Source organism: Micromonospora sp. NPDC048947, from assembly GCF_040649495.1.
Taxonomy (GTDB): Bacteria; Actinomycetota; Actinomycetes; order Mycobacteriales; family Micromonosporaceae; genus Micromonospora; species Micromonospora alfalfae.
The window spans coordinates 228,068-285,738 of record NZ_JBEZFO010000002.1 but is presented as its reverse complement, the minus strand read 5'-3'; the positions used below and the strand labels follow the sequence as shown (position 1 = coordinate 285,738).

The following is a 57,671-nucleotide window of genomic DNA, read 5'->3' as shown; positions in this document are numbered from 1 at the left end:
GGTGCCTGTCTTGCCACCGACCGTGTAGCCGTTGATCGCGGCTTTCCGCCCGGTGCCGTTCTGGACCACGCTGACCATCATCTCGCGCAGGTCGGCGGCGACCTGCGGCTCGACGGGCTGGCGCAGCTCCCGCGCCTTCGCCGTGTAGTAGCTGGTGGTCCGGTCCGGAGCGAGCAGCTGCCGGACCAGGTACGGCCGCATCTGGCTGCCGTTGTTGGCGATCGAGCCGGCGATCATGGCGCCTTCGAGGGGCGTCATCCGAACGTTGTTCTGCCCGATCGAGGACTGGGCCAGCGCGGCCGGGTCGGTGCTGCCGTCCTGGTTCTGCATGGTCCCGGTCCGACTGGCCGCCGTGGGCAGGCCGCCCTCGCCGAGCTGGCCGACGGTCAGGTCCTCCTGCTCGAAGCCGAACTGCCGGGCCTTCTCCTTGACAGTCTCCGCGCCGAGCCGCACGCCGAGCTGGGCGAAGCCGGTGTTGCACGACTTGGTGACCGCCTCCAGCAGGGTGACCTGCCGGGTCGGGCAGATCGACGGATCGGCGTTGCGGATCGGGGTACCCGAGGTGGGCGCGGTGTAGCTGGGACCGGCCGGGATCTGGGTGGTCTTGGTGACGCCGTTCTCCAGTGCCGCCGCGGCAACCACGATCTTGAAGGTGGAGCCCGGCGGCAGCGTCTCGGAGAGCGCCCGGTTCTTCAGCGGACCTTCCGGGTCCTTCTCCAGCTTGTTGTACGCCGCCGCCGCCTCGTTGGTGTCGTGGCTGGCCAGCGGATTCGGATCGAAGCTCGGCATGGAGACCAGCGCCTGGATGGCACCGGTACGCGGGTCGACGGCGATCGCCGCGCCCCGCTTCGCGCCCACCTCGTTGTTGCGCAGCTGGTCGTACGCCACGTCCTGGGCCCGCTTGGAGAGCGTGAGCAGCACGTTGCCGCCACCGGTGTCGTCGCCGGTGAACATGTCCTTCAACCGGTCGCCGATCAGCTGGTCGCTGGTGCCGGCCAGGAAGTCGTTCTCCACCTGCTCGATGCCCTGGTCGGCCAGGTTGACCGGCTTGTAGCCGAGCACATGGGCGTACTTGGCGCCGCTGGGATAGGTGCGCAGGAACTTCAGGTTGCCGGTGGTCTCCTTGCTCGTGGCCACCGCCGTGCCGCCGGCCTCGATGTTGCCGCGCTTACGGTCGTACTCGGCGACCTGGACCCGACCGTTGTAGTCGCTGGTCCGGTATTCATCCGCCTTGTATGCCTGGATCCAGTTGAGGTTGGCGAAGAGCAGACCGAACAGGACCATGACGACGACGCCAACGCGGCGCAGGGGTGCGTTCACGGCTTGATCACCTCCGTGGGAGCACCGTGCAGCTGCTCGGGCGGGCCACCGCTGGGACGGGCCGCCTTGCCGCCGCCTCCTCCGGTCACCGGTCGGCGGGCGCCGTCGGAGACCCGCAGCAGCACCGCGATGAGCAGCCAGTTGGCCATCAACGACGACCCGCCGGCGGACAGGAACGGGGTGGTCTGACCGGTCAGCGGGATGAGCTTGCTGATCCCGCCGACGATCACGAAGACCTGGAGACCGAGGGTGAACGCGAGACCGCCGGCGAGCAGCTTGCCGAACGAGTCCCGTACCGCGAGCGCGGCGCGCAGCCCGCGCTCCACGATGAGCAGGTAGACGACGAGCAGCGCGGAGAGGCCGAAGAGGCCGATCTCCTCACCGATGCCGGCGAAGATGAAGTCGTTCTGCACCTCGGGCAGGATCTCCGGCTGACCGCCGCCCGGCCCGGCGCCAAAGAGGCCGCCCGTGCCCAGGGCCAGCAGGCCCTGCACGAGCTGGTAGCCCTTGTTGGTCGGGTCGGCGAACGGGTCGAGCCAGATTTCCGCCCGCACGTAGAAGTTGGCGAACGGTCCGCCGACAGTCGAGCCGAGGACGTAGGCGAGGTACGCGCCGCCGAAGAAGAGGACCAGGCCGATCAGCAGCCAGCTGACCCGTTCGGTGGCGATGTAGAGCGTCACCACGAACATGCCGAAGTAGAGCAGCGAGGTGCCCAGGTCCTTCTCGAAGACGAGGACCAGCAGGCTGATCAGCCAGACGCCGACCACCGGGCCGAGGTCACGCCCGCGCGGGAAGTCGATGCCGAGGAACCGCCGGCTCGCCAGCGAGAGCACCTCGCGCTTGCGGACCAGGTAGTAGGCGAAGAAGACAAGCAGCGCCAGCTTGGCGAACTCACCCGGCTGGATGGAGAACAGGCCGACATCGATCCACAGCCTGGCGCCGTTCTTCTCGGAGATGCTCGCCGGCAGCACCGCCGGGAGCATCACCAGCACGATGCCGGCCAACCCCAGGGTGTACGCGTACCGGGAGACCGAACGGTGATCGCGCATGATGGCGAGCAGAGCGGCGGCAAGAATCACCGAGAGGAGCGTCCAGGCCAACTGGCGCCCGCCCTGCCCCGCGAAGGTCGCCAGGCTCTCCCGCTCGGCCACCGGGGCGTCGCCCAGGTCGATCCGGCGCAGGAAGCCCACCCCGAGCCCGTTGAGCAGGGCCACCGCCGGCAGCAGAGCCGGGTCGGCGAACGGGGCGAGGAACCGGATGACCAGGTGCAGGCCGAGGAAGACCGCGCCGAGCGCGGCGGCCGGCATCCAGAAGTCCGAGGTGACCGTGTCCAGCAGGTTCGCCTCGACTGTCGCCCCGTACGCGGCCACCAGCGCCATCGCGAGCAACAGCAGGTACAGCTCGGCGTTGCGGCGCGACCGCGCCAGGCGTACGCCGGATTGCTCGCCCGCGGTGGCGGGCGAGGGTGCCGGTGTGGCCGCTACGGTCACGGGTGGAGTCCTCAGGATCTCAGCCGACGCTCACTCAGGAGACCGGCAGCCGGCCGGGTCGAGCGCCGGCGTGGCCGAGTCGGAGGGCGTGACGTCGGGTGTGGTGGTCGCGCCAGCCCCGCCGAGTGCGGTGGTGGCACCGGCGGTCGGGCTTGCGCTGACAACCCCGTTGGGGGTCGGCGACGCGTTGGCGCTCGGGCTGCCGTTCGGGGTCGGCGTCGACCCGACCGGGGTCGGCGTCGGCGTCGGCGTGTTGACCCCGGCGGCGGTCGGGTCGAGCGGGCAGAGCGGCTTCAGGTTGGGGTTGCTCGGCGTGTCGCTGGTCAGCTCGGCGAGCTGACGCTCGGCGTCCGGCTCACTCTTGGCCCGGATGCCGACCTTGACGGTGTCCTGCGCGGCGACAGTGAGGTCGTCCAGGCGGGTGCCGCTGCGGCGGTGCACGCTGGACAGATCCATCCCGGCGATCTGACCCTGGACCCCGCGGAAGACGGCAACCTGGCCCTCTTCGGTGGCTCCCACGTAGTACTGCCGCTGGGTGTACGTCCAACCACCGAACGCCGCACCGCCGACGATCACCAGCAGGGCCAGCGCCATGGCGGCGGTCCGGACCGGGCGTCGCTTCGGCCGGTCGGCGTCATCGTCGGAGGCCGCAGGTTCCTCGGGGGCGGCCGGACGCGGCGCGGAGAGCGCCGAGGCTCGGGCCGCCGGAGTCGAGTCGTCGGCGGAGGTCGCCATGCCCCGGTCCCGGGCGGCGGCGCCGCCCACGATCGGGGTCGCCTCGACGATGTCCTGGTCCGTGGCGTCGGCGATGATCACCGTGATGTTGTCCGGCCCACCGCCGCGCAGCGCGAGCTGCACCAGCCGCTCGACGCACTGCTGCGGGTCGGTGTACTCCCGCAGGGTCTCGCCGATGGTTTCGGCGCTGACCACACCGGACAGGCCGTCGCTGCAGATCAGGTACCGGTCGCCGGGCATGACCTGGCGGACCGAGTATTCCGGGTCGATGTCCCGACCGTCGAGGGCACGGGTGAGCAGCGACCGCTGCGGGTGACTGCTCGCCTCCTCGGCGCTGATGCGGCCTTCGTCGACCAGCATCTGGACGTAGGTGTCGTCCTTGGTGATCTGCGCGAACTCGCCATTGCGCAGCAGGTAGGCCCGCGAGTCGCCAATGTGGACCATGCCCAGCTTGCTGCCGGTGAAGAGGGTCGCCGTCAGCGTGGTGCCCATCCCCTCCAGCTGTGGGTTGGCGTCCACCGTGTCGCGGAGTTGTTGGTTGGCGGTGCCCACTGCCGAACGCAACGCATCGACGAGAGCGTCCCCCGGGACGTCCTCGTCGAGCGGCGCCATGGCACCGATGACGATGTTGCTGGCGACGTCACCGGCGGCCATACCGCCCATGCCGTCGGCAACGGCGAGTAACCGCGGCCCGGCGTAGACGGAGTCTTGATTGCCGTCTCGGATCAGACCGCGGTCGCTGTGGGCCGCATAGCGCAGGGTCAGAGTCATGGCCGTAATTCGAGGGAAGTGCGGCCGATCCGGATCGGCACGCCGAGGGGGACGGGGGTTGGTCCGGAGACCTTAGCGCGATCGAGGTACGTGCCGTTAGTCGAGCCAAGGTCCTCGACGTACCACTGCCCCTCACGCGGCACGAGCCGGGCGTGTCGCGCGGAGGCGTAGTCGTCGGTGATGACCAGGGTGGAGTCCTCAGCCCGACCAATGGTGATCTGCGCTTCACCGAGAGTGATTTTGGTGCCGGCCAGCTGACCGGCCGTCACCACCAGCTGGTGCGCCGCTCTGCCCCGCTTCACCTTCGCTGGCTTGGCCGCCTGCCCCGTCGAGGCGCCCACCGCGCGTGGCGCGGCCACCAGACGACCCGACCGGGCGCCCGCGAAGAGGTCCCGGCGGATCACGCCGACCACAGTGAACACGAAGATCCACAGCAGGATCAGGAACCCGAACCGGGCAACGGTGATGACCAGTTCCGGCAAGGCGGGTCAGCCGTCCACGCGGAAGGTCAGCGTCGTCGTCCCGAGCTGGACCATGTCACCGGGGTTGAGCGCGACGGCGGAGACCCGCTGCCCGTTCACCATGGTGCCGTTGGTCGAGCCGAGGTCGGTCAACACGACCTGGCCACCGTCGAAATCCAGCCGGGCGTGTCGCCGGGAGATGCCGACGTCGGGCAGACGCAGGTTGGCCTGGTCGCCGCGACCGATCACCGTCGACCCCATCTGGAGGGGGTAGGTGCGACCGTCGCCGGAGACCAGCCGCACGTTGCGACCGCCACCGTGCCCGGGCGGCGGGCCGTAGCCACCGCCCTGGTCGTACGCGGGGTAGGCGGGCGGGCCGGCGTCGTAGCCGGGCGCCGACACCGGGGCGACCTCGCCGCCGGTGTAGACCTCGGCCGTGACACGGAACATGCCCGTGTCCAGACCCTCGCCTCGCTCGATCTCGACGATCACGTCGCCGTAGACCGTCCACGCCTGCTCGCCGATGAACTCCGCCTGCGACTGGGCCAACTCCTGGGCCAGCGCGGCGGCGTACGGCGCCAGCCGGGTGTGGTCGAACGGCGAGAGATCGATCACGTAGCGGTTGGGCACCAACGTGCGCCCACCGGCCAGGATCGCCTTGTGCGCCTCGGCCTCCCGCTGCATGGCGTTGAGGATCTCCACGGGGTGGACCACCCCTTTGAAGACCTTGGCGAAGGCCCCTTCGACCAGGCCTTCCAGACGCTTCTCGAAGCGTTGCAGCACGCTCACCGGCTCCTCCTCGGGTCCCGAGGACATGATGGTATCCGGCCGGCGCGCGCGCAGCTCACACGCCGCTCGGCCGGCTGGTCTCGACCCGTTCGGAAGGGCCGGGACTGTCGTGCTAATCTTTCGTCCGCCACGAACGGTAATCGCTCGTGGCGAGCGTCAGGGACAGCGTAGTATTCCCGAGGCCCGTTGGAGACGGCGGGGCCGGGCGGCTAGAGTGTTCCGGGTTGTGCCACGGGGATGTGGCGGAATGGCAGACGCGCACGGTTCAGGTCCGTGTGCCCGAAAGGGCGTGGGGGTTCAACTCCCCCCATCCCCACCACCGACGAGGGCTCCGCTTCATGCGGGGCCCTTCCGTCATATCGGGGCGTGCTGGACGTCACGCTATGCTCCGATGGATTCTGCCTCCAATGGACCAGGAGTGGCGTGTGAGTGTCGCGTTGGTGACAGGGTCGGGTGGTCTGATCGGCTCCGAAGCGGTTCGGCATTTCGCCGGCCTCGGTCTGGATGTCGTCGGCATCGACAACGACATGCGCCGGTACTTCTTCGGCGAGGACGGCTCCACCTCGTGGAGCCTGGAACGGCTCGGCCGTGATCTGGGTAACGCGTATACCCACTTCGCGGTGGACATCCGGGACCGGGACGGCCTGGAGCAGGTGTTCAAGAAGTACGGCAAGGACATTGCCGTGGTGATCCACAGCGCCGCCCAGCCGAGCCATGACTGGGCAGCCAAGGAGCCGTACACGGACTTCGACGTGAACGCCGGCGGCACGCTCAACATGCTGGAGAACACCCGCCGGCACGCCATCGACGCGCCGTTCATCCACTGCTCGACCAACAAGGTGTACGGCGACCGGCCCAACAGCCTGCCGCTCATCGAGTTGGAGACCCGGTACGAGCTGCCCGAGGACCACCGCTGGTACCAGGGCATCACCGAAGAGATGTCGATCGACCACTCGCTGCACTCGGTCTTCGGCGCCTCCAAGGTCGCCGCGGACGTGATGGTCCAGGAGTACGGGCGCTACTTCGACATGAAGACCGCCTGCTTCCGGGGCGGCACGCTGACCGGCCCGGCGCACTCGGCGGCCGAGCTGCACGGGTTCCTGGCCTATCTGATGCGCTGCGTCATGGAGGGCCGGACGTACAACCTCTTCGGTTACAAGGGCAAGATGGTCCGGGACGCGATCCACTCGCATGACGTGCTGACCGCGTTCGAGGCGTTCTTCCGGGCCCCGCGATCCGCCGAGGTCTACAACCTCGGTGGCGGCCGGCACTCCAACACCTCGCACATCGAGGCGTTCCGGATCGCTGAGGAGATCACCGGCCGCGAGGCGCGGATCAACTACGTCGAGCAGAACCGCACCGGCGACCACCAGTGGTACGTCAGCAGCATGGCCCGGTTCGAGGCGCAGTATCCGGACTGGAAGATCACTTACGACGTGCCGATGATCCTGCGGGAGATCTACGAGGCCAACGTGGACAAGTGGGTGGCCCAGCCATGAGCGCCCGGACGAAGCGCAACGTGCTCGGCGTCCTCGTCGACGCCACCGACTACGCCACGGCGACCGATGCGGTGGTGACAGCGGCACACGAGCGGCGTCCCCTCGCGCTGACCGCGTTGGCGGTGCACGGTGTGATGACCGGGGTGCTCGACAGTGCGCACAACGCGCGGCTCAACTCCTTCGACGTGGTCACGCCGGACGGGCAGCCGGTGCGGTGGGCGCTGAACCTGCTGCACCACGCCGGGCTCAGCGACAGGGTGTACGGGCCGACCCTGACCCTGCACGTGCTGTCGCGCTTCGCCGACGAAGGGCTGCCGGTCTACCTGTACGGCTCGACCGAGGAGACCCTCGCCCGGTTGATCCCGGCTCTGGAGCGGATGTTCCCGGCGCTGAAGATCGCCGGGGTGGAGCCGTCCAAGTTCCGTGCCGTCCAACCCGGTGAGGACGCCGAGATCGCCGACCGGATCCGGTCCAGTGGCGCCCGGTTGGTGCTGGTCGGGCTCGGCTGCCCGCGCCAGGAGGTCTTCGCGTACGCCATGCGGCCGCTGCTCGACATGCCGCTGATGGCGGTCGGCGCGGCCTTCGACTACCACGCCGGGCTGCTGCGCCAGCCCCCGCCGTGGATGCAGCGCGCCGGTCTTGAGTGGTTCTGGCGTCTCGGTCTGGAGCCGAAGCGGCTCTGGCGTCGCTACGTCATCCTCAACCCGGCCTACCTGAGCCGGCTCGCCGCGCAGAAGATCGGCCTGTGGAAGGCCCGCCCGCCGGCCCCGGCCACCGAGCGGCCGGCCACCTTCTCGGTCTGAGCCCGATCTGTACGACGCGAGGCCCCACCCGGCGTGCCGGGTGGGGCCTCGGTCGTCAGGGACCGGTCAGACGGTCAGGGTCCAGGTGTTGATGTAGCCGGTGTCGGCCGAGTAGGTGTCCCGCACCTGGAGTCGCCAGATGCCGTCGGCGGCCTCACCTGACACGTTGACCGTGTACGTGGCGTTCACGTTGTCGGCGCTGTCCGAGGTGCTGCTGTTCTTCAGCCGGTACGAGCTGCCGTCCGGGGCGAGCAGGTCGATGACCAGATCACCGCGGTAGGTGTGCACGATGTTCACCGCCACTGTGGAGGTCGAGGAGGCGTTACGACCGCAGCCGGAGATGGTGATCGAGCTGGTCACCGCCGAGCCGGCGTCCGGGATCGACACGTCGGTGCCGTTGGTGCCGGTGCAGCCGGTGGGCGGCGGCGGGGTGCTGCCGGTGCCCACGTAGAGCAGCAGGTTCGGCGAGCCCGAGCCGGGGTTGCTCACCACGTTGGGCGTGGCGTTGGCCACCAGTTGGTTGCGGACCTGAGCCGGGGTCCAGCTCGGGTTGGCGCTGGCCACCAGGGCCGCCGCTCCGACCACGTGCGGGGTGGCCATCGAGGTGCCGCTGATCGTGTTGGTGGCGGTGTTGCTGTTGTACCAGGCCGAGGTGATCGACGAGCCGGGGGCGAAGATGTCCAGGCAGGTGCCGACGTTGGAGAACGACGACCGGGCGTCCGAGCTGGTCGTCGAGCCCACGGTGATGGCTTCGGTGGTACGCGCCGGCGAGGTGTTGCAGGCGTTCGCGCCGTTGTCGTTGCCGGCCGCCAGGCCGTACGTGACACCCGAGGCGATCGAGTTGCGGACGGCGTTGTCCAGTGAGCTGTTCGCGCCGCCGCCGAGGCTCATGTTCGCCACCGCCGGCTTGATCGCGTTCGCGGTGACCCAGTCGACGCCGCCGATCACACCGGCGTTGGTGCCACTGCCGGAGCAGTTCAGCACCCGTACGCCGACGAGCTGGACGCCCTTGGCCACCCCGTACGTGGATCCGCCGACAGTGCCGGCCACGTGCGTGCCGTGCCCGTTGCAGTCGTCGGCCGACCCGCCGTCCACGGCGTCGTAGCCGGAGGTGGCCCGGCCGCCGAAGTCGTTGTGGGAGAACCGGATGCCGGTGTCGATGATGTAGGCGTGCACGTTGCTCGCCGTGTTCGGGTAGGTGTAGGAGCTGTCCAACGGCAGGTTGCGCTGGTCGATCCGGTCGAGGCCCCAGGAGGGCGGGTTGGCCTGCGTGCCGGAGATCGAGACGGTGTGGTTCTGCTCGACGTACGCCACAGCCGGGTCGGCCGCGATTCGCGCCGCCGCGCTCGCGTTCACGGTGACCTCGAAGCCGCGCAGCGCCGCGCCGTAGGTGCGGGCCACAGTGCCGCCGTGGCGGCCGGAGAGCCGCTTCGCGGTGTCGCCGACCCGGTCCCGGGCGACCGCGCTGTCCTTGAGTACGACGATGTAGCTGTCCGGCACGGCGGTGGCTCCGCCGGCGGCCCGAACCACACCCACGGGTTCGGCGGCCAGGGCCGGGGTACCGACGGCCAGCACTGTCGCCGCAGCCACCCCGATCAGTACGGACCTTCGTGGAAGACCCATTTCCTACCTCCCTCTGACCGGCGGTGGAACGTGACCACCGGTCCCAACATCAATCGACACTCGCCGATCTAGCTGAGGGTAAGTCAGCCGTCGGGCAGTTGAACATGTCGAAACGGCCATAACCTTCAAGTGATGACCCCCTACGGGCCCGGCGTCCGGGGCGAACGGGGGACGCGCCCGGATTCGCCTCACCGGGATTCGGGAAAGACTCTCGAACATGGAGAGTCAGCTCACCATCCTGCTCCCGGTTGCCGCCGTCTGGCTGGCCGCCGGCGTCGTTGCCGACGGCCTTCCCCGGCTGCGCAACACCCGCATGCTGCGTCGGCGTACCGGATGGTTGCTGGTGCTGGCCCTCAGCGGCGTTGCGCTCACCGCGGCCGTGCTCGGCGGCGGACTGCTCAGCGCCGGCACCGAGCCGGTCGACCGGGCCGCCGCCGGGCTCACACTGGCCGCCGGCCCGGCGCTCGTGGCGACCGTCTGCTCGGTACGACGGATCCGCCGGCTGTGGGCCGGCGCGGGCGCGTTCGCCAGTGCCCCCGCCACCCCCGCGCCACACGGGCTGCGCGCCGCAGCGGCCCACCCGCTCGTCGGGCTGCCACTACAGGTCACCGCCCTGGCCACGGTGCCGGCGTTGATCGCCGCCGCCGGCACCGACCTCGGAGCCGACCCCGGCGTCACCGGGCCGGCGATCACAGTAGGTGCGCTCGCGGTGATCGCCATCGGGGTCCGGCACGCACTGCGGCACAACCGCTTCGCGGAGCGGGCCCAGCCCGCCGTCGCAGGGTCAACGCGGGCGGCTGGCGCTCTGCACGTATAGCAGTTCCAGGATCGACCTGGTCGCCTCGAACCAGCGGTCCAGCCAGTCCTGCGAGGGCACGGTGCCCTTCGGCGGCAATTCCATCAGCAGACCACGCAGCAACGGGTGGTCCGCCAGGGACTCGGGCCGCTCCATCGGCCAGCCCGTCGGCGGGAACGACGGCTCGATCAGCGGGTTCGGGTCCAGTGAGGGCAGCGATAGCGGAGGATCCGTCGTCTCGGAGGCACCCTCCCGCCCGCTCAACTCCTGGTCGGTCGAGACCACCTCGGTCAGAACCGTGTCCCGACGAGCGCCGCGGTACTTGCCACCGAACCGCTCCGGCTTCGCCGGACCGGTGGTGAGGTTGTCTGAACCGATCGTCGTCATCCGTCTCGCCTACTCGCTCGGTTGCGGGTCGGTGCGGCTGGTCGTCGACCAGTGCCGTACCGACCGGTTCAACGAGACGGGGACGCTCTGGCGACGGGAATCCCGACGGAACCTCGCCGGTCACCGCCGCGCCGCGACAGTCGGCCGCGCCAACCGCGGCGACGACAGAGTCCCCGTCCGGCGAACCGGACGGGGACTGTGTTGACCAGTCGGTCAGACCGCGCCGAACACACCACCCCGGGTGCCGGCGACGAAGGAGTGCCAGTCACCCGGTGCGAAGACCAGGGCGGGGCCCGCCTTGTCCTTCGAGTCCCGCACTCCGACCGCCCCCGTCACGTACGCCACCTCCACGCAGTTGTCACAGTTCGGCCCGCTCTTCGAGCTCTTGAACCATGCTGCCTGCGTCAGGTCCACGGGGAACCCTTTGGTCGCCATTTCCACAACGGCTCCTCTGCCAGTTTTGCGATGTGTGCGACGGACTCCTCCGGACGTATGGCCGCAGCGCGGATGTGATCGAAGATGAAGCTGTACTTCTGTAGTTCGTCGCTCTTCTCGAGGAAGAGCCCACCCGTGGCGTTCTCCGCGTACACAACATCCGGATCACCGGGCTCAGGGAAGCTGAGGATCGTGAACGTGCCGTCCATGCCGGCATGCGCACCCACCTCGAAGGGCAGGATCTGCAGCGTCACGTTCGGCAACTCGGCCACCTCAACCAACCGCTTGAGTTGGCCGCGCATCACCTCGTCCCCGCCCACCGGCCGACTTACCACCGCCTCATCGAGCACCACCCACAGATCGACCGGATCGTCCTGGGTCAATAACGACTGACGGCCCAAACGGACACGCACTCTTTGATGCACCTGATCGGCGGTGAAGTCCGGCCGAGCCGCACGGATCATGGCCCCGGCGTACTCCTCGGTCTCCAGAAGACCCGGAACGACCTGCTGTTCGTACGCCCGGATCGAGCTGGCCGCCGCCTCCAGACCGACGTAAGCGCCGACAAGCACCGTGCTGTAGGGGTGCCACCAGCCCTTCTGGCGGGCCTCCCGGGCGATCTGCACGAGCTCGTCGCTCTCGGCGCCGACCACGCCGTAGATCCGCAGCATGTCCCGCACGTCGCGCGGGGTGGCGGTGGTGTGCCCGGTCTCGATCCGGGAGACCTTCGACGCCGAGCACTCCAACTGTTCGGCGACCACCTCGATGGTGATCCCGGCGGACTCCCGCTGGCGACGCAGCTCGGCCCCGAGCCGTCGCCGTCTGATGGTGGGACTGCGCCGCTCACTCATCGCGCAACCCGTGAGTCACTGGTCCCCGCCGCTGGCTGCTCGACCCCACTCGGGCTACCTCCGGTAACGCGCCACTGGGTGACACCCGCCGGGGGCGCGACCGTCGACCGGCGAGCGTTCGCGACGAAGGGGGTGGTGCCGGTCCTCGGCCGGCCGCGACGGGCGAAACCGGCCCCCAGTCTGCCGCCCGGACGCGGATGGCTTCAATAGGCCTTTCGCGCGACACGCTCACGTATCGGCAAAAGTCGACGTGCAACTTGCATGAAGCACGTCCCTGATGCACTCTGTCCGTATGGCACGGATCACTCAGCGTCTCCGTTCGGTCCCTCGCAGTGGTGACCCCACCGCCGCGGGGAAGCCGGGCACGGCGCGGGCCCGGCCGACGACAATGCGACCTGCTCCGGGGTAAGGACCCCGCCGCTGCAAGCCGGCAAGCTGCGGCGGCGGGCGCGGTTCCCGGAAGCAACCGGGTGGTGGTCGGGTGGCGGCACGTCACCAGCGGGGTACGGCCCGACCACCGCCATCCGCACCACCGGTCCACGAGGCACGACCCCGTCACCGGCCGAGACGTCCCCCGTTCAGGCACCGCCGGCGCGACCGCCGGCCGATCCTCCCCAGGAGCCCATGTGCTTCCCCGCACCGGTGACGTACTGCACGTGACACGCGCGGCGAGTGTCCAGTTCCTCAGGCCGATCAAGTTCCGGGTGATCCGGGTGCTCGACTGGCCGACCTATGACGGCTGGCTCTGGCTCGACGGCTACGAGTTGAACGCCGCGGGCGACGCTGTCACCCGACGGTCGATCTTCGTCCAGCGGGAAGGGCTGCAGCAACTGCAGGCCGCCCCCGAACCCCGCCCGCACACCGTGCGGGCCCGCCGCCCGGTCGCGCGTACCCCGCTCCGGGTGGGCTGACCGACCCGAACCGCCGCCGGTGGGCGTGCAGTCGCCATAGAATTGGTACGCCCACCCCGGCACCGTTCCACCCGCTCGTCCAGGACCCTGACCCTGGGATGGTCATGGTCAATCAGCCCGCCCTGCGGCGGCACCACCGCTCCCGTATCGCCTACGCCTTCGGACTCCTCGCCCTCCTCGGGGCGATGGCGACACTCCTGGTCCTCGTCCGCGACCCGGCGATGTCGTCCACCCGGCTGACCGCACCGGTGCCCGCACCGGAGATCACCGTGCTCGACTCGGACCCGCCGACGGGCGACGGTCAGTCGGTCTACGAGGAACCTGGCTGGATCGACGCCGGTTCCCCGGCCGACCGGGCCGGTGGCGCCGACCCGACCGGGCCGGTGTCCGGCCTGGGTGCCGGCGTCCAGTCCGACGGCCGTCAGGAACTCACCGAGGCCGCTCCAGCAGGGCACAGCGCCACCGACATTCGCCGCTCCCTCTTCTGGTCCGGCATCTTCGGCCTCGCCATCTCGCTGGCCGGCATCGGCCTCGTCGGCACCCGCCGCCGGATGTGGTGACCAGCGGTCACGGCGTGCTCGTCACCGTGGGGCTCGGTGTGGTCGAGCTCGCCCCGGTCGGCGGCTCGGCCTGCGAGATGATCAACAACACCTCGTCGTCGGTCGACACCGACGTGCCCGCCTCCGGCTCGGTGCCCACCACCGTCCCCGGTGGCAGCTCCGACGGGCGGTACACCACCCGGTAGGCCAGGCCGAGCCGAGCCAACAACCCTTCGGCGGTGGCCTGCGGCAGGCCGGCGAGCGGTGGCACCGGCAGCTCGTCCGGCGCGTCAGTGGTCGGCGAGCTGCTCGGCGACTCACTGGTGGGCGTCGCCGATGTGGGGGCTGCGCTGGTCGGCACGGCGCTGGGGGCACTGGTCGGCGGAGGGGACGGGGTGGGCCCACGCTCGTCCCGGTCGTCATCCTGCTGGGCGAGCACCACCCAGAGCGCGCCCCCGAGCAGGCCGGCGAGCAGCAGCGCCAGTACGCCCCAGAGGATCGGCGACCACCACCGCCGACCACCCTGCTCCTCGACGTACCACTCACCGCCGGCGTCATCCAGTCGCGGCGAGCGCACCTCGGCCCGACCGGACCAGGCCGGTGGTATCGGCGCCGTCTGGTCGGCCTGCGGATCCGGCCGGGTGCCGGCGGACCGGTCGATCGGCATGGTCTGGTCGGGCGACAGATCGGGACGAGCCGGAACAGTCCGATCGATCGGTGCCGTCTCGTCCGGTCCGTCGGCGGCGGACCCGGTCAGGGCCGGCCGATCAGCGGGGGAGGGCAGCGGTCGGGTCCGGTCGTCGTCGTGATCGTCGGCGGGAGGCTCCTGGCGGTCGTCGCTCATCGCACGTCCTTTCCCGAACCCGGACGGGCGTCATGGCCCTCGACCGCCAACCTAGTCGCCCGCACCGCCATCGGCGGGGATCAGCGTGCCGAGCCGCGCCGGCCGTCGGCGGGACAGGGCGGCGGGCAGGGGCCGGCAGGCTCGAACCCGCCGGCCTGGAATCAGGGCGTGGGTTTCGCGGTCGGCTGGCCGTCGGAGCCACACCAGATGCTGACCTGGTCGTTCCACCGGGCCGGGCCGTCCTCGGCGGGCTCCTGCCGGCTGACCTTTCCAGTACGTCCGCTGAGGTAACGCGGGTAGAGGCCCTCGTCGACCAACTCGTCGGCGGCGTCGGCGCAACTCTTGCCGACCACGTCCGGCACCTCGGCGGCCGGTGCCGGCCCGGCGACCTGTAGTTGCACAGTCGTCCCCCGGACGACCTCGGTGCCCACGTCCGGTGTGGTGCTCTCGACAGTACGGCCGACGCCACCACCAAAGACCAGCCGCCAACCCAGCCGCTGCTTGCGCAGCGTCTCCCGGGCCTGCTCGAAGTCGTCGCCGATCACCGGCGGCACGGTCAGGCCGGCCCCCTTGGTCGAGGTGGCGGAGGTCTGGACCGCCGACGGTGTCGGCCGCCCGGTGCTCGGTCGGGGTGCGGTGGCCCGGGTGGTCGATGCGCCAGCAGTGGTCGCGACGGCCAGCGGATCACCAGAAGGTGCGTCGTCCTCGCCGGCCAGCAACCAACCGCCGGTCGCACCCACGGCGGCGAGCAGCACCGCCGCCAACCCACCACCGAGCACAACGCTGGCCCGGCCCGCACCGCCACCGGCGGCATTCTGCTGGCCCGTGTTCGTATCCGTCATAACGCCCACCGCCTCATCACCGGCGACCGTACCGCCCGCCGCCCAACCCGCCCGCACCGGCGGTCCACACCGGCGGGTCTTTGCGACTCGCCGCGCCGACGACGGGACGTTACGCTGCCCGGCATGGCCAGACAGGGCTGGGGAGTATCGATCGCGACGGCGATCGGGGTCGCTGCCGGCGCAGGTGCCGCACAACTGGGCTTCGGCTACGGGCTCGGCGTCATCACCTGGACGCCCACCGATGCCGGTGCGACGGACACAGCCTGGGCGGACGGCCTCGCCTGGGCCACCTGGCTCGCCGCCAGCTCGACGGTCCTCGGCGCGGTCTGCGCGCAGCGGCTGCACCAACGCAACGCCCCCGCGAAGACAGTCATCGCTCCGGAAACGTCGCCCGGCGATGGTGCCCGCCACGAGGGCCCACAGCTCGACGACCGGAGGCCGGAGCACGAGAGCCCGGTTGACGGGCCCTCACCGGCCGTCGACACCGCCCGCCCGGAGGTGGCGGGCACGCCACCACCGGCGGCCGAGCCGCCGGTCCACGATCGCAATGGCCTGCTGCGCCGGGTGGCCCTGGCGCTTGGCGCCGGGCTGGGTGGGCTGGTCACGGTGCTGTTGATCGCGGTACCCGCGCGGGTCGCTACCGGCGCGGACACCGGCGCTCCGCAACGGACGGCCGCCGTGCAGGCGACACTGGGCATCCTGATCGGCGTCCTCGTCGCGATCTGGGCGCTTCGCTCCCGCGCCGCCGCTGTCAACGTGACCGTGACGGCCGCCTGGCTCTGGCTGCTCTCGGTGATCTCCGTGATCGACGGGGTACGCGTCGGACGAGGGCTGACCGGCGCGCAACTCGGTACCTGGCAGTTCGACCCGGACCACGCCCGGTACTGGATCGGGGGCCAGCTCTACTGGCCCGGCGCGCTGCTGGCACTGGTGCCCGCGCTGCTGATCGGCGTACTGGCCGCCCGGCGGTCCGCCCGCTCGGTCGGGCACCGCGTGGGTGCGGCGGCCTCCGGCGCCGCGGGTCCGGTGCTCGTTGCGCTCGCCTACCTGACCACCCTGCCGCACTGGTCGACGCTGGGCCCCGCGCAACTGTCCACCCAGCTGATCGCCCCGTACGCGGTGATCGCCGGTATCGGCGGCTCGGTGCTGGCCGCCCGCCTCGGCGAGCGAAGTGAACGGAACCACGCGGCCGAACAGAGCCGCCCGGCCGATCGGGGTGCGGTCGCTCGGGACGCGGCGGCCGACCCGGCCCCGGTCGCCGAGACCGAGCCCACGCCGCCGGTCTCCGGCACGGCGGCCACAACCTCAGCGTCAACGGCCAGCACCGCGGCCTCGACGGCCAGCACCCCAGCGTCGACGGCCGGCACCGCAGCGCGGCGCAGGAGGGCCGACGCCGCACCGCAGGCGCCCAGGGCAGGCTCACTGCCCGGCGAGGCCACCGCCGCACCGCACGTGCCGGCCCCCCGTACGGACCCAGACCGTCCCACCGAAGCAGCATCGGAGGACCCGGCCCCCGACAGCCGGCGCACCACCCGCCCCACCACCAATTAACCCACCCCCACCCACCCCCACCCACCCCCAGGGCCGACCCCGACCCTGTTGATCATGAAGTTATTGCCACCTCGACCGGCGTGTCATGGCAATAACTTCATGATCAACGCGGTGGGGGGTGGGGGTGGGGGGTTAGTTGGTTGGCCAGGTGTGGATGGGTTGGTTGGTGCGCTGGAGTTCGGCGTAGCGCTGGACCATGTGGTGCAGCGCGGCCGCCCGGTCCATGCCGTGGCGCCGCTCCGCTGCCCAGACCGCCTCGGTCTGCCAGACGGCGCCGTTGCGGCCGGTACGGCAGCGCTGCTCGATGATGCCGAGCAGTCGGTCCCGCTGCGCCGGTGCGACACCGAAGCCGTCCAGCCCGGTGGCGGCGATGGGCAGCAGTTGGTCCAGGACCAGCTTGGTGACCGGCACGTCGCCGAGCCCGGGCCAGTGCAGCACGGCGTCGAGGCCACGTCGGGCGGCGGCTTGGAAATTCTCCTCGGCGGAGCTGAAGGTGAGTTGACTCCAGATCGGTCGGTCGGCCTCGGCCAGACCACGCACCAGCCCGAAGTAGAAGGCCGCGTTGGCGAGCATGTCCACCACAGTCGGACCAGCCGGCAGCACCCGGTTCTCCACCCGCAGGTGGGGGCGGCCGTTCATGATGTCGTAGACCGGACGGTTCCACCGGTAGACGGTGCCGTTGTGCAACCGCAACTCCCCGAGCTGCGGCACACCGCCGGCGTGCAGGACCTCCACCGGGTCCTCGTCCTCGCAGATCGGCAGCAGCGGCGGGAAGTACCTGACGTTCTCCTCGAACAGGTCGAAGATCGAGGTGATCCACCGTTCGCCGAACCACACCCGCGGCCGTACGCCCTGGGCCTTCAGTTCGTCCGGGCGCGTGTCGGTGGCCTGCTGGAACAGGGCGATCCGCGTTTCGGCCCACAGTTGGCGGCCGTACAGGAAGGGGCTGTTCGCCCCGACCGCCACCTGCACCCCGGCGATGGCCTGGGACGCGTTCCAGTAGTCGGCGAAGCTGTCCGGGGCGACCTGGAGGTGGAACTGGAGGCTCGTGCAGGCGGCCTCGGGGGCGATCGAGTCGGTGTGCGTGCGCAACTGCTCGACGCCGCGAATGTCCAGCTCGATGTCCTCGCCCCGGGCGCCGACGATCTGGTCGTTGAGCACCCGGTAACGCTCGTTGGTGGAGAGGTTGTCCTCGACCAGGTGCCCCTCGGTGAGGGTGGGCAGGATGCCGACCAGGACGATCTTCGCGTCGGATCTGGCGGCACGCTCGTCGGCACGGGAGAGGCTGCCGCGCAGGTCGTGCTCGTAGTCGGCGAAGCCGGTGCCCTCGATCAGTCGGGGCTCGGCGTTGAGTTCCAGGTTGAACTGCCCCAACTCGGTCTGGAAGAGGGGGTCCGCGATGTCGGCGAGGATCTCCTCGTTGCGCATCGCCGGCTCGGCGGCCGAGTCGACCAGGTTGAGTTCGATCTCCAGGCCGGTCATCGGCCGGTCGGCATCGAAGCCGAAGTCGTCCAGCATCAGGGCGAAGACGTCCAGGCACCGCCGCACCTTCTGCCGATATCGGACGCGATCATCCCGGGTGAAGGCGCCCTCTGAGACGTCCCTGCCCATGTGTCCTCCCGACGGCCGGCGCGGTCGGGATCCTGCCGTCCCGGAAGCGCTTTGTGAAGCATCCACGGTAAGAGCGCCCACCTGGCCGGGGCCAGAGGCCGACGGCGGTGATCCGACGTCGACCGGGCGGGCGCGCTCGTGGCGCCATCTGTACCCCGTCGTCGACCGGCTTGACCCGATTGCGGTGCGAACAACCCGTGACAATTACCACGAGCGGGAACGACGCAGGGCCCGCGCCGACGTGCGGCGCGGGCCCTGCGTACCGGATCGCCGGGAGGACCCCCCTTGGCTCTCCGGCGATCCCCGGGGATCAGGCCTGACGAACGGCCTCGCCCTCGATCTCGATCTTGATCTTGCGGCTGACCAGCACGCCCCCGGTCTCCAGGGCGACGTTCCAGGTCAGGCCGAACTCCTCGCGGTCGATCTCGGTGCTCGCGGAGAAGCCGAAGATGTCCTGGCCGAACGGGCTGCGGCCGACACCTTCGAACTCCACCTCCAGCTCGACCGGGCGGGTGACGTCCTTGATGGTCAGCTCACCGGTGAGGACGAACTCGCCGCCGCGACGGGACTTGACCCCGGTGCTGCGGAACTCGAGCGTCGGGAACTTCTCGGCGTCCAGGAACTCGGGGCTGCGCAGGTGCGCGTCCCGGTCGGGCTGGGTGGTGTCGACGCTGGCGGCCTGAATGGTGGCGACGACCGACGACTGCAGCGGGTCCTCGGCGACGGTGATGGTGGCGGTCGCCTCGTTGAACTCACCGCGAACCTTGCTCACCATCATGTGCCGGGCAACGAAGCCGACCCGCTTGTGCGCCACGTCGAGCGCGTAGGTGCCGGCCGCCGGGATGGTGAGGCCGTCCCAGTCGCGGGTAACCGCATCGATGCTGCTGGTCATGCTGCTGTCCTCCAGGAGATTGTTTAGTAGCCCAACGACTGCTTGAGCAACTATAACTGCAACAACATTCCCCGTGTCAAGCACTGGTATGATGAACGGGTGACCAACGTCTTCGACGATCCCCGGATCACCGCCGTCGGCCTGCTCTTCGAGGCACACGCCGGGCTGTCAGCCCGGTTCAACGCCCAACTCGAGGAGCACGGCCTCTCCGCGGTCGAGTTCGAGGTCATCACCCGACTGGCCCGCTCACCGGGCAACCAACTACGCATGACCGACCTCGCCGCACAGACCTCCCTGTCGACCAGCGGAGTGACCAGGGTGGTCGACCGGATGGAGCGCGACGGGTTACTCACCCGCCGGGCCTGCCCGAACGACCGACGCAGCTCGTACGCGGTGGTCACCGGCTCCGGGATGCAACGCCTGAACGAGACGCTGCCCGGGCATCTACAGATGATCGAGCAGTGGTTCACCGGGCAGCTCGACCCCGAGGCGCTGGCGGCCCTCCTCGACGGGTTGCGGCGGGTCCGTGACGCCGCGCATCCGTGTGCCACCGCCGGCAGTGACGACGTCAGCCCGGAGCAGGTCGCCGCCACCGACAACGCCGCCCGACGGCACTGATCAGCCCTCGCCGTCGGGCGGCGGCAGCGGCAGAAAGACCGGCAGAACTGACCCAGCCAAGCTGGAGGATTCGGTCCAAGCCGACTTTCTGCCACCCCTCCGGTGGCAGGCTTCCTGCACCGGGGATCACCGGGGGGTGACGGCGCGGGCGATCAGCGAGGGGTAGCACCAAAGGGGGCTCTTCGCCCGCGCCACTCTCCCGTCGCGATCCGCCCGGGAAAAGCGCAGGCTACCGAGCCGTTCCGCCCCGGGCGGCGATCAGCGCGTAGAGCAGCCCCGACTCCTGCGGCAACAGCCGGATGCCGCCCTCCACACAGACCCGGTCCAGTCGATCGAGCACCGACGGGTCCGCAGTGCTCGCAGCCAGCCCAACCAGCGCCTCCACCACGTCGCGGCGATCCTGCCCCGCATGGTCGGCGGCGGCCGCGAACCACTCGGCAGCCAACTCCCGGTCGCCACGGTGCAGCGCCAGGTTCCCCTCGATCAACGCACAGAGCCCGGCCTCCGGCCCACCCCAGGCCAGCGCCGCGTCGTCCGAGCGCGGTCGCGGCACCGTCGGCCGCGCCGGCAGCGCCTCCACGCCCCCGGCGCGCAACTCGGTCAGCACCTCGGTAGCCTCCGCGGCCCGCCCGTCCTGAGCGAGTGCCAGCCCGACGGTCCCGAGCACCCGACGGCGACGCCCGGGATCACCCAGTTCGGACAGAGCCGCGATCGCCCGCCGGCCGCGATCGATGGCGTCCGCGTACCAGCCCTCCAACCGGGCGACCTCGGCGCGATTGGCCCAGCCCAGCACCCGCAGTCGCTGTTCCCCACTCTCGGCGGCGAGTCGGTCCACAGCGGCGAGCCGGCGGCGGGCCGCAGCCAGATCGCCCGCGCGGATCTCGTGCCAGGCGAGGCTGTTCTGGGCCACCGCCAGGTCCCGGGTCCGCCCGTTGCGGGCGGCCAACCGCAGCAGCGCCTCGGCCTGCTCGCGAGCCTCGTCCTGCCGCCCGACGGAGATCAGCAGGGTGCCGAGCACGTTTCGCGCCTCCAACTCCCCGGTGACGTCGCCGGCCTGCCGGAAGGTGTCCAACGCCGCACGGGCCGTCGACAACTCCTCGGCGCCCGCGCCGTGCTCCGCCGCGAGCCGGGCGACCCCGAGGGCGGCCCAGCCACGCAGAAGAGGATCGGCATCGGCGGTCCGCGGGTCCGCCAGCAGCCGCCGCAGCCACTGCCGCCCGACGACGTCGCGTCCGCGGAACCGCCACCAGCGGGTCAGACAGGCCGCCAACCGCAGCGCTGTCAACGGGTCGTCGGTAGCCGCGTGGGCCAACGACGAGCTGATGTCACTGCTCATCTCGTCCAGCCGGTGCACCGCGTCGGGTAACCGTGGGCCGATCAGGTCACTGGCGGTACGTGCCACCAGCCGCGCGATGACCTCCGCATGGCGACGCCGGATACAGGTCAGCTCACCTCCACCGGCCGCCTGCTCGACGGCGTAGTCGCGGACCGCGTCGAGCAGCCGGAACCGGAACGACCCGGTTCCGCGTACGCTCAGCAGCCCCAACTCGACGAAGCGGTCCAACAGTGGAACCGGGTCGATCGCCACCGTGCCGTCCCGGTCCGCCTCGTCGGCGAGCATCTCCTCGGCCAACTCGACCGACCACCGGTTACCGAAGACGGCCAGCTGCCGCAGCGCGGCCTGCTCGTCCGACGCCAACAGGCGGTAGCTGAACGCCACCGCGTCCCGCAGTGTGACGGCGACCGAGACCGCCGCACGGGTGTCGGGTCCGCTGGTCCGGCTGCCGAGCGCCTCCGGTTCGTCCCAGGTCGGGTGGGCGGGCCCGTCGGCGGGAGTGGCCAGGTCGAGCACCCGGTCGCCGTACCGGTCGAGCAGTTCGGTGAGGTCGAGGAGACGGCCCCGGGCGGCCATCAGCTCGATGGCCAACGGCAGGCCGCCCAAACGGCGCACCAACGCGGCGAGCGCCGGAAGCTCGGCGGGCACGGGTGGCTCACGGCGGACCTGAGCGAGCCGGGCGGTGAACAACGCGACCGCCGGCCACGATTCGAGCCCGGAGTGCTCGGCCTCCGGTGGTGGCACGTCGAGCGGCGCGACCGGCCAGACCCGCTCGCCGGGCAGGCCGACCGGGTGTCGCCCGGTGACCAGCACCCGCAGCGAGGGCAGTGCGCCGAGCAACCGGTGCACTGTCGCGGCCACCGGACCCGGGGAACGCTCCACCGCGTCCATCACCAGCAGCGTCGGCCGCCCGGCGAGCAGCGCCACGAGTTCGGACAGGCGCGCCACGCCGAGCACCGACATCGAGGCGGCGAGCACGTCCGGACCGTCCGCGCCCTCGCCCACCAGCACCCCGGCAACACCGGCCGGGTGGGCGGCGGCCACCAGGTGCGCCACCGATGTCGCCAGGGCGGTCTTGCCGACGCCGGCCAACCCGACGAGGCTCACCAACCGGGGCCCCCGCTCCGCGGTCAGCATTCCGGCCAGCTCGGTGAGGTCGCGCTCCCGGCCGATCAACGCGACCGGCGGCGGGAGCGCTACCGACGGGTCGGCGGGTGCGGCCGCCGAGGCGGCGTTGCCGCCGACCGGGAACGCCGTCGAGGTGGCATCCGACGAGGCCGATTCGACACCGGCGCCGCGGGCCGCGGCCAGGAACGCCGCCCGACTGGTGCCGGTCAGCGCCAGCGCACCGGCGAGCAGCTCGACAGTGGTGCGTTGTGGCCGGATCGACCGGCCACGTTCCAGGTCACGCACCGTACGCACACCCACCCCGGCCCGGGACGCCAGCTCGGCCTGGGTGAGGCCGGCTGCGCGTCGATGCCCGCGGAGCAGCTCCGGCAGAGTGGTACGCCCAGCCGGGCTCCGCGACCAGTCATGATCCGGAGTCATGGGCACGAAGAGTACGGATGGACTCCGACCGTCGGCAGTCGAACGTCGGGCTACTGACGCCCACTCGCCGAAACCCGACAGCCGTACGGACAGTCCGTCCGGGACGACCGGCCGATCAGTTCGGCTGGACCACTCAGAGGCCCAGATCCCGAGCGATGATCATGCGCTGCACCTCACTCGTGCCCTCGCCGATCTCCAGGATCTTGGAGTCCCGCCAGAACCGGGCCACCGGGTACTCGTTCATGAAGCCGTACCCGCCGTGGATCTGGGTGGCCTCCCGGGCGTTGTCCACGGCGATGGTGCTGGCGTGCAGTTTGGCGATGGCGGCCTGCCGCTTGAACGGCTCGCCGGCCAGCATCCGTGCGGCGGCGTCGTAGTACGCCAGGCGAGCGGTGTGTGCCTTCAGCTCCATGTCGGCGATTTTGAACTGGATGGCCTGGTTGGCGCCGATCGGCTGACCGAAGGCGTGCCGCTCCTTCGCGTACTTGATCGACTCGTCGACGCAGCCTTGCGCGAGGCCGACGGCGAGCGCGGCGATCGCGATCCGGCCCTCGTCGAGGATCCGCAGGAACTGCGCGAAACCCCGACCCCGGGCACCGAGCAGGTTGGCGGCCGGCACCCGGCAGTCGTCGAAGGTCAGCTCGTGGGTGTCCGAGGCGGTCCAGCCCACCTTTGAGTAACCGGGCGCGACGGCGAACCCGGGCGTGCCGGTCGGCACGATGATCGTCGACAGCTCCTTGGAGCCGTCCGGGTTCGTGCCGGTCACCGCTGTGACAGTGACCATGGCCGTGATGTCGGTCCCCGAGTTGGTGATGAACGCCTTCGAACCGTTGATCACCCACTCGTCGCCGTCCAGCACCGCCCGGGTCTGTGTGCCGGCAGCGTCCGAGCCGGTGCCCGGCTCGGTGAGACCGAAGCCGGCCAGCGCCTCGCCGCTGAGCAGCCGGGGCAGCCAGGTCGCCTTCTGCTCCTCGGTGCCGAAGCGGTAGATCGGCATCGCGCCCAGCGAGACCGCCGCCTCCAACGTGATGGCCACGCTGGAGTCGACCCGGGCCAACTCCTCCAGGGCCAGGCAGAGCGCGAAGTAGTCGCCACCCATGCCGCCGTGCTCCTCGGCGAAGGGCAGGCCGAACAGGCCCATCTTGCCCATCTGCCGGACCACCTCGTACGGGAAGGTGTGCTGCTCGTAGTGCTCGGCGATGACCGGAGCGATCACCTCGCGGGCGAATTCCCGCACGCTCTCGCGCAGCGCCGCTTGTTCGTCGGTGAGCCGGAAGTCCATCTCATCCTCCTGTAAGGACGGTCCGCCTCGGCGCTCGTGACGCCGGGAGCGGGTCGCTGTGCGGGCCTGAGTCGGTGATCAGACCGGGGTGACGCCGTGCCGACGGCGGGAGAAGTGCCGATCCTTGGTACGCGCCGCCGCGAAGCGACGGACCAGCTCGGTGCGCAGGTCGTGCGGCTCGACGATGGCGTCCACCACCAACTCGCTGGCCAGCCGGACGACGTCGATGTCCTGCTCGTACTCGGCCCGTTTGGCGGCGACGAAGGCCGCCCGCTCGTCCTCGTCCGCGATGGCGGCAATCTTGTTGGCGTAGACCGCGTTCACTGCCGCCTCGGCGCCCATCACGGCGATCTTCGCGGTCGGCAGCGCGATAGTGGCGTCCGGCTCGAACCCGGGGCCGGCCATCGCGTAGAGGCCCGCGCCGTACGCCTTGCGGACCACCACACAGATCTTCGGAACTGTCGCCTCGGAGATCGCGGTGATCATCTTTGCGCCGTGTCGGATGATGCCCTGCTTCTCCACAGCGCTGCCGACCATGAAGCCGGGCACGTCACTGAGGAACAGCAGCGGCACGTTGAACGCGTCGCAGAGCTGCACGAACCGGGTTGCCTTGTCTGCCGAGTCGACGAAGAGCACGCCGCCCTTGAACATCGAGTTGTTGCCGACCACGCCGACGACCTGACCGTCGAGACGGCCGAAGCCGATGGTCAACTCCTTGGCCCAGAGCGCCTGGATCTCGAAGAAGGAACCCTCGTCGAGCAGGCCCTTGACGTACCGTCGCATGTCGAACGCCTGCCGCTCGCTGGCCGGCACCAGCGCGGCCAGGTCGGCCTTCGCTGGCGCGGCAACCGCCGGTGCGGCCGGCGGCGCTTGCGTCCAGTTCGCCGGCAGGTACGACAGGTAGGTCTTCACGACGTCGAGCGCGTCGGCCTCGGTCTTGCAGAGGAAGTGCCCCACGCCGGATTCGGCGGTGTGCACCTTCGCCCCGCCCATCGCCTCCAGGGTGGTCTTCTCGCCGGTGACCATCTCGACCATCCGGTCGGAGCCGAGGTACATGCTGGCGTTGCCGTCGACGAGCGCCACCACGTCGCAGAACGCCGGGATGTACGCCCCACCGGCGGCGCTCGGGCCGAACAGGGCGCAGACCTGCGGGATCGAGCCCGAGGCGCGGACCTGGTTCCAGAAGATCTTGCCGGCGCCACGACGGCCGGGGAAGAGATCGACCTGGTCGGTGATCCGGGCACCGGCCGAGTCGACGAGGTAGACCATCGGCACGCCGGCGCCGTACGCCCGCTCGATGATCCTGATGATCTTCTCGACGGTGCGGGCGCCCCAGCTGCCGGCCTTGACCGTGGAGTCGTTGGCCATCAGGCAGACCTGTCGGCCGTCGATGGTGGCGGTGCCGGTCACCACGCCGTCGGCGGGCAACCCTTCGGCCATCGTGTTGGCGTAGAGGCCGTCCTCGACGAACGAGCCCTCGTCGACCAGGAGCGCGACCCGCTCACGGGCGAAGAGCTTGCCCTTGGCCGCGTTGGCCGCGTGGTACTTGTCCGCGCCGCCGGACCTGGCCCGCTTGCGCAGTTGCTCCAGTGCCTCACCGTCGAGCGTCACGCCGACCCCCTACTGCCGCCACCCCGGCCGGTTACCGTGCGGGCACGCCGACCGCCTAAACGATCGTTAGGCTAACGTACCCGGACAGGTCCCGGCGACCCAACCGCCGGTTGCGACAGGGCCGGGGTGGAGCGCCAACCAGGGGCCGGAGCGGACGGGGTCGGGTCAGACGGCCGGCTTCTTACCGATCCACTTCTCGTAGAGCGCGTCGTACGTGCCGTCCTGCTTCGCCTTGGCCAACTCCTCGTTGATCGTCTTGAGCAGTTCCGGGTTGCCGCCCTTCTTCACCGAGATCCCGTACTGCTCGCCGGTGTCGAACTCGGCCGCCACCTCGAAGCCACCCGGGTTCTCCTTGATGTACTCGGCCCAGACCGGCAGGTCGTTGATGGCGGCCTCGATCTGCCCGGTGGCGAGAGCCTGCTGCTCGGCAGCGAGGTCCTCGAACTCGACGAGCTGGAGGCTCTTCTCCTTCTCGAACCTGCGGGCGTAGTCACGGCCCGTGGTCGCCGCCTGCACGCCGACCTTCCGGCCCTTCAGGTCGTCCAGCGACTTGTGCGACTTGCCGGTCTTGACCAGCATCGCCTGGGTCGCGTCGAAGTAGGGGGCGGAGAAGTCCATCACCTTCTGCCGTTCCTCGGTGATCGTCATGCCCGCGGCGGCGGCGTCACACTTGCCGGTGTTCAGGTCCTGACCGGACTTGATCCCCTCGAACGGCGTGTCGACTATCGCCTGCTCGACGCCCAACTTCCTGGCGACCAGATCCATCACGTCGACGTCGAATCCCACCACCTTGCCGCTGGCGTCCTTGGACTGGAACGGCGGGTACGGCAGGTGGGTGCAGATGGTCAGGGTGCCCGCCTTGATGAGCTTGACCCCGCTGGTCTGAACCTCGCCCTGATCCTTCTTGGCACATCCGGCACTGAGGGCAAGCGCACCGACAGTAACAACAAGACCGATGACTCGGAACGGCTTATGGATATTCACAGTTATGCCCCTTTGTTTCCTCTAAGTAACGGGAGGACAGGGTGACGGCAGAGGGACCGTACCTGATTCCAGGATTGCAGACTAGATCCAGAGGCACTGAGCGGCGGGTCCGCTCGAACGAGGCGGCGACACCCCGACCCGACACCCAAGGTCGTCGATCCCGGTTGGTGAGAATCCCTGACAGCACTGGGATTTCCCTGCTAGTCGCCGGACGTTCACGCCCGCCCCCGAGGACCTGCCACCGGCAGCCGGTTCGACGCTGACCGATTTTGACGCTTCGCCCTGTTCTTCGGTGGTAAATCACCAGTATCGATGCATAGACAATTTCAAAAGCTCATAGTTACGATGCGATGCAGTCAACGGGGACTATCAATCGTGCCTACGGTGTCGCCGCTACGGCATATTGTGAACTGCTCGGGAGAGGTGCCTCCGTGGTGTCCTCAGAAAAACCTTGACCGTCACCAGAACAGAGCGCCTGCGGCCCAGTCCCGCCCAGGTCGGCGCTCTCCTCAACGGGCCGGTCCGGCCACGTCCGATCCACCAGACAGTCGTCGACCTCATCGACGAGACGATCCGCCGGCATCCCGACGCCACAGCGGTCGTCCATCCCACCGGCACGCTCACCTATCGGGACGTGGATCGGCTGGCCGACGCGGTCACCACCGATCTGCTCGCCGTTGGCGCCCGGCGGGGTGACTTCGTCGCGCTCCTGCTCGACGACCGGGTCGGGCTCCTCGTCGCCATGCTCGGCACCATGCGGTCCGGCGCCGCGTTCGTGCCGTTCGACCGCGCCTGGCCGGCGCTGCGCCAGGTCCGGATGCTCGACGGCCTCAACCCGGTCGCCACCGTCGGGTCACCACCGAACGGCGCACCCGCCCTGCCGGTGATCGACGTTCGGACGGAGCCGACCGCAGCCCGCAGCCCCGCGCCCGCCACCGACCGACCCCGGCCGGAAGACCCCATCTACGCCTTCTTCACAAGTGGTTCCACCGGTCTGCCCAAGTGCGCTGTCAACCTGCACCACGGGCTGGTCAACCGCTTCCTGTCCATGACCGAACGGTTCGCCGCCGATGGTGCGGTGGTGCTCCAGAACTCCGCGCACACCTTCGACTCGTCGATCTGGCAGCTGCTGTGGCCGCTGACCCGTGGTGGCACCGTGGTCATCCCGGACCGCACCGGCATCCTCGACTTCGACGCGACGCTGGCCCAGATCCACCGGCACGGCGTCACGATGACGGACTTCGTCCCCAGCATCTTCGACCTGCTCGTCGAACGCCTCGAACACCGGCCACAGGACTGGCACCTGCTGGCGTCGATGCGCCAGGTCTTCATCGGTGGCGAAGCCGCGAAACCGCACACCGTCCAGGCCTTCCGACGGATGTTCGCCGACATCCGGGTGACAAACACCTACGGTCCGACCGAGGCGTCGATCGGCTCGGTCTTCCACGCCGTGCAGGACGACGACAGCCAGGTCATCCCCCTCGGTCTGCCCCTGCCCAACACCTCGGTGCTGCTCCTCGACGAGCACGGTCAGCCGACGCCCCGGGGCGAGATCGGCGAGATCCACCTCGCCGGCGTCTGCCTGGGCGCGGGGTACCACTGCGACGCGGAGCGGACCCGACAGGTATTCGTCCCGAACCCGTTCGACGAGGTCGCCGGCGACCTGCTCTACCGCACCGGGGACTTCGGCTGGGTGCGCGAGGACGGCCTGCTGATGTTCAGCGGCCGCCGGGACGCCCAGGTCCAGATCGCCGGGATACGGGTCGACCTGGGCGAGATCGAGCACGCGCTCACCACGCTGCCCGGCGTACACCAGGTGAAGGTGATCGTCGACGAGGCCGGCGCGGCGGCGACAATGGTCTGCTTCTACTCGGCCGAGCGGGCCGTGACCGAGGAGGCGCTGCGCGAGCACGCCCGGACCGCGCTGCCCGCCGCGCTGGTGCCCGCCAGGTTCGTCCGCCTCGCCACCCTGCCGCTGCTCTCCAACGGCAAGGTCGACCAGGAGCGGCTGCGCCGTCGACTGGCGGGCGCCGCGCCGAAGGCCGCCGACACCGACGCCGCCTACCCGGTGGGCAGCGTCGAGGCGCGAATTGCCGAGATCTGGACGCGAGTGCTGGGCTTCAGCGCCAACGACGACGACTTCTACTGCCTCGGTGGTACGTCACTCGGCGCCGCCCGGCTCGCTGTGGAGTTCGAACGCGCCTTCGCGATCCGGTTGGACGTCCGCGACCTGATCCGTTCCACCACCATCGCGGCACAGGCCGAACTGGTCCGCCGGGGCAGCCCGCTGCCCCCGCCCGTTGTCACACCGCACGAACTGGCCGACGATCTGCGCCTCGGTGAACTGGGCCGGGTGCGGGTCCGACGGCCCGACGACCCGGGGGCGATCCTGCTGGTCGGCGCGACCGGCTTCATCGGTTCGCACGTGCTGGCCGCCCTCACCGCGCAGGGTGGTCGAACGATCGTCTGCCTGGTCCGCGCCACCGACGACGAGGCCGCCCGACACCGGGTCAGGTCAGCGCTGTCGGCCGCCGGCTACGGGCCAGCGGAGCTGATCGGATGGTCGGCCCTCGCCGGTGACCTGGACAAACCTCACCTCGGGCTGGTGGCCGCCGACTGGCGGCGGCTCTGTCGACAGGTCGGCACCATCGTCGACGCCGGCGGCCGGGTCGACACTCTCCGCGACTACGTCGACCTACGGGCCACAAACGTGCACGGCCTGCGTACCCTCATCCACCTCGCCGGCACCCACGTCCGCAAGCGGATCATCTCGCTGTCGACGACCACCGTGCGCCACGCCCCCGGCACACCGCTCACCGAGTCGTTCCTGCCGCAGTGGTCGGCGTTGCCACCCGACGGTTACAGCCAGTCCAAGTGGGTCGGCGAACAACTGCTACGGGCGGCCACCGAGCAGGGTGTCCCCGCCGCCGTCGTCCGGCTCGGCGAAGTCGCCGCCCACTCTCGGACCGGCCACGCCAACCCCCGGTCCTCGGTCACCATGATCCTGCGGCTCTGCCTCCGGCTCGGCGTACGGCCACCGACCCGCCTGCACGTGGACTGGACACCGGTCGACCTGGTCGCCCGCGTGGTCGCCGCGCTGACCGACCCGCACCAGCCGGTGCCGCCGGGCACCGTGCTGAACGTGGTGGCGCCGACGTCGGTGCCGGTGACCGACCTGCTGTCCCGGCTCCGCGCCGAGGCGGGCGCGCTGCCGGAAGTCCCGTACGACCGGTTCCTCGACCGGGCCGCCGACCTTGTCGGCGATGACGAGACAGCCCGCTGTCTCGCTGTTCTTCGGCCCCGCAGCGCCGCGGCGACCGACGCACTGACCGGGGTGTGCCACGACGCCCTGGTCGGCACCGACACGGTCCACGCCGCCCGGCTGGCTCGGGACCTCGGCCTCAACTGGGGCACGGGTCGGGACGTGCTGGTCGACACGATGGTCGACCGCCTCGCGAGGACCTTCCTGTCAGTGAACCGTCCGCACCTGTCCACCGCGACAGCCCAGTGAACCGCGACCGACCGGCCCAGGAGACGCCATGAAGGTGAACCTCTACTACGCCCCGTTCCCCTCGCAGATCTTCCAGGGGGAGAGCGAGCCGATCAACACCGAGCGGCCACTCAACCCGAAGAGCGCGCTGACCACAATCGCCGCCGGCCTACGGGCGTACGCGCCGCACTTTGGCTACTCCTGCGACATCGAGATCATCGACCTTCAGCTCGGTGGGCAGCGGGTGAAGTACAAGTCCCTGCCGTACGGCCCCCGGATCATGGACTGTTTCCGGTACGGCACCCCGTTCGAGGAGGCGGACGAGAAGATCCGCTCGGCCGAGGTGCACGGGATCACCTGCAACTTCACCAACAGCGCGCACATCGTCAGTGACCTCGCGCAGCACATCAAGCGGGTCAACCCGAAGGCCATCGTCGTGGTGGGCGGTGTCGACTGCACCGCCCGCCCGCAGTACTACCTGTCGCGTGGCGCGGACGTGGTGGTGCGTGGCGAGGGCGAGCTGACCTTCGCCCGGATCATCGACGCGCTCAACCGCAAGCAGGACCTGGGCACCGTGCCGAACATCTCGGTGCGGGGCCGGCTGATCCCCACCAAGGTGGACACCGGCGAGACCATCCCGATGGATTCGATCGAGCCGATGGCCCTGGATCTGATCCCCGACCTGTCGGTCTACACGGACACGGCGGAAGGGCCGCCGCCGGAGGGCGTGCAGGGCAGCTTCATCTGCTGGGAGACGTCCCGCGGCTGCGCGTGGCGGTGCTCGTTCTGCACGGCCCCGTCCCGCGGCGGGTACCGCTACATGAGCCTGCCGACGATGGAGAAGCACCTCAAGACGTTCCAGGAGTACGGCATCAGGACGATCGTGTGGCAGGAGGACAATCCGCTGTCCCGGATCCAACAGAACGGCACCGGCCGCTACCTGTACGACTCCGGGCGCGAGGACGTGCTCGCGATGTTCCACATGTTCCGGGACTACGGCTTCGCCTGGGAGTTCGCCAACGGCATCGAGTTCGGCAAGTTCATGCAGAACGGCAGCTTCGACCACGAACTCGCCGACGCGCTGCTCGGCAGCAAGATGGTCGACGGTCGGTGGGTCGGTTGCTACCGGGTGCAGATCCCGCTGGACAACATGAACGTCAAGAAGCGCCGGTTCCCCAAGCTGCTCGGCTTCGACGAGCAGGTGGACGTCCTGGCGACGATGCTCACCGACCACGGCGTCGGCCACCAGACGTACGACCTGTTCATCGGCTATCCCGAGCACGACCGCGAGGGCATCGACATGTTCACCGACTACTGCCTGCGGTTGAAGGAGGAACTGACCGCCGTCGGGCGGGGGAAGTACAAGCCGTACTTCAACGTGTTCAACCTGTCGTTGCTGCCGGGTGCCCGGGACTGGACCACCCTGCACTCCCTGCTCCAGTTCGACATCGACGAGAACCCGGAGGTCATCGGGATCTTCCTGTCGGCGATCAACACCGATCACTTCACCTACTGGGACATCTACCAGAAGCGTCTCGAGATGACGACCATGCTCAACGATCGCGAGATGCACCGTCTCTACGACGGCATCTACGCGGGCTGACCAGGAGGTTAGGGCCATGCGTGTCACCCTGTTGTACGCCCCGTACCCCGGGCAGTCGTTCCGCGACGAGGACACCACCATCAGTCCGGTGCGGGTCCGCAACCCCAAGAGCGCACTCGTGACGTTGGCGGCCGGCGCACGCGCCTACCTGCGCGAATGGGGGGTCGATGCGGAGTTCAAGATCGTCGACACCCAGGTCGACGATGGCGAACCTGAGCACTACGCCTCGTTCCAGTACGGGCCGCGCACCATCGACTGCCACCGCTATGGCGGCCCGTTCGAGGCGTACGCGGACGAGGCGCGTGCCGCCGACATCATCGGGATCTCCAACAACTTCACCAACTCCGCCCGGGTGGTGACCGAGTTCGCCACGTTCCTGAAGCAGGTGAACCCGAACGCGCTGATCGTCGGCGGGGGGATGGACGTCACCGCCCGACCGGACTGGTATCTGGCCAACGGCTTCGATGTGGTGATCCAGCTTGAGGGTGAGCTCACCTTCGCCAAGCTGATCCAGGCCCGGGCGACCGGCCAGCCCATCGAGGGGATGGTGATGACGCGGCGGGTCGGCGACGGGCTCGTCATCATGGGTGGCGCCCAGCTCAACCTGGCCGAACTGCCGCCGATGGCGCTCGATCTGATCGACGACCTGTCGGTGTACGACGACACCGGCGAGGGCCAGCCGCCGATGACGGTGCGGGCTCCGTTCACCTGTTTCGAGACCTCGCGCGGCTGCTACCGGACCTGCTCGTTCTGCGCGACCCCGATGCGCGGGCACTACCGCTACATGAAGCCGGAGGTGGTGCGGCGGCACTTCGAGTACCTGAAGTCGATGGGGATCTCGAACATCCTGTTCCAGGAGGACAACACGCTCTCCCGGATCCAGCGATCGGGTCGGGGGACGCTGCTGCACGACAGCGGCCGGGAGGACACTCTGGAGATCTTCCGGATGGCCCGTGAGATGGGCTTCTCCTGGGAGTTCGCCAACGGACTGGAGTTCGGCAAGTTCCTCGACCTGGGTGAGGTCGACCGGGAGTTGATGGAGACCCTGTTCTGGAACGACACCAGCGGGGACCGCTGGATCGGCTGCTACCGGGTGCAGATCCCGCTCGAATACCTCGGTGACGAGCCCACCAAGAAGTTCAACAAGCTGCGGCCCTTCCAGGAGCAGTTGCAGATCGTCACCTCGATGCTGGATCTCGGCGTCCGCTATCTGACCTTCAACATGCTCATCGGGCATGACGACGACGACCAGGCGATGATCGACATGTACCTCGACCGGTGCCTGCAGCTGAAGGCCCGGCTCAACGAGGCGAGCACCGAGGCAACAAATTACTTCAATGTCTTCAACCGGACCCTGCTCCCCGGCACCGCGGACTTCCGGAAGAAGGCGGATCGACTATCGTTCGACATCGAGAAGACGCCGGAAGTGATCAGCGTCTACCTCTCGCCGATGCCGTCGAACCACCTCTCCTACTACCAGCTGTTCGAGCAACGCCTGCGGCTCACCGAGGCGTTGAACGGCTCGCTGATCGACCAGTACGACGGCATCTACCGGCCGCGCACGCAGAAGGAGTCCGTCCCCGTTGTCTGAACTGGTGACTGATGTCGCTGGGTGAGGCCGTCGGGCGTTACGCCGCACTCTGGCGTACGCCCGGCGTTCCCCGGGTGATGTTGCCCGCGATGCTCGCCCGGCTACCGGTGGCCATCGAACCGCTCGCGATATTCCTGCACATCAGCGCCAAAACCGGTTCCTACACGGCCGGCGCGACGGCCCTCGGCGTCTTCTCGGCGGCGTTGGCCGTCGCCTGGCCGCTGCACGGCCGGCTGATCGACAGACGCGGTCTGCGGGTGGTGCTGCTGACACTGGCGGCGCTGCACGCTGTGGCACTGGCCGTCTTCGTCGTCGCGAGCAGCGGCCCGGCCTGGTTGCTGGTGGGCTCGGTCGCGCCCGTCGCGCTCACCATGGCACCGGTGGGCTCGACCGTCCGCGCGGCCTGGGCGTTGATCCTGCCGCCCGGGCCGGCACTGAACACCGCCAACGCGTTGGAGGCGGTGCTGATCGAGGTCTTCTTCGTGATCGGCCCCGCAGTGACCGGCCTGTTGACAGGCGTCTTCAGTGCACTCACCACGACGCTGCTGGCCGGCGGAATGCTCGTTGTCGGCTCACTCCTGTACGGCACCGCACCCGCCGTGGCGACGATGCGCAGGGAGGCCGACGACGCCGAGCCGGGCGCGACCGACGGTGGAAAGAGCCATCCCAGGGGCGGGCGGAGGCCGTGGCGCATTCCCGGCGTGGTGGCGATCCTGGTGGCCGCCGGCGGGGCGGCCGCGGCGTTCGCCGTACTCGAGGTCACAGTGCCGGCGACAGTGTCGGCGCACGGGAACGCCGCGGCGACCGGCGTGGCGCTGCTGTCCCTGCCCCCGGCGGCCAGCGTCCTCGGCGGGCTGGTCTACGGCGCGCGACACCACACCCGACTGCCGGTCAACCGCTACCTCGTCCTGCTGGCGGTGGCGTTCGCATGCATGGTCCCGCTGGTCTTCGCCACGTCGGTCCCGGTGCTCGCGGTGTGCCTGTTCCTCGCGGGTCTACCCCTGGCGGCGCTCAGCTCGGAGGAGTTCGGCCTGCTCGGCAGCCTGGTGCCCAAAACGGTGATCAACGAGTCGTTCGCCCTGGCGGCCACGATGATGGCGGTGGGCAGCGCGGCCGGGACGCTGGCGGCCGGCGCCGTCCTGGGCTGGCTCGGCCCCACCGAGGCGCGGCTGCTGTCCCCGACGGCCGCCCTGATCGCGTTCGCGGCCGTCTTGTCGATGCGGGCTACGCTGAGCAACGTCGATTCATTGGCCACAGCCGACAGCGGAGCGTGACGGGACAGCGCGGTCGAAGAACGCCCGGGGTGGGGATCGGAAAAAGCGGGGGGACACGTGTCCGGAAACGGCGCGGAAGATTACTACGGCCTGCGCAGATGCATGGTGACGGCGCAGGAGGCACTGGACAGACGGTGGGCGGACGACGCGGACGTGGTCGTCGTGACCGACCCACCCCGGGAGCACTGGGCGGGTCTTCAGGCCGCCGGCTTCCGGATCAAGCCACGGTGGGTGACCTGGGGGCAACCCACCCCGCCCAGCGCGGAGGACTTCCTCGCCGGGCTCTCCAAGGCGGAGCGCCGCAACTTCAGGGACGTGCGGCGGTACGTCGACACGCAGGGGCTCACCATCGAGGTGCACGCCCGGCTCACCCCGGAGCTGTTCACCGAGTTCCTGGCCGTGTACGACGCGCAGATCGCCGCCATGCCGCACGGCCTGCCAACGGCGCACTGGGTCGACGCCACAGAGACCGGGCTCGCCGACTTCTTCCTCGTAGCGGCGCGCGCCGGGAACGAGTTGATCGCCGGTGTCGTCTGCCGCGTCGCCGCGTCCGACCCGGCCATGCGGATCGCCTTCTCCGCCGCGCGGCCGCAGGTCCGCCAGGCGATGATCAGTCGGGCGCTCTATCTGGCCGCGTTCGAGGAGGCCCGCCGGCGTGAGTTCGCCTGGATCTCACTCGGCACCGACCCCACCCTGTACGGCCACATCGCCCAGGCCGGGCTGTTCACCTTCAAGAGCCGACTCGGGTTCGTGCCGGTGCCGCTGCACCACCTCGACCCCGACGACGACGGCTGCGACGAGGCGGAGCTGGTCCTCAACACCGAACGGCTCAGCGAGCCGGCGCTGAGCCTCTGCTACGCCCAGCCACCGGATCGACCGGGCACCTGGGCGGATCCGCTGCCGATGCGGCTCGACGTACTCAGCCCGGCGCACGGCCTCGATCTGCGCCCGTACCGGGCCTCCTTCGTCACGGAGACGGTCGTGGCTCCACCGGGCGTCGGGGTGGCCGCGGACGGGGTCGTCGTGATCGTCGACCCGTTCTCGACCGGCGCGCTGCTGGCACCCGCCCTCAACCGGCAGGGTCGGCGCTGTGTCGCGGTTCTCACCGGAACCATCAACGAGCGGTACGCCGCCGGTCTGCGCCGCGACGACTTCCTTGCCGTGTTGACAGTGCGCGGCGAATCCCCGCAGGCCCTCGGCGCCGCCGCCGAACTGCTCGCACCGATGCGTCCGGTCGAGGTGATCGCGGGCAGCGAGTGGGGCGTCAACGTCGCCGACGACCTCGCGGAGCTGCTGGGGCTGCCCGGCAACGTCCGCTCGGCGGACCGTCCCCGGCGGGAGAAGCCCGCGATGATGAACGCGGTCGCCCGTGCGGGTCTGCGGGTGCCGCTCGGCGCGCGGGTGGGCAGCGTCGAGGAGTTGGACGACTGGCTCGCCACCAGCCGGGTGTTGCCGGTGGTGGTCAAGCCGGCCGCCAGCGCCGGCTCGGAAGGGGTGTACTTCTGCGCGGACGAGGCCCAGGCGCGGGCGGCGACGGCGAAGCTGCTCGGCGCGACCAACGCCATGGGCCAGCCGAACGACTCGTTGCTGGTGCAGGAGCAGCTCGTCGGCCAGCAGTACTTCGTCAACAGCGTGAGCCTCGACGGCCGCCACCACATCCACGAGATCTGGCGCGACGACCGCTTCTTCATCGACGGCCGCCCGGTGTACGACAGGCAGGTCCTGCTGGACGGGACCGGTGCGATCGAAGGCGTGCTCCGCCCGTTCGTCGAGGGGGTGCTGGACGCGCTGGGCGTGCGTACCGGCCCGGCGCACACCGAGCTGCTCGTCGACGACCGGGGGCCGGTCCTGATCGAGTCCGGGGCGCGGCTTGAGGGTGGCGTCACCCCGGCCGGGCCCGAGCGGGCCACCGGGGTGAGCCAGTTGTCGCTGACTGTCGAGCGGTACACCGACCCGGCCCGTTTCGCCCGGCGGATCGGCGCCGGCTACCAGCGGCAGCGGGCCCTGATGGTGGTCTGCCTGGTGGCGCCCTACGACGGCGCGGTCGCCGAGGGCGCGGCCCAGCGACTTGCCGAGATCCCCTCGGTCTTCTGCGGGTCGGCGTTGGATCTGCTGCCCGGCACCCCGGTGCACCGGACCATCGACCTGTTCACCTCGCCCGGCCATCTCTACCTGATCGCGGATGATCCGAGCCGGCTGGAGGAGGACTACCAGCGGATTCGTGCTCTCGAACAGAAGGATCTGTACGAGTACAGATAAGGGGTAGATCTTCGTTGGGTGGGCTATATCCTGAGCGCTGATCTCCCGAATGAGGATTTGATGGATGAGTTCACCTATCGCGACGGTTCCCTCTGGTGTGAAGGGGTGTCGCTGACCTCGGTTGCCGAGCGGTACGGCACACCAACATACGTCTACTCCGCGAGCACCCTGATTGATCACTACCGCCGATTCGCCAAGGCCTTCGACGCGGTCAGCCCATTGGTCTGCTTCTCAGCGAAAGCGCTGGGTAACGTACACCTGCTCAGGCTGCTGGGCCGGGAGGGCGCCGGCATCGACGCGGTCAGCGGAGGCGAACTGCACCGGGCGATGGTGGCGGGGATCGACCCCGAGCGGACGGTGCTGGCCGGGGTGGGCAAGTCCGAGACCGAGCTTCGGGAGGCGGTCCGCCGCAACATCCGCTGCATCAACGTCGAGTCCGAGGCCGAGGTCGAGTTGCTGTCCCGGATCGCCCGCGAGGAGGGCGCACGTCCTCGGCTGGCGATCCGGGTCAACCCCGATGTCGCGCCTGACCAGCGCACCCCGGCCCGGACGACCACCGGCACCCGGGGCGGCAAGTTCGGTGTCGACATCGATCGGGCCGGCGCGCTGTTCGCGCGTGCCGCCGCCGACGAGGCGCTGCGGGTCGAGGGCTTCCACATCCACCTGGGCAGCCCGATCTTCGACCCGCAGGTCTATGCCATCGCCCTGGACCGGCTGCTCGCCCTCGTCGCCCGGATGGAGGCGGCCGGGCACCGGATCACGACGCTCAACCTGGGTGGCGGTTTTCCGGCCGAGTACATCGACCGCACCGCGCCGAGCTGGGACGATTTCGCCGAAGTGATCGTGCACCGGCTCACCGGGTTCACCAGGCAGGGCGGTCAGGTCATATTCGAGCCGGGCCGCACCATCGCCGCCAATGCCGGAATTCTGCTCAGCACGGTCCGCTATCTCAAGCAGGCCGGTGACCAACAACTCGCGGTGATCGACGCCGGCATGACGCACATCGCCCGCGCGGCGATGTATGACAGCTACCACTTCATGTGGCCTGTGCAGCCACCCGCGGAGGCGATCCCCAGTTCACGCGACGTGTCCGGCGTCGAGGGTCTGACGACGTACGACGTGGTGGGCCCGATCTGCGAGTCGAGCGACTACCTGGCCCGGGGTCGGTCGTTGCCGGCGCTGAAGGCCGGCGACCACTTCGCGATCTTCACGGCTGGCGCCTATGGCATGACGATGACCAGCAACTACAACAGCCAGTTGCGCCCCGCCGAGGTGCTGGTGCACGGCGACCAGGTCTCGTTGATCCGTCGGCGGGAGACGTACGACGACCTGGTGGCGCTGGAACTGCTCGACGACGGTAGCGACCAGGACGGCTGATGAAGGACGACGTGTCGGTCACGGCCCTGCGGTCGGTCCGCGAGATCGGCGAGCAGGTGTGGAACGGCCTCGCCGAGGGTGAGGGGTTCTACCTCGGTTACCCGTGGATGGCCTGGGCCGAGACCGACCCGTCGTTCGTCACCACCTATCTGGTAGCCCGGGATGCCACGGGTGCCACGGTGGCGGCGGTGGCCACCTATCTCTGGGCCGGCGCGAGCGTGCCGTCGATGAACCTGGCGTACAGCCCGGGTCACATCGCTGAGGAAAATCTGGACCGGCCGCTGTCGGCCGAGGAGCACGCGGCGTTCCTGCCCGCGTTGCTGGTGGGTTCGCGGGCCGGCTACCACGGCGCTGTCGCGATCTCCAAGGAGTTGACCGGCGACCGGCGGGACGCTGTGCTGACCGCGCTCTTCGCCGAGGTGGAGGCACTCGCCGGGCGGCTCGGGGCGGCCAGTGTCGCGTTGCTCTACACGCCTGCGGAGCACCTGGCCGCGTACCAGGCGGCCTGGCATCGGGCGGTCGGCCCGGCCGGCCGCGGTCCGGTGGCGGCGATGCTGTCGGCCGAGGCGGTGTTGCCCGCGCCGGGCGGCGAGGTCTCCGACCGGGCCGCCGAGGCGGCGGACCGGCGGGAGTGGCGACGCGAACGCCGACGGTACGACGACGCAGTGGACCGGGTGGAGACGGTCCGGCTCTCCGAATGCGTGGACGTGATCGCGCCACTGCTCGGCGCGACCCAGCGCAAGTACGGCGGCCCGGACACCGACGCCGACATGCACAGCTACTTCGCGTCCCAGGTGCCGGCGCTGGACGCCTACAGCCTGGTGCTCCTGGAGTTCGCCCGCGACGACGTGGTCGGGTTCAGCCTCAACTACCTGTGGCCTGACGGGGTGTACGTCCGCGCGGCCGGCTTCGACCAGTTGGCGGCGGCGTACTCGTACTTCAACCTGACCATGTACCGCCCGCGCGGTCTGGCGGCTGAGCGCGGGCTGCCCCTGGTGCACCTCGGTTCGGGCACCTACGGCGCCAAGCGCGCCCGGGGTGCCGAGCCGAGGTGGACGGCGGGCCTGGTCCGGCCTCCGGTGGGCATCCCCGACGAGTTGACGCGCGCCTTCGCGATCGACGGCTCGGACTACCGGCAGGCGGTGCGGACCTGGGGCGGACCCGTCCCCACCATCCCCTCGCAGCAGGAAGGTGACCATGCACTATCGCAGGTTCGGTCGGCTGGGCTGGCAGGTCAGTGAGATCTCGTACGGCATGTGGGGGGTCGGCGGCGGCCTCCACGGCTGGACCGGCGTCGAGGACGACGAGAAGTTCGCAGCCCTCCAGCGCGCCGTAGAACTCGGCTGCAACTTCTTCGACACGGCCTGGGTGTACGGGCGCGGGCACAGCGAGCAGGTGCTCGGCGACCTGGTGCGGGCCAACCCCGGCACCCGGCTGTACGTGGCCACGAAGGTGCCGCCGAAGGACATGCGGTGGCCATCGACCCGGGACTCCACCCTCGATGACGTCTTCCCTCCGGAACACATCGAGGAGTACGTGCACAAGAGCCTGGACAATCTCGGGCTGGAGTCGATCGACCTGCTGCAACTGCACGTCTGGGAGGATTCCTGGACGGACGACCCGCGCTGGCGGGACACGCTCACCCGGCTGCGGGACGCCGGCCTGATCGGCGGGATCGGCATCTCGGTCAACCGATGGGAGGCGTGGAACGGCGTACGGGCGATCGAGACCGGGCTGATCGATGCCGTCCAGGTCATCTACAACATCTTCGACCAGGATCCCGAGGACGAGTTGTTCCCGGCGGCCACGGCGCATGACGTCGCGGTCATCGCCCGGGTTCCGTTCGACGAGGGCACCCTGACCGGCACGTTGACGGTGGAGTCGACGTGGCCGGAGGGAGACTGGCGCAACTCGTACTTCGTGCCGGAGAACCTGGCCGAGAGCGTCGCCCGGGCCCAGGCGCTGAGCGAGGACCTGCCGCCCGGGATGCCGATGCCGGAGGCGGCGCTGCGCTTCATCCTGGCTGACCCCAGGGTCTGCACCACAATTCCCGGGATGCGACGGATCGCGCACGTCGAGAGCAACATCGCGGTGAGCGACGGGAAACCCCTGGAGCCGGAGGTGTTGGCGACGCTGCGCCGGCACCGCTGGTCTCGTCAGCCGACCTGGTGGTCGCAGTAGCGGCTCTGCGTGAGGCACTGATCGGGGTGGGCGGTGACCAGGAGTTGGCAAAGTAGACATTGATATTTACGGATGTCTATGGCTAGGCTCCTGGCACCCCTCTCAGATCGGAGTCAGCGATGACCTCACGACTCAACCGGCTCGCCGTCGCGTTGCTCGCGACGACACTCGCCACCCTCGGCATCACGGTCGCCAACCCGTCGCCCGCGTCCGCCGCCATGACCATCTGCTACAACACCAGCCAGGCGGGAAGCTACGCCAGCGTCGCCAACCAGGCCGCCTCGATCTGGAACAACGCCACAGTCAACCTGACGCTCACCGCCAACTGCGGCTCCAACCTGCGCATCTACCGGATCACCGGCGGCGGCTCGTACGCCCAGCGGACCAGCCTCGGCAACGGCCGGGTCTACATCGACACCCAGCAGGCCGCCCAGTACAGCGTGCTGCGGATCATGACCCACGAGATCGGGCACATCCTCGGCCTGCCGGACAACTACAACGGAAACTGCGCGCTGCTGATGTCCGGCGGCAGCGCCGGCACCAGCTGCACCAACGCCTACCCGAGCACCGCCGAGGCGAGCCGGGTGAGCAACCTCTTCGCCGGCACGTTCAGCGCCACCGACCGCAGCGCGGACATCTTCCGCGACAGCTGGCCGAGCGTGCTCACCTCCGTGAGCTGACCGCCCTGGCACGTGGAAGGGGCCGGCGCGCGTGCGCCGGCCCCTTCGCCGCGTCCTCAGCTCGGCATCGTCCTCAGCTCGGCATCGGCGTCAGCCGGGTACGCGGACCGGCCCGCAGCACACCCGACGGCAGCTTCTTGCCGAGCAACTCCTCGGCCAACTCCGCCACCTCGATGAGCGCCGGCAGGTCGATGCCGGTGTCGATGCCCATGTCGTGCAGCATGTGCACTGCCTCCTCGGTGGCCAGGTTGCCGCTCGCCCCCGGCGCGTACGGGCAGCCACCGAGGCCACCGACGCTGGCGTCGAACTCGGTCACCCCCAGCTCCAGCGCTGTCAGCAGGTTGGCCAGCGCCGTACCCCGGGTGTTGTGGAAGTGCAGCAGCACCGGCACGTGTGCGTTCCTGTCGCGTACCGCGCTCACCAGCTCGCGGACCCGACGTGGGGTGCCCATGCCTGTGGTGTCGCCGAACGCGACCCGGTCCGCGCCGTCGCGGACCACCCGGTCCACGATCCCGGCCACCCGCTGCGGGTCGACGTCCCCCTCGTACGGGCAGCCGAAGCTGGTCGCCACGATCACCTCGACCCGCGCCGACGCGCCGTGCAGCAGGTCGATCAGCTCGGCGATGTCGTCCAGCGACTCGTCGGTGGACCGGTTGACGTTACGTCGGTTGTGGGTGTCGCTGGCCGAGACCACCACCTCGATCTCGGTGAACCCGGCGGCGAGGGCCCGCTGGGCGCCCCGGGTGTTCGGCACCAGCGCGGAGTACCGCACCCCGTCGGCCTTCATCGCCCGCTGCCACACCTCGTCGGCGTCGGCCATCTGCGGAATCGCCTTGGGGTGCACGAACGACACCGCTTCGATGCGGCGTACGCCGGTGCTGGAGAGGCCGTCGAGCAGCCGCACCTTGGCGTCGGTCGGGATCGGGTCCTCGTTCTGCAGCCCGTCCCGCGGCCCGACCTCACGGATCGAGACGAAACTCGGCAGGTCCGCCATAAGGGGTCACCTCACTGTGACGAAAGCAGTGCTTGGGGGTCCTCCCAGCATGCCACCCCGCTGTTGATCAAGAGGTTTGCGTCATTCGCGGCGCAGATCCTGACGCAAACCTCTTGATCACCGGGGGTGGGCGCCGGGGCGATCAGCGCATGCGGGAGACGATTCCGGTGTCGTAGGCGCCGGAGAGGAACTCGTCGTTGGTGAGCAGCTCGGCGAAGAAGGGAACGTTGTTCTTCGGGCCCTCGATCTGGAACGCCGCGACGGCCGCCTTCGCGCGGTCGAGCGCCTCGTCGCGGGTCGCGCCGCTGACGATCAGCTTGGCCAACAGGCTGTCGTAGAACGGAGTGACAGTGTTGCCACCGGTGTAGCCGGAGTCCACCCGGACACCCTCACCCGTCGGCTCGACCCACGTCCTGATCACACCCGGACCCGGCAGGAAGCGCTTCGGGTCCTCCGCGTTGATCCGCATCTCGATGGCGTGCCCACTCGGGGTCAACGCGTCCGGGTCGAACGTCGGCGCCAACCCGGAGGCCACCCGCAACTGCTCCTCGACCAGGTCGATGCCGTAGACGTACTCGGTCACCGGGTGCTCCACCTGCAACCGCGTGTTCATCTCCAGGAAGAAGAAGTCTTCGGAGCCGGGAGCAGTGCCAGCAGCGTCCCGCTCACGCGGGACCATCAGGCACTCGACAGTGCCCGCGTTGCGGTAGCCGACCGCCTCGCCGGCCCGCACCGCCGCCGCCAGGAGCCGGGACCGCAGCTCCGGCGAGACCGCCGGCGACGGGGACTCCTCGACCAGCTTCTGGTTGCGCCGCTGCACCGAGCACTCCCGCTCGCCGAGCGCCACCACCCGGCCGTCGGCCAGGCCGAGGATCTGCACCTCGACGTGTCGCACCCGGGGAAAGTACCGCTCGATCAACACCGAACCGTCGCCGAACATCCGCTCGGCGAACGCGCGCACCTTGTCGTACTCGGTGCGCAGCGCGGCCTCGTCGACCGCCACGCCCATGCCCATGCCGCCACCGCCGGCGGCGGCCTTGACCATCACCGGGTAGCCGATCTCGGCCGCGGCCGTCACCGCAGCGTCCAGGTCGGCGGCCGGGTCGGTGGTGCCCGGTGCGACCGGCACACCGGCCGCCGCCATCAGGTTCCGGGCGTTGATCTTGTCGCCCATCGCGGTGATCGCGTCCGCGTCGGGTCCGACCCAGATCAGGCCACTCGCCTCGACGGTCCTGGCGAACTCGGCGTTCTCCGACAGGAAGCCATACCCGGGGTGGATGGCCTGCGCACCCGTCGCCTTCGCGGCGGCGAGGATCGCCTCGGTGTTGCGGTAGCTCAGCGCCGGGTTCGGTGGGCCGATGAGGACCGCCTCGTCCGCCTCCGCGACGAATGGCAGGTCGGCGTCGGCCTCCGAGTGCACAGCGATCACGCGGATGCCGAGCCGCTTGGCGGTCCGGATGATCCGGCGGGCGATCTCGCCCCGATTGGCGACCAGCAGTGACTCGATCATGTTTCCTCCCGGCGTCCGGATGGTGGGACGATGTCAGGGAATCATGACCGGCACGGTTCTGACGAGTCGGCTCAGGCGAGCAGCGCGGCCAGTGTCGCGCCGCGCAGCAGCTCGGCGCGGCGTCGCCGGTCCACCTCACCACCGAGGAACGGCGTCGAGTTCATCAGGCCGAACGCGGCGTGCGCGAGAACCCGCGCCTCACCGTCGGGCATCCCCGGGTGCAGCGCGGTGAGCACCGTCACCCACTCCTCGACGTAGAGCCGCTGCAGGCGACGGATCCGGCGCCGTGGCTCCTCGGGCAGGCGGTCCAGCTCGTGCAGGTGCAACGCGATCACCGCCGGATTGGCCAGCGCGAACTCGACGTGGAAGTCGATCAGCGACTCCAGCACGCCGCGCGGGTCGTCCGAACGCCCGACGGCGCGTTCCCGCCCACCGGCCAGCAACCCCTCACTGACCGGAATCAGCGCGGCGGCCAGCATGGCTTCCTTGCCGGCGAAGTGGTGGTAGAGCGCCGGACCGGTGACCCCGGCGGCGGCGCCGATGTCGTCCATCGACACGCCGTGATAGCCGCGCGCCGCGAACAGACCTACCGCGATCTCCAGGATCTCGTCCTTGCGGGACCTGCGCCGGCCCGCACCCGCCGCACCCCGTGCCTGCTGCTCCACCGTCACCGGGCAAGCCTAGACCGCGAGGAGCCCGCGATGGTTGCCGGTTACTTCCGTCCGCCCCGGGCCGGGCCGCCCCTGAACTGGCCAGGGGCGGCCGGCGAGGTCAGTCGTCCTCGTCCAGGTCGTGCTCCGCGCGCAACGCGGCGGCTTCCCCGGGTCGATCGAGCAGATCGAGCACCCGGGCCAGCAGCCAGGCCGTCTGGCGGACCTGCCGCGAGGCGGCCGGCAACCCGCCGAGTACGCGGCGCAGCAGCGGCTCCGCCTCGACCGGCCGATCCAGGCGCAGCAGCAACTCACCGATCAGGGTCTCCACCTGGGCGGCCTCGCCGAACGCCTCGATCGACCGCAACCGGTCCGGCACCCCGGTGAGCCGACCCAGCGCCTCGTCCAGTCGCTCCTCCCCGGTGAGCACCCGCGCTCCGGCCTCGGCCGCCATCGCCAGCTCGTACAGCACCGGCGGATCGGCCTGCTCGGCCAGCTTCGCCGCCAACCCGTCCACCACCTCGACGGCGCGCAACGCCGCGTCCCGGTCGTCGGCCCAGAACCAGGCGTACGTCTCCCGCCGGCGAGCACGCAGCTCATCCAGCGGCAGGTCGCCGAGCCGGTACGCCTCGGCCGCGGCGGCGAACCGCTCGCCCGCCGCCGCGTCCCGGTCCGCGTCGTAGAGGATCCCGCCGGCCTCCTCCAGCACCTGCGCCCGGTGCGGAAGGTTGTCCGGTCCGTCCAGATTGCTGGCCAACTGCTCCAACAGCGCCAACGCGGGGTCGATCTCACCAAGTCCGGCGTAGACGCCGGCCAGCAGGTGCCGGCAGCGGTCCGCCTCCGCCTGGGCGCCCAGCCGATCCAGACCGAGCACTGCCTCCTCGGCGACCTCGGCGGCCTCGGCGAGCCGGCCCACCATCCGGTACGCGTTCGCCAGCTCCCACCGCAGGAACGCGTCCCCCTCGGCGCCCCGCTCCACGCACAACGTCACCGCCTCGACGAAGTCGTCGACCGCGTCCGGGGCCCGGCCGGCCGCCAGCAACGCCCGGGCGCGGGCGACCCGGACGGGCAGCTCCGCGTCCGCCGGTGCCGCCTCCAACGCCTCGTCGCAGGCGGCCACGGCATCCGCCGGGTCGTCGACCAGCCGCGCGTACGCCAGGCAGGCACCAGTGACCACCTCGCCGACACCCAACTCCCGGCCGATCCCGCGGGCCTCGTCGACGGCGGCGCGGGCCTCGTCGACGCGGTCGGTCTGCTCCAGCAGATGCCCCCGGTGCAGCGCGATCCGGGCCGCCAGGTGCCGATCACCGCCCGCATCGGCAGGTACCCGGTCGAGCGCGGCGAGCGCGTCCGCCCAACGCTCGCGGTGCAGCAGCGCCAACGCCACCCGGTCGTGTCCGGCCGCCCGCTGCTGGGCGTCGCCGAGCCGGTCCAGGACCTCGGCCGCCTCCCGGACCAGCAGCAGACCCTCCTCGGTCTCCTCGTCGGACCGGGTCAACAGCACCCCGAGCCGCCCGGCGACCGTCTGGGCCGCCACCTCTTCGTCAGCCTCCCGGTACAGCTCCAACGCCGCCCGATTCAGCTTGATCGCACCCTCGATGTCGTCCTCGTCGCCAAGCTCCGACGCCCGCAGCGCCAGCCGGTGCGCGGACGTGCTGGCGGGCAGCTCGGCGGCGCCGAACCGGTCGTCGAAGGCAACAAGCGCCGCCCGGAAGGTGCCCCGGTCGTGCCGGCCCCAGCTCTGTTCCGCAAGGTCCAGCAGATCGTCCGGGCCGGCGTCGGCGGGCACTGTCGCGGCGGGTCGTTCACCCTTGGCGGGCGGTCGCACGCCCTCGGTGGACGACGCCGACGTGCCCGGCCTGGCGGCCGGCTCGTCCCCGACCGGTTGGGCCGGGCGACGGCGGACGCTCGCCGACAGCGGCACATGCTCCCCGCTCGCCTGCACGGCCAGCCGCCTGGCGATCCACTCCGACTGGTGGCTCGTGCCGTTACGGGCGTCGAAGCGGGCGGCCAGACCGGCAGCGGTCTCGGCCAGCTCGTCCGCCAACGACGCCGCCGACACCGCGGCGGCCGGCCGCCCCTCGGCGGCCCGGCGGTAAACGGCCGACGAGCCGGCCTGACGCAGCGCGGCGACGGCCGCCGCCGCGAAGTGCATGGCGGCGGCCGGCGACGGCGGCCGGTCCAGCCAGTCCAGGTGCCGCTCGACCAGCTCGATCGCCCGCGCCTCGTTGCCGGTCAGCGTGCAGAACTCGACGTGGTCCGCGATGTCCCACAGGTTGGCGAGGTTGCCGCGCAGCCGGCGGTAGGCCTCCCGGTGCGCGTCCCGCGCCTCCTCGGCCCGCCCGGTCCGCAGGTACGGCAGGAGCAACGCGGTGAGGATCGACTGCGGCTGCTCGTTGCAGTTGAGCCGGCCGGCGAGCACCGGCTCGGCCAGCTCCACCGCCTCCACGTCCCGCCCGGTGTCGGCGAGGTAGCCCACCTGGCTCGTGGGGTCACAACCGGCGCAGTCGGACAGTCCGTCGCGCGGGGTGGTCTGCCAGAGCCGGTACCAGTGCGCGGCGGCCTCGACGTCGCCCACGTGGTCGGCGACCCGGAACCGGTGCTTGTGCACTGCCTGCAGGCTGTGCCCGCCGGCCCGGTAACGACGTTCCATGTCGTCCAGCACGGCGTACGTGCGGTCGAGCGGCACCTCCGGGAAGTTCAGCAACCCGTTGATCATGTACTTGAAGTGCCAGAGCAGGTTGTGCAGGTGACGCTGGTGGTACGGCTGGGGGTCACTGTCGAACTCGGACAGACACCAGGAGAAGGTCACGAAGGACTTGGCCGGCTCACCGCCGTAGATGTAGCCGGTGGTGGCCTGCATCCGGGTCACGAATGCAAGGTGCCTGTCGTCGGCGGCATCCACCCGGCGCAGCAACTGCTCCAGGGCCGCGATCTGCCCCGCCCCGTACGGCATGTCGGAGATGCCGCGCAGCACACGCCACAGATCCTCGTCGCTCATGCTCACTCCCGTCCCGGAACAGCCCGGCCGAGCAGGCCGAGGAAGGAATCGTTCAGCAGCGCGGCGTCGGCGGCGCGGATCGGATGGTGGCCGAGCAGCAGCGCCTGCCCGTACAGCGCCTCGATGGCCAGACCGACCAGCTCCGGATCGCTCAGCATGGTCACCCGTCGTACCAGCGGGTTGCGGTGGTTGAGCACCAACTGCGGACGGTCCGGCGGGGCGGTGGCGGCGAGCGCGTCGAGCACTCCACCCCACAGCTCGTCGGCCCGGTCCCGGCTGGCCGCGAGCTGGTCGTTGAACGCCGCCGACCGGCTGACCAGGTAGAGCGCGGGCAGCGAGACCGGGTCGTACGCCCGGATGACCACCTCGCAGCCGGAACGCTCGACGGCCCGTTGCGCCGCCGCGAGGAACTGTCGCAGCGCCAACTCCACCTGCGGGTCGAGCGCGTCGAACCGGGTGGTGAGGTCGCTCGGCTCCAGCCGCTCGATGAGCACCGAGCGGTCCACCACCGGCAGCCGCTCGATCAGCTCGGTGTCGTACGTGTAGCCGGCGTTGACCACCGCCAGGTCCTGCGCGGCGGCGACGGCGGCGAGCTGGCGGAACTCGTCCAGGCTGGCCGCGTAGCGGACCACGCCGTAGCGCTCCCGGAACTCGGCGAGGGTGAGCGTGCCGACATTGGTGTCCATCGGCCACCACCTGTCGACCAGCCGGAGCATCTCGTCGTCGTGCAGCGCCAGGGCCTTCACGCCGAGGTGGTGCACCTGGAGGAACTCGGCCAACCGGTGCGGGTCGTGCCGGGCCAGTCGGACCAGCCAGCCGCGCACCTGGTCGCCGAGCGCCTCCCGGGTCGCCGTCAGCAGGGTGTCCTCGTAGAGGGCCTCCCGGCTGGCGGTCGGGCGCAGTTCGGTCGCGTCCACCACGCAGTGCGCGAAGAACGCCCACTCCGGCAGCAGCCCGTCGGCGTTCTCGGTGAGCAGCATCCGCTTGAGGTAGACGCGGTGCCCGGCCCGGGCCGCCGGGTTCACCGGGGTCGGCAGGATGACGGCGACACCGGTCAGCCCGGCCTCCGGCACGGCCAGCGGCAGGACGTCGAACGGGTCCACGCCGAGTGTCTCCCGGGCGTACCGGATCAGCGCCGCGCGGTCCAGTGGCGCTCCCGGCGTGGTCGGCCAGGGCGGTTCCCCGGTGGTGGTGACGACGTCGCCGACGCGGACGGTGACCGGCAGCAGCGCGCCGAAGAGCCGGGCCAGGTCGGTGACTGTCGCAGTGGTGAACCACTGGTCCGCGTCGCGGCGGGGCACCAGCGTGACAGTGGTGCCCGGCTCGGCGCGGGCCGCCTCCGGCGGGGCCACCGTCACCGCGTAGCGGCCGTCGGCGTACCCGGTCCAGCGAACAGTGGGGTTGTCGCCGTGCCGGGTGAGCACCTGGATCTCGTCGGCCACCAGGAAGCAGGAGAGCAGACCGATGCCGAACTGGCCGAGGAACTCGTGCCGGGAGAAGCCCAGCTCGTCGCGCTTCGAGCTGCGGCCGATGGTGGCCAGCAGCTCGTGCACCTGCGCCTCGGTCAGGCCGATGCCGGTGTCGTGCACCCGTAGCGTGCCGTCGCCGGTGCTGTCCGGGGGTTCGATGCGTACCAGCGCCGGCGCGTCCGGCTCGGTCCCGCGTCGGGCGGTGATCGCGTCCACCGCGTTCTGGAGCAGCTCGCGGACGTAGACCCGCGGGCTGCCGTAAAGGTGATGACTGAGCAGGTCAACCACGCCACGTAGGTCGACCTGGAAAGTGTGGTCCACGCCTGTTGTCTCCCCGGTCCCGGTGCCGGCGCTCACCGTACCCATGATCACCGACAGGCGCGGTCCCCTTCCTGCCCGGCGGCTTGACCCTCGACCCGGTCGAACCGGCACGGTCGCCGGCATGACTTCCTCCGCTCTGGGCCGGGACTTCCGGCTCCTGTGGTCCGCGGCCGTCTCGTCCCGGTTCGGGGACGCGCTGCGTACCCCGGCGCTGGCCCTGCTGGCCGCGACCGCGACCCGTGATCCGCGGGTCATCGCGGCGGTCACGGTGGCCGGGCAGTTGCCGCCGCTGCTGTTCGGCCTGCTCGGCGGCGTGTACGCGGACCGCTGGGACCGCCGTCGGACGATGGCCCTCGTCGACGGGGTACGCGCTGGCGTGGTCGCGGCGCTGGCAGTCGTGGTGGCGCTCGACCGGGTCAGCGTCCTGGTGCTGCTGGTGGCGGCATTTCTGCTCGCCACATTGGGCACTCTCTTCGACTCCGCCTCGTTCGCGTTGCTCCCCGCGTTGGTGCCGCCGGACGCGCTGCCCCGGGCGAACGGCCGGCTCCAGGCGGGGTCCGCCGTGGCCGGTGGCTTCCTCGGAGCGCCCGCCGCCGGTGTCCTGTTCGCCGTCGCCCCGGCCCTCCCGTTCGCCCTCGACGCCGTCACCTTCGCGGCGGCGGCCCTGCTCGTGCTGGCCCTCAGTCCGCCTCCCGCCGGCACCCCGGGGACGACACGGCGGCGCGGCTCGGTGTGGAGCGAGATCGTCGAGGGTCTGCGTTGGCTGCGGGCGCACCGGACCCTGTGGCGGATCACGCTGCTCACCGCCGCGAGCAACCTGGCGATCAGCGGCATCATGGCGGTGCTGGTGCTCTACGCGCTGGACGTGCTGCGGGTGCCGCCGGCCGGGTACGGGCTGTTCGCCGCCGCCGCCATCGTCGGGGGCGTGGCGGGGGCGCTCGGTGCGGGGCGGCTCGCCGCAGGGCTCGGCACGGTGCCGGCGCTGCGTGCGGTGCTGGCCGTGGAGACCGTGGCGCTGACCGGTTTCGCGCTGGCTCGGCATCCGGTGTCCGGCGGGATCGCGCTTGCCGTTTTCGCTGCCGGCACAGTGGTGTGGAACAGCCTGTGGGCGTCGTACGGGCAGCGGAACGTGCCGAGTGAGTTGCTGGGCCGGGTCGGTGCGGCCCAGCGGATGGTCGGTCTGCTCAGCGCGCCGCTCGGGGCGGCGCTCGCCGGGTTGGCCGCCGCGGCGTACGGCACGGCGCCGGTGACGGGCGCGGCGGCGGCGACGTTCGCGCTGGTCACCGTCGCCGCGTGGCGGACGCTGCGGCCGGCCGCGCCCGTTGTGTTGAGCCGCGCGGGCTAGCCCGGCGTCCGCTCCCGGTGCGACAGCCCGGACAGGCGCAGCGCGATGCGTCGGCGGGCCGGTGGAACGGCACCGAGCAGCCGGAGCAGCACGTCGCGGGCGGGCCGACGAGCCGGGGAGACACCGGCCATCCTGGTCAGTCCGGCGGCGAAGCTCAGCACGTCCTCGGCCATCGGCCGCTGCCGGGCGGTGTAGTCGTCGAGCAGCGTCTCCGGGCCACCGTCGAGCACGTCGGCCACTGCGGTGCCGAGCGCGACAGCGTCGCAGATGCCGAGGTTCATGCCCTGCCCACCGGCCGGGCTGTGCACGTGCCCGGCGTCGCCGGCCAGCAGCACCGGCCCGGCTCGGAAGGTGTCGGCGATCCGGTGGTGCACCCGGAACCGGGAGCCCCAGAGCACCTCGGTCACCTGGTCGGGTCGTCGCGCCGGGCCGCGCTCGTCGAGCAACGCCTGGAGGTAGGCCGCGTCCGGTTCGGCCGGGGCGCTGTCCACGGCGGCGACCAGCCGGACCACCCCGCCGGGCAGTGGTGCCCAGACCAGCGGCCCGGGGCGGGCGAGGAAGAGCGCGGCCTCGTCGCGCGGCAGCACGCTGCGCACCCGCACGTCGGCGAGCACGAAGGACTCTTCGTCGCTGCTGCCGGTGAAGCCGATGCCGGCCAACTGTCGGACAGTGCTGTGCAGGCCGTCCGCACCAACCACGAACCGGGCCCGCAGCGCCTCGCCGTCGACCTGCGCGAGCATGCCGTCACCGGCGCGGCTCAGCCCGGTGAGCTGGCACGGCCGTCGTACCTGGACGCCACGTTCAGCCAGCTTCTCGGTGAGCACGGCCTCGGTGACCGCCTGGGAGACCAGCAGCGCGTAGGGGAAGCGGGACGGCAACTCGTGGAACGGCACCGACAGCAGCACCCGGTCCCGGTCGCGCACCGTGAAGCGCGGCGTGCGCACCGCCTGGGCGATCAGCGGCGCCGCGGCGTCGATCCGGTCCAGTACCTCAAGTGTGTACGCGTGCACGACGGCCGCGCGGGAGGTCGTGGGCGGTGCGGTCAACCGGTCCAGCACTGTCACCTCGACCCCGCGCCGGGCCAGCGTCAACGCGATGGCGAGACCGGTGGGGCCGGCGCCCACCACCAGGACCTCGGTGCTCGTGGGCAGCATGGCCACCTCCAGATCGACTGGGCCAACGGACGTTGGCAAACGCTTGTTGGCAACGCTAGGGCCCTCCCAATTGCGTGTCAACAGGTGTTGGCATACGGTCGTTGGCATGACCAGCCCGACGCGCTCCCGCCGCTCCGACGCCACCCGGGCGGCGATCCTGCGAGCGGCCCGGGAACGGTTCGCGGCGGACGGCTACGAACGCGCCACGATCCGGGCCATCGCCGCCGACGCCCAGATCGACCCGTCGATGGTGATGCGCTACTACGGCAGCAAGGAAGGGCTCTTCGCGGCGGCGGCCGAGTTCGACCTACGCCTGCCCGACCTCACCTCGGTGCCACCCGCCCACCTCGGTGAGGCGCTGGTCCGGCACTTCCTCGCCCGCTGGGAAGGCGACGAGACACTGGTGGCGCTGCTGCGAGCCGCCAGCACCAACCCCGGCGCCGCCGAACGCATGCGCGGCATCTTCGCCGACCAGCTCACCGCCGCAGTGGCCACGTTCGGCAGCGACCCGGCGCTGACCTCCCGACGGGCCGGCCTGGTGGCCAGCCAGATCCTCGGCCTCGCCTTCACCCGATACATCGTCCGCCTGTCGCCCATTGTGGACACCACGCCGGATGAGCTGGTCGCCTGGATCGCGCCGACCCTCCAGCGCTACCTGACCGGAACGCCACCGGGCTGACCCAACCTTTTCCCACCTCCCGTGCGTCTGCCAGATGACGCGTACTGCGCGACGGCCGGGAGGGGGGCGGATGGCGCCGACGACTGACGACGGACGCGACGGCTACCTCGCCTTCGTGGAGAACCACCAGCACCGGCTGCTCCGCGCGGCCTACCTGATCTGCGGCAACCAGCATCAGGCCGAAGACCTCCTCCAGGACGCGCTGCTGAAGCTGGCGCTGCGCTGGTCCTCGGTCCGCAACGGCGACCCGTCCGCGTACGTGCGCGCCATCCTCTACCGGGACTCGGTGTCGTGGTGGCGTCGCCGACGGCGGGAATGGCTCAGCGCCGCGCCTCCGGACCAGGTCGCCCACGACCGTGACGGCGCGTTACGGCTGACGATGCACGACGCGCTGGGCCTGCTGCCACCGCGGCAACGGGCCGTGCTGGTGTTGCGCTACTACGAGGACCTGACCGAGGTCGCCACCGCCGAGGCGCTCGGGGTGACAGTCGGCACCGTGAAGAGCCAGTGCCATGCGGCGCTGCGCCGACTCCGCGAGGTCGCCCCGGACCTCGCCCGCGATGCCAGGCCGAGCCGAGGCTCGGCCGATCTGGCCAGCGGCCTGGAGGTGAACCCGTGAACGAGCAGGAACTGCGCCGACTGCTGACCGTCAGCGTCGAGGACGTGCTCCCCAGCCAGCCGGCCGCCGCCGGATGGGAGCGGGCTCGGCGTACCCGGCGGACCCGGCGGGCCGTCGGAGTGGTCGCCCTGGCCGTGGTGCTGGTCGGTGGCGGCACGGTGGCGGCGCTGCGACCACCCACCGACCCGGCACCGGTCCCTCCGGTCGGCCCCACTGTCACCCCGACCGTCGACCCCACCCACGCGGGCCCGGTGCAGAAACCGCCCGCCGAGCTGACCTTCCCACCCGATCCGTTGGCCAAGCTCGGCGACCCGGCGACAGTGCCGCTCTCCGAGCGACCGGTCAAGCGGGCACTGGCACTGTTCCAGCCGCTGGACGAGGAGTACCAAGCAAACGGCCCGGTCCGGGTGCTCGGCAACGACGGCGTGACACGCAGCCTCGACGTGGTGACGCTGGCGCCGACCCGGGACGCGAGCGGCAACGAGGCGCCCGCGCTGAAGCCGGGGATGCTGTCGCCGGACGGCCGGACGGCAGCGTTCGCGCAGACCAAAGAGCTGATCCTGATCGACCTCACCACGGCGGCCGTCCGCCGGATACCGCTCGACGGCTACCTGGAGTTGGTGGTGTGGGCGCACGACCGGGTGCTGGTGGGGGGCGACGACCGGACGTACGCGGTGGACCTTGTCACCGGGGCGGCCAGCACGATCGACGTGTCGACCTGGGAGTTGATCGCACCCGACCCGGCCGCCGGCCGGGAGGCCCCGTTGATCGACGTGTACGGCGAGCGGACCAGCCTGACGCTACGCAGCCGGACCGCCCGGGAGGGCGAACTCCGCTCCGAACAGCCGGTCAACGCCTCGGCGCTGCCCTCGCCGTACCAGGTCAACGAGTTCTACGGCCGGGGCTGGCTGCACGGCGAGCGCCTGGCGCGGGCAGCCTGGATCATCAACAGCGAGATCGACGGTGCCGAGGCGGCGGCCGTGCTGGACGCGCGGACCGGCGCAGTGCTCCACCTGCTCGACCTGGGCCGGGAGCGCGGCAAGGGCTGCTGCGAGGTGCTGGGTTGGGACAGCAGGGGCGCGGTGCTGCTCCGACTGGAACCGGCCGCCCTGGCGCGCTGGCACCCGGAGACCGGCGAGATCACCGGCATCGTCCGCGACCTGCCCGGCGTGTTCGCACTCGCCAGCTGACAACGTCGCGTCGTCCCGACGTGATCGACTCGGGTTCATTGATATCGCGGTGTCCGAGCGAGCGGGACAACCCGACATCAGGAAACCCGAGTCGATCACACGCTGACCTGGTCAGACGGCCAGGCCGCCGGGCTGGTCGCCCTTGACGACGGGTGCCCGGACCAGGTTGCCCCACTCGGTCCACGAGCCGTCATAGTTGCGCACCTGCGGGTAGCCCAACAGGTGCCGCAGCACGAACCAGGTGTGGCTGGACCGCTCGCCGATGCGGCAGTACGCGATCACGTCGTCGTCCGGGCTCAGCCCGAGCTGGTCGGCGTAGATCGCCTTCAGCTCGTCGGCCGACTTGAACGTGCCGTCCTCGTTGGCGGCGGACTTCCACGGCTTGCTGACCGCGCCCGGGATGTGTCCGCCGCGCAGCGCACCCTCCTGCGGGTAGTCCGGCATGTGCAGCATCTCGCCCGTGTACTCACCCGGCGACCGGACGTCGACAAGTGGCCGGCCGGAGGCTACGTGCGCCATGACCTGCTCACGGAAGGCCCGCAGCGGCGCGTCGTCGCGCAGCGGCACCGGGTAGTCGGCGCGCGGGCGGGCCGGCTTGTCGCGGGTCACCTCGCGTCCCTCGGCGATCCACTTCTGCCGGCCGCCGTCGAGCATCCGCACGTCGGCGTGGCCGAAGAGCGAGAACACCCAGAGGGCGTACGTCGCCCACCAGTTGAAGTTGTCGCCGTAGAAGACGACGGTGTCGCCCCGGCCGATGCCCTTCGCGGCACACATCTCGGCGAAGCTCTTGGCGTCCAGGTAGTCCCGGGTCACCTGATCGTTCAGCTCCAGGTGCCAGTCGACCTTGACCGCACCGGGAATGTGACCGGATTCGTAGAGCAGCACGTCCTCGTCGGACTCGACGACGACGAGGCCCTCGTCGCCCAGATGCGCGGCCAGCCACTCGGTGGTGACCAGCCGCTGCGGGTCCGCGTACGACTGGAGGCGGGGATCGGGATCGTTCGGCACAGACATGATCCCCAAGGTACGCCGTTCAGGCGCGACGGTGGGCGATCCGACCAGCGACCACTGTCACCAGACAGGCCCCGTCGACGCCGTGCACCGCGAGGTCGGCCCGCCCGGCCGACCGCAGCGTCGGCGCCACGGCGGTGGCCAGCACCAGCAGGTCGCTGCGCTCGGCGGCGGCCCGCAGGGCGGGGTCGGCCAGGTGTTCCGCCAGCACCGCCGTCACCCCGGTACGCAGCAGCGCGTGCACCCGCTCGCGCGGGGTCGGCGCGGGCGGCAGCGGACCGTCGTGCAGCAGACCCGGCCCCAGAGTGCCGGGCCAGCGGCGAACCCGGGCGTCGGCGTACGCCGAACTCAGCTCGGCCAGTGGGCCGACGGCCTCGATCCGGTCGCCACTGACGAGTACGGCGTGGTCGGGCAACGACTCGCCGTCCCGGTCGCGGCGCAACAGGGCCGCCGCGTGCAGGGTGATCATGCTCAGTCGACGAGCGGGCCGAGTTGCGGGCGCTTCGCCGTCACCGTGTCGCCGGACGACCGACCGGTCAACCGCCGCTTCACCCAGGGGGCGAGGTACTGGCCGGCCCACCGCAGGTCGGAGGCGCGGGCCGCCAGCCACGGCGACGGCGCCGGGTGTGGCGGAACCATCAGCCACTCCTCGTCGCAACCAACCCCGAGGGCGTTCAACACCTGCCCGGCGACCCGGCGATGCCCGGCCGGGGAGAGGTGCAGCCGGTCGGTGCTCCAGAGCATGGGATTGAGGAACGTGTCGTCGGCGTACAGGTCGACCATGATGGCGCCGTGCCGCTCGGCGGTCTCGCCGACCGCCTGGTTGAGCAGCTGCACCCGGGGGGCGACGAGGCGTTGGCCGGGCAGTCGGGCCATCACGTCAGCGAACCGGAAGAGGAGCACGTCCGCGCCGCCCGAGCGCAGTTGCCGGACCACCTCGTCGAAGCGGGCGACCAGCGTGTCCGGATCGAAGGTGCGCCGCAGCACATCGTTGCCACCGGCCGCGAAACTGATCAAATCCGGCTTCATCGCCACAGCGGAGGGCACCTGCTCGGCGACCACGCTGGGGAAGAGCCGGCCCCTGATGGCCAGGTTCGCGTACCGGAAGTCGGGCCCCGCGTCGGCGGCGAGCCGGGTCGCCACCAGGTCCGCCCAACCCCGGAAGGTGCCGTCCGGGTACGCGTCGTCCATACCCTCGGTGAAGCTGTCCCCGACCGCGACAAAACTGCGCCAGCGCACCCGCGCCCCCTCACGCCTTCGTTGCCTGCGGCGACCAGTCTGGCACCGGAGTCGCGACGCGTGGTGCCCCGATCCGCAGACGTGTCGGACGTCATGGCGCGCACAACAGGCGGGACCGGCCACCCCCGTGAGTGGCCGGTCCCTCGTACCCGGTGCCCGCTGCACCGGGAGCTCAGCCCAGCAGACCACCCCACGGCTGGCCGGCGGGCGCCGACACGGTGGCCAGCACCCGGCCACTGGCCGCGTACCGAACCAGCCGGTACGCCGGCGCGCCGTCGGCCGGCGTACCCGCGTCGGCCTGCACCACCAGACCGCCATCGGCCAAAACGACCCCGTCGATGGCCTGGCCGTGCCCGGTCGGCTGCTTCCACGCCGGGTCCAACGGCGCCAACTCGGTGACCGCCCCGCTGACGGCGTCGAGCCGGTAGTTGCGGAACCGCCAACCACAGGCACAACCCCCGGGGCTGGTCGTGTGGGCGCTGATCACCAGCGTCCGGCTGTCACCGGAGATCGCCGCCACTCCACCAATGACGAGGCCGGCGGGGAGGCGCGGGCTGACCGCCCGTCGGACGCCTCGCTCGTCAGAGATCGCCACGGTCTGCTGGCCGACCTGGGCGATCCATCCACCGGACACCGTCGGGCACTTCGGGTGGTGGGTGGCGAGCACCTTCCGCCCGGTCCCGTCGGCGTTGACGGCGATGAGCGTTAGCTCCTTCTCCCGCCCCAGGCCGTACAGCACCCGCCCGGAGTCGAGCCAGCTCGGCGCGCACGTCTGCTGACCCTGGGTCGGAATGACGTGCCGCTTCGTGCCGTCGAACCCGCTGATCACCAGGCGGCGGGCGGACCCTTCCATCCAGGCCACCCGTCGCCCGTCCGGCGAGACGGCGAGCGGGCCGGCGTCCATGCTGTTCCCGAGACGGCCCGAACGCACCACCTGCCAGGCCCCAGCAGTGGTACGCCGCCAGATCCGGGCCGGATCGTTCTGCTTTTGGCCGTGCTCCTCAGCGGTGTACCAGGTGAGCTGCGGCCACTGCGTCGAGCCGACCGCCGGGCGGGCCGGTGCGACAGCCGGAGCGGCATCCACGGAGCCGCCAGTACCGGCGGCCGAGGTGTCGTCGGTCGCCGGACCGGGGGTGGCGGTGGCCGTTTCGGCCGGAGCGGGCGCGGCCTTCGGGTCGGCGGTGCCGCAGGCAGCGGCACCGAACGTCAGGAGCAACAGGGCGGCCGTACCGGCGAACGCGCCGGAGCGGCGGGCCGAGGCGGGACGGGTGGTGTGGGTGAACGGGCCGAGATTCATCGTCTTCAACCTTTGTGGAGGCTCACAGTGCCTGACACCACCCAAGACGAGCCCCTGGCCCTGGCGAGTTGCCGCCGCGACGCGCTACTACCTGACAGTCGGATCCGCTCGCACCGGCAACCTTTTCCACAGTTCACCGACCGTGATCAACACCGACTCGCCCGCGTTGCCAGACGCAGAGAGGGCGGGCCACCCGAGGGTGACCCGC

At 70.6% G+C, this 57,671-nt stretch carries 47 protein-coding genes and 1 tRNA gene (1 of these 48 cut by a window edge); 21 read left to right on the top strand and 27 right to left on the bottom strand.

All coding sequences use genetic code 11. From position 1 onward, the window contains the following. The 5 genes in view from AB0B98_RS04685 to AB0B98_RS04665 are tightly spaced (at most 30 nt apart) and all read right to left on the bottom strand, a layout consistent with a single transcriptional unit that may run on beyond the window. On the bottom strand, positions 1-1,320 hold the 5' portion of the coding sequence (locus AB0B98_RS04685) for a penicillin-binding protein 2 (protein WP_357360908.1). The gene continues 186 nt to the left of window position 1, outside the view; only the first 1,320 of its 1,506 coding nucleotides appear in the window; it begins with the start codon at positions 1,318-1,320; its stop codon lies off the left edge, out of view. Further along, a complete protein-coding gene (locus AB0B98_RS04680; protein WP_357360906.1) occupies positions 1,317-2,810 on the bottom strand; it encodes an FtsW/RodA/SpoVE family cell cycle protein in 1,494 nt (497 codons plus the stop codon). Before AB0B98_RS04680 ends, AB0B98_RS04685 begins: the two co-directional genes overlap by 4 nt. A 30-nt stretch (positions 2,811-2,840) precedes the next feature. Further along, positions 2,841-4,316, bottom strand: coding sequence for a PP2C family serine/threonine-protein phosphatase (locus AB0B98_RS04675; RefSeq protein ID WP_112583979.1), 1,476 nt, complete (start codon positions 4,314-4,316; stop codon positions 2,841-2,843). After that, the gene (locus AB0B98_RS04670; RefSeq protein ID WP_030487599.1) at positions 4,313-4,798 is read right to left on the bottom strand and encodes an FHA domain-containing protein; all 486 of its coding nucleotides are present in this window, start codon (positions 4,796-4,798) and stop codon (positions 4,313-4,315) included. Before AB0B98_RS04670 ends, AB0B98_RS04675 begins: the two co-directional genes overlap by 4 nt. A 6-nt stretch (positions 4,799-4,804) precedes the next feature. After that, a complete protein-coding gene (locus AB0B98_RS04665; RefSeq protein WP_238669705.1) occupies positions 4,805-5,593 on the bottom strand; it encodes a DUF3662 and FHA domain-containing protein in 789 nt (262 codons plus the stop codon). Between the two features lie 206 nt (positions 5,594-5,799). On the opposite strand from AB0B98_RS04665, the gene AB0B98_RS04660 reads away from it, so the two are divergent. The 3 genes from AB0B98_RS04660 to AB0B98_RS04650 all read left to right on the top strand — a co-directional run bounded on the left by AB0B98_RS04660 (position 5,800) and on the right by AB0B98_RS04650 (position 7,868). Continuing rightward, positions 5,800-5,885 (top strand) — tRNA-Leu (locus AB0B98_RS04660). Positions 5,886-5,949: 64 nt separating this feature from the next. Beyond that, positions 5,950-7,065 (top strand): NAD-dependent epimerase/dehydratase family protein, encoded by a 1,116-nt coding sequence (locus tag AB0B98_RS04655; protein WP_238669704.1) that lies wholly within the window; start codon positions 5,950-5,952, stop codon positions 7,063-7,065. After that, positions 7,062-7,868 carry a WecB/TagA/CpsF family glycosyltransferase gene (locus tag AB0B98_RS04650; RefSeq protein ID WP_357360903.1) on the top strand — a complete coding sequence of 269 codons (807 nt, stop codon included), beginning with the start codon at positions 7,062-7,064 and terminating at the stop codon, positions 7,866-7,868. Before AB0B98_RS04655 ends, AB0B98_RS04650 begins: the two co-directional genes overlap by 4 nt. A gap of 66 nt (positions 7,869-7,934) precedes the next feature. Here AB0B98_RS04650 and AB0B98_RS04645 read toward each other — a convergent pair whose 3' ends face one another. Continuing rightward, positions 7,935-9,491 carry a S8 family serine peptidase gene (locus AB0B98_RS04645; RefSeq protein ID WP_238669702.1) on the bottom strand — a complete coding sequence of 519 codons (1,557 nt, stop codon included), beginning with the start codon at positions 9,489-9,491 and terminating at the stop codon, positions 7,935-7,937. Between the two features lie 217 nt (positions 9,492-9,708). On the opposite strand from AB0B98_RS04645, the gene AB0B98_RS04640 reads away from it, so the two are divergent. Further along, a complete protein-coding gene (locus AB0B98_RS04640) occupies positions 9,709-10,308 on the top strand; it encodes a hypothetical protein (protein WP_357360900.1) in 600 nt (199 codons plus the stop codon). On the opposite strand, the gene AB0B98_RS04635 is transcribed toward AB0B98_RS04640, so the two are convergent. From AB0B98_RS04635 to AB0B98_RS04625, 3 genes are all read right to left on the bottom strand, one after another. After that, complete coding sequence (locus tag AB0B98_RS04635) at positions 10,276-10,674, bottom strand: hypothetical protein (protein ID WP_238669700.1); 399 nt, start codon at positions 10,672-10,674, stop codon at positions 10,276-10,278. The two genes, AB0B98_RS04640 and AB0B98_RS04635, sit on opposite strands and share 33 nt — an antisense overlap. A gap of 213 nt (positions 10,675-10,887) precedes the next feature. Continuing rightward, positions 10,888-11,109 carry a DUF397 domain-containing protein gene (locus tag AB0B98_RS04630; RefSeq protein WP_091396369.1) on the bottom strand — a complete coding sequence of 74 codons (222 nt, stop codon included), beginning with the start codon at positions 11,107-11,109 and terminating at the stop codon, positions 10,888-10,890. Next, positions 11,079-11,960 (bottom strand): helix-turn-helix transcriptional regulator, encoded by an 882-nt coding sequence (locus tag AB0B98_RS04625; protein WP_091396372.1) that lies wholly within the window; start codon positions 11,958-11,960, stop codon positions 11,079-11,081. The genes AB0B98_RS04630 and AB0B98_RS04625 overlap by 31 nt, the downstream gene beginning before the upstream one ends. A gap of 626 nt (positions 11,961-12,586) precedes the next feature. On the opposite strand from AB0B98_RS04625, the gene AB0B98_RS04620 reads away from it, so the two are divergent. Continuing rightward, a complete protein-coding gene (locus tag AB0B98_RS04620; RefSeq protein WP_091396374.1) occupies positions 12,587-12,871 on the top strand; it encodes a hypothetical protein in 285 nt (94 codons plus the stop codon). A gap of 104 nt (positions 12,872-12,975) precedes the next feature. After that, complete coding sequence (locus tag AB0B98_RS04615) at positions 12,976-13,431, top strand: hypothetical protein (protein WP_357360898.1); 456 nt, start codon at positions 12,976-12,978, stop codon at positions 13,429-13,431. A gap of 7 nt (positions 13,432-13,438) precedes the next feature. Here AB0B98_RS04615 and AB0B98_RS04610 read toward each other — a convergent pair whose 3' ends face one another. Both AB0B98_RS04610 and AB0B98_RS04605 read right to left on the bottom strand, forming a co-directional pair. Continuing rightward, a complete protein-coding gene (locus AB0B98_RS04610) occupies positions 13,439-14,254 on the bottom strand; it encodes a PASTA domain-containing protein (RefSeq protein ID WP_357360896.1) in 816 nt (271 codons plus the stop codon). A 161-nt stretch (positions 14,255-14,415) separates the two neighbouring features. Continuing rightward, positions 14,416-15,096 carry a PASTA domain-containing protein gene (locus AB0B98_RS04605; RefSeq protein ID WP_238669697.1) on the bottom strand — a complete coding sequence of 227 codons (681 nt, stop codon included), beginning with the start codon at positions 15,094-15,096 and terminating at the stop codon, positions 14,416-14,418. A gap of 123 nt (positions 15,097-15,219) precedes the next feature. Here AB0B98_RS04605 and AB0B98_RS04600 point away from each other — a divergent pair, with 123 nt between their 5' ends. Further along, positions 15,220-16,647, top strand: a complete 1,428-nt coding sequence (locus AB0B98_RS04600) for a hypothetical protein (RefSeq protein WP_357360894.1) — start codon at positions 15,220-15,222, stop codon at positions 16,645-16,647. A 132-nt stretch (positions 16,648-16,779) separates the two neighbouring features. Here AB0B98_RS04600 and AB0B98_RS04595 read toward each other — a convergent pair whose 3' ends face one another. After that, entirely contained in the window at positions 16,780-18,258 is a 1,479-nt protein-coding gene (locus tag AB0B98_RS04595) for a glutamate--cysteine ligase (protein WP_238669695.1), read from the bottom strand. Between the two features lie 310 nt (positions 18,259-18,568). Continuing rightward, entirely contained in the window at positions 18,569-19,150 is a 582-nt protein-coding gene (locus AB0B98_RS04590) for a YceI family protein (RefSeq protein ID WP_238669694.1), read from the bottom strand. A 99-nt stretch (positions 19,151-19,249) separates the two neighbouring features. Between AB0B98_RS04590 and AB0B98_RS04585 the strand changes: the two genes are divergently transcribed. Then, positions 19,250-19,768, top strand: a complete 519-nt coding sequence (locus tag AB0B98_RS04585; protein WP_357360891.1) for a MarR family transcriptional regulator — start codon at positions 19,250-19,252, stop codon at positions 19,766-19,768. Positions 19,769-19,997: 229 nt separating this feature from the next. Here AB0B98_RS04585 and AB0B98_RS04580 read toward each other — a convergent pair whose 3' ends face one another. From AB0B98_RS04580 to AB0B98_RS04565, 4 genes are all read right to left on the bottom strand, one after another. Next, positions 19,998-22,652: a helix-turn-helix domain-containing protein gene (locus AB0B98_RS04580; protein ID WP_357360889.1), complete on the bottom strand. Its 2,655-nt coding sequence runs from the start codon at positions 22,650-22,652 to the stop codon at positions 19,998-20,000. A gap of 133 nt (positions 22,653-22,785) precedes the next feature. Beyond that, positions 22,786-23,934, bottom strand: coding sequence for an acyl-CoA dehydrogenase family protein (locus AB0B98_RS04575; RefSeq protein ID WP_357360887.1), 1,149 nt, complete (start codon positions 23,932-23,934; stop codon positions 22,786-22,788). Between the two features lie 78 nt (positions 23,935-24,012). Continuing rightward, positions 24,013-25,545, bottom strand: coding sequence for an acyl-CoA carboxylase subunit beta (locus AB0B98_RS04570; protein WP_357360885.1), 1,533 nt, complete (start codon positions 25,543-25,545; stop codon positions 24,013-24,015). A 165-nt stretch (positions 25,546-25,710) separates the two neighbouring features. Then, entirely contained in the window at positions 25,711-26,529 is an 819-nt protein-coding gene (locus AB0B98_RS04565) for a basic amino acid ABC transporter substrate-binding protein (RefSeq protein WP_357360883.1), read from the bottom strand. A gap of 451 nt (positions 26,530-26,980) precedes the next feature. Between AB0B98_RS04565 and AB0B98_RS04560 the strand changes: the two genes are divergently transcribed. The 9 genes from AB0B98_RS04560 (at position 26,981) to AB0B98_RS04520 (ending at position 40,984) form a co-directional block, all read left to right on the top strand. After that, positions 26,981-30,040 carry an amino acid adenylation domain-containing protein gene (locus AB0B98_RS04560; protein WP_357360881.1) on the top strand — a complete coding sequence of 1,020 codons (3,060 nt, stop codon included), beginning with the start codon at positions 26,981-26,983 and terminating at the stop codon, positions 30,038-30,040. Positions 30,041-30,068: 28 nt separating this feature from the next. Further along, positions 30,069-31,622: a cobalamin-dependent protein gene (locus AB0B98_RS04555; protein WP_357267964.1), complete on the top strand. Its 1,554-nt coding sequence runs from the start codon at positions 30,069-30,071 to the stop codon at positions 31,620-31,622. Positions 31,623-31,638: 16 nt separating this feature from the next. Further along, positions 31,639-33,213, top strand: coding sequence for a cobalamin-dependent protein (locus AB0B98_RS04550; protein ID WP_238669686.1), 1,575 nt, complete (start codon positions 31,639-31,641; stop codon positions 33,211-33,213). Between the two features lie 11 nt (positions 33,214-33,224). Next, a complete protein-coding gene (locus AB0B98_RS04545; protein ID WP_357360879.1) occupies positions 33,225-34,487 on the top strand; it encodes an MFS transporter in 1,263 nt (420 codons plus the stop codon). Positions 34,488-34,544: 57 nt separating this feature from the next. Continuing rightward, a complete protein-coding gene (locus tag AB0B98_RS04540) occupies positions 34,545-36,746 on the top strand; it encodes a GNAT family N-acetyltransferase (RefSeq protein WP_357360877.1) in 2,202 nt (733 codons plus the stop codon). Between the two features lie 60 nt (positions 36,747-36,806). Then, positions 36,807-38,123 carry a diaminopimelate decarboxylase gene (gene lysA, locus AB0B98_RS04535; protein WP_238669683.1) on the top strand — a complete coding sequence of 439 codons (1,317 nt, stop codon included), beginning with the start codon at positions 36,807-36,809 and terminating at the stop codon, positions 38,121-38,123. Next, complete coding sequence (locus AB0B98_RS04530; RefSeq protein ID WP_357360875.1) at positions 38,123-39,364, top strand: GNAT family N-acetyltransferase; 1,242 nt, start codon at positions 38,123-38,125, stop codon at positions 39,362-39,364. Before lysA ends, AB0B98_RS04530 begins: the two co-directional genes overlap by 1 nt. Beyond that, the gene (locus AB0B98_RS04525; protein WP_357360873.1) at positions 39,321-40,304 is read left to right on the top strand and encodes an aldo/keto reductase; all 984 of its coding nucleotides are present in this window, start codon (positions 39,321-39,323) and stop codon (positions 40,302-40,304) included. The genes AB0B98_RS04530 and AB0B98_RS04525 overlap by 44 nt, the downstream gene beginning before the upstream one ends. 119 nt (positions 40,305-40,423) lie before the next feature. Beyond that, complete coding sequence (locus AB0B98_RS04520) at positions 40,424-40,984, top strand: snapalysin family zinc-dependent metalloprotease (RefSeq protein WP_357360871.1); 561 nt, start codon at positions 40,424-40,426, stop codon at positions 40,982-40,984. 73 nt (positions 40,985-41,057) lie between these two features. Here AB0B98_RS04520 and AB0B98_RS04515 read toward each other — a convergent pair whose 3' ends face one another. The 5 genes from AB0B98_RS04515 to AB0B98_RS04495 all read right to left on the bottom strand — a co-directional run bounded on the left by AB0B98_RS04515 (position 41,058) and on the right by AB0B98_RS04495 (position 48,929). Further along, positions 41,058-41,978: a hydroxymethylglutaryl-CoA lyase gene (locus AB0B98_RS04515; protein WP_357360869.1), complete on the bottom strand. Its 921-nt coding sequence runs from the start codon at positions 41,976-41,978 to the stop codon at positions 41,058-41,060. Positions 41,979-42,120: 142 nt separating this feature from the next. Next, the gene (locus AB0B98_RS04510) at positions 42,121-43,488 is read right to left on the bottom strand and encodes a biotin carboxylase N-terminal domain-containing protein (RefSeq protein ID WP_238669678.1); all 1,368 of its coding nucleotides are present in this window, start codon (positions 43,486-43,488) and stop codon (positions 42,121-42,123) included. 71 nt (positions 43,489-43,559) lie between these two features. Beyond that, a complete protein-coding gene (locus tag AB0B98_RS04505) occupies positions 43,560-44,159 on the bottom strand; it encodes a TetR/AcrR family transcriptional regulator (protein ID WP_238669677.1) in 600 nt (199 codons plus the stop codon). A 100-nt stretch (positions 44,160-44,259) separates the two neighbouring features. Next, positions 44,260-47,139 carry a hypothetical protein gene (locus AB0B98_RS04500; protein WP_357360866.1) on the bottom strand — a complete coding sequence of 960 codons (2,880 nt, stop codon included), beginning with the start codon at positions 47,137-47,139 and terminating at the stop codon, positions 44,260-44,262. Positions 47,140-47,141: 2 nt separating this feature from the next. After that, positions 47,142-48,929: an HSP90 family protein gene (locus AB0B98_RS04495; RefSeq protein WP_357360864.1), complete on the bottom strand. Its 1,788-nt coding sequence runs from the start codon at positions 48,927-48,929 to the stop codon at positions 47,142-47,144. A gap of 121 nt (positions 48,930-49,050) precedes the next feature. Here AB0B98_RS04495 and AB0B98_RS04490 point away from each other — a divergent pair, with 121 nt between their 5' ends. Next, complete coding sequence (locus AB0B98_RS04490) at positions 49,051-50,274, top strand: MFS transporter (protein ID WP_357360862.1); 1,224 nt, start codon at positions 49,051-49,053, stop codon at positions 50,272-50,274. On the opposite strand, the gene AB0B98_RS04485 is transcribed toward AB0B98_RS04490, so the two are convergent. After that, a complete protein-coding gene (locus AB0B98_RS04485) occupies positions 50,271-51,428 on the bottom strand; it encodes an FAD-dependent oxidoreductase (protein WP_357360860.1) in 1,158 nt (385 codons plus the stop codon). The genes AB0B98_RS04490 and AB0B98_RS04485 overlap by 4 nt on opposite strands. A gap of 106 nt (positions 51,429-51,534) precedes the next feature. On the opposite strand from AB0B98_RS04485, the gene AB0B98_RS04480 reads away from it, so the two are divergent. The 3 genes from AB0B98_RS04480 to AB0B98_RS04470 all read left to right on the top strand — a co-directional run bounded on the left by AB0B98_RS04480 (position 51,535) and on the right by AB0B98_RS04470 (position 53,916). Then, a complete protein-coding gene (locus tag AB0B98_RS04480) occupies positions 51,535-52,107 on the top strand; it encodes a TetR family transcriptional regulator (protein ID WP_357360858.1) in 573 nt (190 codons plus the stop codon). 70 nt (positions 52,108-52,177) lie between these two features. Beyond that, the gene (locus tag AB0B98_RS04475) at positions 52,178-52,726 is read left to right on the top strand and encodes a SigE family RNA polymerase sigma factor (protein WP_238669671.1); all 549 of its coding nucleotides are present in this window, start codon (positions 52,178-52,180) and stop codon (positions 52,724-52,726) included. Next, the gene (locus tag AB0B98_RS04470) at positions 52,723-53,916 is read left to right on the top strand and encodes a hypothetical protein (protein WP_357360856.1); all 1,194 of its coding nucleotides are present in this window, start codon (positions 52,723-52,725) and stop codon (positions 53,914-53,916) included. The genes AB0B98_RS04475 and AB0B98_RS04470 overlap by 4 nt, the downstream gene beginning before the upstream one ends. A 111-nt stretch (positions 53,917-54,027) precedes the next feature. Here AB0B98_RS04470 and AB0B98_RS04465 read toward each other — a convergent pair whose 3' ends face one another. The 4 genes from AB0B98_RS04465 to AB0B98_RS04450 all read right to left on the bottom strand — a co-directional run bounded on the left by AB0B98_RS04465 (position 54,028) and on the right by AB0B98_RS04450 (position 57,463). Then, positions 54,028-54,930: a sulfurtransferase gene (locus tag AB0B98_RS04465; RefSeq protein ID WP_357267996.1), complete on the bottom strand. Its 903-nt coding sequence runs from the start codon at positions 54,928-54,930 to the stop codon at positions 54,028-54,030. Positions 54,931-54,949: 19 nt separating this feature from the next. Continuing rightward, entirely contained in the window at positions 54,950-55,396 is a 447-nt protein-coding gene (locus tag AB0B98_RS04460) for a hypothetical protein (RefSeq protein WP_357360854.1), read from the bottom strand. Positions 55,397-55,398: 2 nt separating this feature from the next. Next, the gene (locus AB0B98_RS04455) at positions 55,399-56,166 is read right to left on the bottom strand and encodes an SGNH/GDSL hydrolase family protein (RefSeq protein ID WP_112583954.1); all 768 of its coding nucleotides are present in this window, start codon (positions 56,164-56,166) and stop codon (positions 55,399-55,401) included. A 172-nt stretch (positions 56,167-56,338) separates the two neighbouring features. Beyond that, a complete protein-coding gene (locus AB0B98_RS04450) occupies positions 56,339-57,463 on the bottom strand; it encodes a hypothetical protein (protein WP_357360852.1) in 1,125 nt (374 codons plus the stop codon). Positions 57,464-57,671: the final 208 nt, after the last annotated feature.

Coding starts and splice junctions, on each gene's coding strand:
- AB0B98_RS04675 (WP_112583979.1), bottom strand. CDS start 4,316: ATGACTCTGACCCTGCGCTATGCGGCCCACAGCGACCGCGGTCTGATC.
- AB0B98_RS04665 (WP_238669705.1), bottom strand. CDS start 5,593: ATGTCCTCGGGACCCGAGGAGGAGCCGGTGAGCGTGCTGCAACGCTTC.
- AB0B98_RS04655 (WP_238669704.1), top strand. CDS start 5,950: ATGCTCCGATGGATTCTGCCTCCAATGGACCAGGAGTGGCGTGTGAGT.
- AB0B98_RS04650 (WP_357360903.1), top strand. CDS start 7,062: ATGAGCGCCCGGACGAAGCGCAACGTGCTCGGCGTCCTCGTCGACGCC.
- AB0B98_RS04645 (WP_238669702.1), bottom strand. CDS start 9,491: ATGGGTCTTCCACGAAGGTCCGTACTGATCGGGGTGGCTGCGGCGACA.
- AB0B98_RS04640 (WP_357360900.1), top strand. CDS start 9,709: ATGGAGAGTCAGCTCACCATCCTGCTCCCGGTTGCCGCCGTCTGGCTG.
- AB0B98_RS04635 (WP_238669700.1), bottom strand. CDS start 10,674: ATGACGACGATCGGTTCAGACAACCTCACCACCGGTCCGGCGAAGCCG.
- AB0B98_RS04630 (WP_091396369.1), bottom strand. CDS start 11,109: ATGGCGACCAAAGGGTTCCCCGTGGACCTGACGCAGGCAGCATGGTTC.
- AB0B98_RS04625 (WP_091396372.1), bottom strand. CDS start 11,960: ATGAGTGAGCGGCGCAGTCCCACCATCAGACGGCGACGGCTCGGGGCC.
- AB0B98_RS04615 (WP_357360898.1), top strand. CDS start 12,976: ATGGTCAATCAGCCCGCCCTGCGGCGGCACCACCGCTCCCGTATCGCC.
- AB0B98_RS04610 (WP_357360896.1), bottom strand. CDS start 14,254: ATGAGCGACGACCGCCAGGAGCCTCCCGCCGACGATCACGACGACGAC.
- AB0B98_RS04605 (WP_238669697.1), bottom strand. CDS start 15,096: ATGACGGATACGAACACGGGCCAGCAGAATGCCGCCGGTGGCGGTGCG.
- AB0B98_RS04600 (WP_357360894.1), top strand. CDS start 15,220: ATGGCCAGACAGGGCTGGGGAGTATCGATCGCGACGGCGATCGGGGTC.
- AB0B98_RS04595 (WP_238669695.1), bottom strand. CDS start 18,258: ATGGGCAGGGACGTCTCAGAGGGCGCCTTCACCCGGGATGATCGCGTC.
- AB0B98_RS04590 (WP_238669694.1), bottom strand. CDS start 19,150: ATGACCAGCAGCATCGATGCGGTTACCCGCGACTGGGACGGCCTCACC.
- AB0B98_RS04580 (WP_357360889.1), bottom strand. CDS start 22,652: ATGACTCCGGATCATGACTGGTCGCGGAGCCCGGCTGGGCGTACCACT.
- AB0B98_RS04575 (WP_357360887.1), bottom strand. CDS start 23,934: ATGGACTTCCGGCTCACCGACGAACAAGCGGCGCTGCGCGAGAGCGTG.
- AB0B98_RS04555 (WP_357267964.1), top strand. CDS start 30,069: ATGAAGGTGAACCTCTACTACGCCCCGTTCCCCTCGCAGATCTTCCAG.
- AB0B98_RS04550 (WP_238669686.1), top strand. CDS start 31,639: ATGCGTGTCACCCTGTTGTACGCCCCGTACCCCGGGCAGTCGTTCCGC.
- AB0B98_RS04545 (WP_357360879.1), top strand. CDS start 33,225: ATGTCGCTGGGTGAGGCCGTCGGGCGTTACGCCGCACTCTGGCGTACG.
- lysA (WP_238669683.1), top strand. CDS start 36,807: ATGGATGAGTTCACCTATCGCGACGGTTCCCTCTGGTGTGAAGGGGTG.
- AB0B98_RS04530 (WP_357360875.1), top strand. CDS start 38,123: ATGAAGGACGACGTGTCGGTCACGGCCCTGCGGTCGGTCCGCGAGATC.
- AB0B98_RS04525 (WP_357360873.1), top strand. CDS start 39,321: ATGCACTATCGCAGGTTCGGTCGGCTGGGCTGGCAGGTCAGTGAGATC.
- AB0B98_RS04520 (WP_357360871.1), top strand. CDS start 40,424: ATGACCTCACGACTCAACCGGCTCGCCGTCGCGTTGCTCGCGACGACA.
- AB0B98_RS04515 (WP_357360869.1), bottom strand. CDS start 41,978: ATGGCGGACCTGCCGAGTTTCGTCTCGATCCGTGAGGTCGGGCCGCGG.
- AB0B98_RS04510 (WP_238669678.1), bottom strand. CDS start 43,488: ATGATCGAGTCACTGCTGGTCGCCAATCGGGGCGAGATCGCCCGCCGG.
- AB0B98_RS04500 (WP_357360866.1), bottom strand. CDS start 47,139: ATGAGCGACGAGGATCTGTGGCGTGTGCTGCGCGGCATCTCCGACATG.
- AB0B98_RS04490 (WP_357360862.1), top strand. CDS start 49,051: ATGACTTCCTCCGCTCTGGGCCGGGACTTCCGGCTCCTGTGGTCCGCG.
- AB0B98_RS04485 (WP_357360860.1), bottom strand. CDS start 51,428: ATGCTGCCCACGAGCACCGAGGTCCTGGTGGTGGGCGCCGGCCCCACC.
- AB0B98_RS04480 (WP_357360858.1), top strand. CDS start 51,535: ATGACCAGCCCGACGCGCTCCCGCCGCTCCGACGCCACCCGGGCGGCG.
- AB0B98_RS04475 (WP_238669671.1), top strand. CDS start 52,178: ATGGCGCCGACGACTGACGACGGACGCGACGGCTACCTCGCCTTCGTG.
- AB0B98_RS04465 (WP_357267996.1), bottom strand. CDS start 54,930: ATGTCTGTGCCGAACGATCCCGATCCCCGCCTCCAGTCGTACGCGGAC.
- AB0B98_RS04460 (WP_357360854.1), bottom strand. CDS start 55,396: ATGATCACCCTGCACGCGGCGGCCCTGTTGCGCCGCGACCGGGACGGC.
- AB0B98_RS04450 (WP_357360852.1), bottom strand. CDS start 57,463: ATGAATCTCGGCCCGTTCACCCACACCACCCGTCCCGCCTCGGCCCGC.